The organism is Pseudoalteromonas tunicata, assembly GCF_002310815.1.
Taxonomy (GTDB): Bacteria; Pseudomonadota; Gammaproteobacteria; order Enterobacterales; family Alteromonadaceae; genus Pseudoalteromonas; species Pseudoalteromonas tunicata.
In genome coordinates this window covers 847,401-905,071 of record NZ_CP011032.1, presented here as the reverse complement: position 1 = coordinate 905,071, position 57,671 = coordinate 847,401, and the positions used below count along the sequence as shown (strand labels likewise).

General features: G+C 39.9%; 49 protein-coding genes and 1 pseudogene (2 of these 50 cut by a window edge). 22 read left to right on the top strand and 28 right to left on the bottom strand.

Annotated features, from left to right (window positions below; all coding sequences use genetic code 11):
• The 3 genes from PTUN_RS04210 to PTUN_RS04200 all read right to left on the bottom strand — a co-directional run.
• Positions 1 to 263, bottom strand: the start of a protein-coding gene (locus PTUN_RS04210) for an EAL domain-containing protein (RefSeq protein WP_009838456.1). It extends 4,249 nt beyond the left edge of the window; 263 of the gene's 4,512 nt are visible here — the first part of the coding sequence; the start codon lies at positions 261 to 263; the stop codon falls past the left edge of the window.
• Between the two features lie 80 nt (positions 264 to 343).
• The gene (locus PTUN_RS04205; RefSeq protein WP_009838455.1) at positions 344 to 775 is read right to left on the bottom strand and encodes a GNAT family N-acetyltransferase; all 432 of its coding nucleotides are present in this window, start codon (positions 773 to 775) and stop codon (positions 344 to 346) included.
• Positions 772 to 969: a DUF3283 family protein gene (locus PTUN_RS04200; protein ID WP_009838454.1), complete on the bottom strand. Its 198-nt coding sequence runs from the start codon at positions 967 to 969 to the stop codon at positions 772 to 774. Before PTUN_RS04200 ends, PTUN_RS04205 begins: the two co-directional genes overlap by 4 nt.
• A gap of 118 nt (positions 970 to 1,087) precedes the next feature.
• Here PTUN_RS04200 and PTUN_RS04195 point away from each other — a divergent pair, with 118 nt between their 5' ends.
• On the top strand, positions 1,088 to 1,786 hold the full coding sequence (locus PTUN_RS04195) for a type 2 periplasmic-binding domain-containing protein (RefSeq protein WP_009838453.1): 699 nt from the start codon (positions 1,088 to 1,090) through the stop codon (positions 1,784 to 1,786).
• Here PTUN_RS04195 and PTUN_RS04190 read toward each other — a convergent pair.
• The 8 genes from PTUN_RS04190 to PTUN_RS04155 form a co-directional block, all read right to left on the bottom strand.
• The gene (locus PTUN_RS04190) at positions 1,783 to 3,360 is read right to left on the bottom strand and encodes a hypothetical protein (protein ID WP_009838452.1); all 1,578 of its coding nucleotides are present in this window, start codon (positions 3,358 to 3,360) and stop codon (positions 1,783 to 1,785) included. The two genes, PTUN_RS04195 and PTUN_RS04190, sit on opposite strands and share 4 nt — an antisense overlap.
• 11 nt (positions 3,361 to 3,371) lie before the next feature.
• On the bottom strand, positions 3,372 to 3,614 hold the full coding sequence (locus PTUN_RS04185; protein ID WP_009838451.1) for a DUF1289 domain-containing protein: 243 nt from the start codon (positions 3,612 to 3,614) through the stop codon (positions 3,372 to 3,374).
• A 136-nt stretch (positions 3,615 to 3,750) separates the two neighbouring features.
• Complete coding sequence (locus tag PTUN_RS04180; protein WP_009838450.1) at positions 3,751 to 4,869, bottom strand: lysophospholipid acyltransferase family protein; 1,119 nt, start codon at positions 4,867 to 4,869, stop codon at positions 3,751 to 3,753.
• A gap of 126 nt (positions 4,870 to 4,995) precedes the next feature.
• The gene (locus PTUN_RS04175) at positions 4,996 to 6,102 is read right to left on the bottom strand and encodes a DUF1513 domain-containing protein (protein ID WP_040643918.1); all 1,107 of its coding nucleotides are present in this window, start codon (positions 6,100 to 6,102) and stop codon (positions 4,996 to 4,998) included.
• 1 nt (position 6,103) lies between these two features.
• Complete coding sequence (locus tag PTUN_RS04170) at positions 6,104 to 7,243, bottom strand: imelysin family protein (protein ID WP_009838448.1); 1,140 nt, start codon at positions 7,241 to 7,243, stop codon at positions 6,104 to 6,106.
• A gap of 23 nt (positions 7,244 to 7,266) precedes the next feature.
• Entirely contained in the window at positions 7,267 to 8,667 is a 1,401-nt protein-coding gene (locus PTUN_RS04165; protein WP_009838447.1) for a di-heme oxidoreductase family protein, read from the bottom strand.
• Between the two features lie 9 nt (positions 8,668 to 8,676).
• Complete coding sequence (locus PTUN_RS04160; RefSeq protein WP_009838446.1) at positions 8,677 to 10,332, bottom strand: di-heme oxidoreductase family protein; 1,656 nt, start codon at positions 10,330 to 10,332, stop codon at positions 8,677 to 8,679.
• Positions 10,333 to 10,414: 82 nt separating this feature from the next.
• The gene (locus PTUN_RS04155; protein ID WP_040643835.1) at positions 10,415 to 11,830 is read right to left on the bottom strand and encodes an imelysin family protein; all 1,416 of its coding nucleotides are present in this window, start codon (positions 11,828 to 11,830) and stop codon (positions 10,415 to 10,417) included.
• Between the two features lie 393 nt (positions 11,831 to 12,223).
• Between PTUN_RS04155 and PTUN_RS04150 the strand changes: the two genes are divergently transcribed.
• Positions 12,224 to 12,484, top strand: coding sequence for a DUF2999 family protein (locus tag PTUN_RS04150; RefSeq protein ID WP_009838444.1), 261 nt, complete (start codon positions 12,224 to 12,226; stop codon positions 12,482 to 12,484).
• Between the two features lie 67 nt (positions 12,485 to 12,551).
• Here the strand turns inward: PTUN_RS04150 and PTUN_RS04145 are convergent, their stop codons facing one another.
• The 4 genes from PTUN_RS04145 to zntR all read right to left on the bottom strand — a co-directional run bounded on the left by PTUN_RS04145 (position 12,552) and on the right by zntR (position 16,508).
• On the bottom strand, positions 12,552 to 13,691 hold the full coding sequence (locus PTUN_RS04145; RefSeq protein WP_009838443.1) for a PQQ-dependent sugar dehydrogenase: 1,140 nt from the start codon (positions 13,689 to 13,691) through the stop codon (positions 12,552 to 12,554).
• Positions 13,692 to 13,777: 86 nt separating this feature from the next.
• Positions 13,778 to 14,647 carry a polysaccharide deacetylase family protein gene (locus tag PTUN_RS04140; protein WP_009838442.1) on the bottom strand — a complete coding sequence of 290 codons (870 nt, stop codon included), beginning with the start codon at positions 14,645 to 14,647 and terminating at the stop codon, positions 13,778 to 13,780.
• Between the two features lie 165 nt (positions 14,648 to 14,812).
• A complete protein-coding gene (locus tag PTUN_RS04135; protein WP_009838441.1) occupies positions 14,813 to 16,111 on the bottom strand; it encodes an SO_0444 family Cu/Zn efflux transporter in 1,299 nt (432 codons plus the stop codon).
• Entirely contained in the window at positions 16,095 to 16,508 is a 414-nt protein-coding gene (zntR, locus tag PTUN_RS04130) for a Zn(2+)-responsive transcriptional regulator (RefSeq protein ID WP_009838440.1), read from the bottom strand. The genes PTUN_RS04135 and zntR overlap by 17 nt, the downstream gene beginning before the upstream one ends.
• Positions 16,509 to 16,634: 126 nt before the next feature.
• On the opposite strand from zntR, the gene PTUN_RS04125 reads away from it, so the two are divergent.
• The gene (locus tag PTUN_RS04125; RefSeq protein ID WP_009838439.1) at positions 16,635 to 17,582 is read left to right on the top strand and encodes a D-2-hydroxyacid dehydrogenase; all 948 of its coding nucleotides are present in this window, start codon (positions 16,635 to 16,637) and stop codon (positions 17,580 to 17,582) included.
• A 62-nt stretch (positions 17,583 to 17,644) separates the two neighbouring features.
• On the opposite strand, the gene PTUN_RS04120 is transcribed toward PTUN_RS04125, so the two are convergent.
• A complete protein-coding gene (locus tag PTUN_RS04120; protein WP_009838438.1) occupies positions 17,645 to 18,499 on the bottom strand; it encodes a putative protein with predicted kinase domain in 855 nt (284 codons plus the stop codon).
• A 105-nt stretch (positions 18,500 to 18,604) separates the two neighbouring features.
• Here PTUN_RS04120 and PTUN_RS04115 point away from each other — a divergent pair, with 105 nt between their 5' ends.
• From PTUN_RS04115 to PTUN_RS04100, 4 genes are all read left to right on the top strand, one after another.
• Positions 18,605 to 20,392, top strand: a complete 1,788-nt coding sequence (locus PTUN_RS04115; RefSeq protein WP_009838437.1) for a DUF885 domain-containing protein — start codon at positions 18,605 to 18,607, stop codon at positions 20,390 to 20,392.
• 102 nt (positions 20,393 to 20,494) lie between these two features.
• A complete protein-coding gene (locus tag PTUN_RS04110; RefSeq protein ID WP_009838436.1) occupies positions 20,495 to 21,316 on the top strand; it encodes an MBL fold metallo-hydrolase in 822 nt (273 codons plus the stop codon).
• Positions 21,317 to 21,380: 64 nt separating this feature from the next.
• Positions 21,381 to 22,964, top strand: a complete 1,584-nt coding sequence (locus PTUN_RS04105; protein WP_009838435.1) for an HD family phosphohydrolase — start codon at positions 21,381 to 21,383, stop codon at positions 22,962 to 22,964.
• A gap of 12 nt (positions 22,965 to 22,976) precedes the next feature.
• A complete protein-coding gene (locus PTUN_RS04100) occupies positions 22,977 to 23,912 on the top strand; it encodes a hypothetical protein (protein ID WP_009838434.1) in 936 nt (311 codons plus the stop codon).
• A gap of 179 nt (positions 23,913 to 24,091) precedes the next feature.
• Here the strand turns inward: PTUN_RS04100 and PTUN_RS04095 are convergent, their stop codons facing one another.
• Positions 24,092 to 25,030 (bottom strand): diguanylate cyclase, encoded by a 939-nt coding sequence (locus tag PTUN_RS04095; RefSeq protein WP_009838433.1) that lies wholly within the window; start codon positions 25,028 to 25,030, stop codon positions 24,092 to 24,094.
• Between the two features lie 148 nt (positions 25,031 to 25,178).
• Positions 25,179 to 26,576 carry a PhoH family protein gene (locus tag PTUN_RS04090; RefSeq protein WP_040643834.1) on the bottom strand — a complete coding sequence of 466 codons (1,398 nt, stop codon included), beginning with the start codon at positions 26,574 to 26,576 and terminating at the stop codon, positions 25,179 to 25,181.
• Positions 26,577 to 26,821: 245 nt separating this feature from the next.
• On the opposite strand from PTUN_RS04090, the gene rapA reads away from it, so the two are divergent.
• The 3 genes from rapA (at position 26,822) to PTUN_RS04075 (ending at position 31,354) form a co-directional block, all read left to right on the top strand.
• The gene (gene rapA, locus PTUN_RS04085) at positions 26,822 to 29,716 is read left to right on the top strand and encodes an RNA polymerase-associated protein RapA (protein WP_009838431.1); all 2,895 of its coding nucleotides are present in this window, start codon (positions 26,822 to 26,824) and stop codon (positions 29,714 to 29,716) included.
• A 42-nt stretch (positions 29,717 to 29,758) separates the two neighbouring features.
• On the top strand, positions 29,759 to 30,412 hold the full coding sequence (gene rluA / locus PTUN_RS04080; RefSeq protein ID WP_040643833.1) for a bifunctional tRNA pseudouridine(32) synthase/23S rRNA pseudouridine(746) synthase RluA: 654 nt from the start codon (positions 29,759 to 29,761) through the stop codon (positions 30,410 to 30,412).
• Positions 30,413 to 30,520: 108 nt separating this feature from the next.
• Positions 30,521 to 31,354, top strand: coding sequence for a DUF3530 family protein (locus PTUN_RS04075; protein ID WP_157579378.1), 834 nt, complete (start codon positions 30,521 to 30,523; stop codon positions 31,352 to 31,354).
• A gap of 11 nt (positions 31,355 to 31,365) precedes the next feature.
• Here PTUN_RS04075 and djlA read toward each other — a convergent pair whose 3' ends face one another.
• From djlA to PTUN_RS04060, 3 genes are read right to left on the bottom strand one after another with little or no spacing between them, the layout of a single operon-like run.
• Positions 31,366 to 32,208: a co-chaperone DjlA gene (gene djlA, locus PTUN_RS04070; RefSeq protein ID WP_009838428.1), complete on the bottom strand. Its 843-nt coding sequence runs from the start codon at positions 32,206 to 32,208 to the stop codon at positions 31,366 to 31,368.
• On the bottom strand, positions 32,198 to 32,878 hold the full coding sequence (murU, locus tag PTUN_RS04065) for an N-acetylmuramate alpha-1-phosphate uridylyltransferase MurU (RefSeq protein WP_009838427.1): 681 nt from the start codon (positions 32,876 to 32,878) through the stop codon (positions 32,198 to 32,200). Before murU ends, djlA begins: the two co-directional genes overlap by 11 nt.
• A complete protein-coding gene (locus tag PTUN_RS04060; RefSeq protein WP_009838426.1) occupies positions 32,875 to 33,864 on the bottom strand; it encodes an aminoglycoside phosphotransferase family protein in 990 nt (329 codons plus the stop codon). The genes murU and PTUN_RS04060 overlap by 4 nt, the downstream gene beginning before the upstream one ends.
• Before the next feature lie 115 nt (positions 33,865 to 33,979).
• Here PTUN_RS04060 and lptD point away from each other — a divergent pair, with 115 nt between their 5' ends.
• From lptD to PTUN_RS04025, 7 genes are all read left to right on the top strand, one after another.
• Positions 33,980 to 36,256 carry an LPS assembly protein LptD gene (gene lptD / locus PTUN_RS04055; RefSeq protein WP_009838425.1) on the top strand — a complete coding sequence of 759 codons (2,277 nt, stop codon included), beginning with the start codon at positions 33,980 to 33,982 and terminating at the stop codon, positions 36,254 to 36,256.
• A 17-nt stretch (positions 36,257 to 36,273) separates the two neighbouring features.
• Positions 36,274 to 37,566 (top strand): peptidylprolyl isomerase SurA, encoded by a 1,293-nt coding sequence (gene surA / locus PTUN_RS04050; protein WP_009838424.1) that lies wholly within the window; start codon positions 36,274 to 36,276, stop codon positions 37,564 to 37,566.
• Positions 37,567 to 37,568: 2 nt separating this feature from the next.
• Positions 37,569 to 38,558: a 4-hydroxythreonine-4-phosphate dehydrogenase PdxA gene (gene pdxA, locus PTUN_RS04045; RefSeq protein ID WP_009838423.1), complete on the top strand. Its 990-nt coding sequence runs from the start codon at positions 37,569 to 37,571 to the stop codon at positions 38,556 to 38,558.
• Positions 38,558 to 39,364 carry a 16S rRNA (adenine(1518)-N(6)/adenine(1519)-N(6))-dimethyltransferase RsmA gene (rsmA, locus tag PTUN_RS04040; RefSeq protein ID WP_009838422.1) on the top strand — a complete coding sequence of 269 codons (807 nt, stop codon included), beginning with the start codon at positions 38,558 to 38,560 and terminating at the stop codon, positions 39,362 to 39,364. Before pdxA ends, rsmA begins: the two co-directional genes overlap by 1 nt.
• Positions 39,348 to 39,737, top strand: a complete 390-nt coding sequence (apaG, locus tag PTUN_RS04035; RefSeq protein WP_009838421.1) for a Co2+/Mg2+ efflux protein ApaG — start codon at positions 39,348 to 39,350, stop codon at positions 39,735 to 39,737. The genes rsmA and apaG overlap by 17 nt, the downstream gene beginning before the upstream one ends.
• Positions 39,737 to 40,546 (top strand): symmetrical bis(5'-nucleosyl)-tetraphosphatase, encoded by an 810-nt coding sequence (locus tag PTUN_RS04030; RefSeq protein WP_009838420.1) that lies wholly within the window; start codon positions 39,737 to 39,739, stop codon positions 40,544 to 40,546. The genes apaG and PTUN_RS04030 overlap by 1 nt, the downstream gene beginning before the upstream one ends.
• 126 nt (positions 40,547 to 40,672) lie before the next feature.
• Positions 40,673 to 42,688 carry a methyl-accepting chemotaxis protein gene (locus tag PTUN_RS04025; RefSeq protein WP_009838419.1) on the top strand — a complete coding sequence of 672 codons (2,016 nt, stop codon included), beginning with the start codon at positions 40,673 to 40,675 and terminating at the stop codon, positions 42,686 to 42,688.
• A 123-nt stretch (positions 42,689 to 42,811) separates the two neighbouring features.
• Here the strand turns inward: PTUN_RS04025 and cysE are convergent, their stop codons facing one another.
• Positions 42,812 to 43,618 carry a serine O-acetyltransferase gene (gene cysE / locus PTUN_RS22390; RefSeq protein WP_040643832.1) on the bottom strand — a complete coding sequence of 269 codons (807 nt, stop codon included), beginning with the start codon at positions 43,616 to 43,618 and terminating at the stop codon, positions 42,812 to 42,814.
• Positions 43,619 to 43,763: 145 nt separating this feature from the next.
• Between cysE and PTUN_RS04015 the strand changes: the two genes are divergently transcribed.
• Positions 43,764 to 44,945 carry an MFS transporter gene (locus PTUN_RS04015; protein ID WP_040643831.1) on the top strand — a complete coding sequence of 394 codons (1,182 nt, stop codon included), beginning with the start codon at positions 43,764 to 43,766 and terminating at the stop codon, positions 44,943 to 44,945.
• Positions 44,946 to 45,103: 158 nt separating this feature from the next.
• Positions 45,104 to 47,605 (top strand): serine/threonine-protein kinase, encoded by a 2,502-nt coding sequence (locus PTUN_RS04010; RefSeq protein ID WP_009838416.1) that lies wholly within the window; start codon positions 45,104 to 45,106, stop codon positions 47,603 to 47,605.
• 12 nt (positions 47,606 to 47,617) lie between these two features.
• On the opposite strand, the gene PTUN_RS04005 is transcribed toward PTUN_RS04010, so the two are convergent.
• Both PTUN_RS04005 and PTUN_RS04000 read right to left on the bottom strand, forming a co-directional pair.
• On the bottom strand, positions 47,618 to 48,163 hold the full coding sequence (locus PTUN_RS04005) for a hypothetical protein (protein WP_009838415.1): 546 nt from the start codon (positions 48,161 to 48,163) through the stop codon (positions 47,618 to 47,620).
• Between the two features lie 91 nt (positions 48,164 to 48,254).
• A complete protein-coding gene (locus PTUN_RS04000; RefSeq protein ID WP_009838414.1) occupies positions 48,255 to 49,136 on the bottom strand; it encodes a DMT family transporter in 882 nt (293 codons plus the stop codon).
• A 114-nt stretch (positions 49,137 to 49,250) separates the two neighbouring features.
• On the opposite strand from PTUN_RS04000, the gene PTUN_RS03995 reads away from it, so the two are divergent.
• Positions 49,251 to 50,822 (top strand): S41 family peptidase, encoded by a 1,572-nt coding sequence (locus PTUN_RS03995; protein WP_009838413.1) that lies wholly within the window; start codon positions 49,251 to 49,253, stop codon positions 50,820 to 50,822.
• A 40-nt stretch (positions 50,823 to 50,862) separates the two neighbouring features.
• Here the strand turns inward: PTUN_RS03995 and PTUN_RS03990 are convergent, their stop codons facing one another.
• Both PTUN_RS03990 and PTUN_RS03985 read right to left on the bottom strand, forming a co-directional pair.
• The gene (locus PTUN_RS03990) at positions 50,863 to 51,636 is read right to left on the bottom strand and encodes a putative porin (protein WP_009838412.1); all 774 of its coding nucleotides are present in this window, start codon (positions 51,634 to 51,636) and stop codon (positions 50,863 to 50,865) included.
• Positions 51,637 to 52,018: 382 nt separating this feature from the next.
• The gene (locus PTUN_RS03985; protein WP_415906958.1) at positions 52,019 to 54,835 is read right to left on the bottom strand and encodes a M16 family metallopeptidase; all 2,817 of its coding nucleotides are present in this window, start codon (positions 54,833 to 54,835) and stop codon (positions 52,019 to 52,021) included.
• Between the two features lie 322 nt (positions 54,836 to 55,157).
• Here PTUN_RS03985 and PTUN_RS03980 point away from each other — a divergent pair, with 322 nt between their 5' ends.
• Together PTUN_RS03980 and PTUN_RS03975 are read left to right on the top strand one after the other, a co-directional pair.
• Positions 55,158 to 56,114 (top strand): methylenetetrahydrofolate reductase, encoded by a 957-nt coding sequence (locus PTUN_RS03980; protein ID WP_009838409.1) that lies wholly within the window; start codon positions 55,158 to 55,160, stop codon positions 56,112 to 56,114.
• A 229-nt stretch (positions 56,115 to 56,343) separates the two neighbouring features.
• Complete coding sequence (locus PTUN_RS03975) at positions 56,344 to 57,030, top strand: response regulator transcription factor (protein WP_040643830.1); 687 nt, start codon at positions 56,344 to 56,346, stop codon at positions 57,028 to 57,030.
• Here the strand turns inward: PTUN_RS03975 and PTUN_RS22110 are convergent.
• Both PTUN_RS22110 and PTUN_RS22105 read right to left on the bottom strand, forming a co-directional pair.
• Positions 57,027 to 57,458: an OmpA family protein gene (locus PTUN_RS22110; RefSeq protein ID WP_232285002.1), complete on the bottom strand. Its 432-nt coding sequence runs from the start codon at positions 57,456 to 57,458 to the stop codon at positions 57,027 to 57,029. The genes PTUN_RS03975 and PTUN_RS22110 overlap by 4 nt on opposite strands.
• Before the next feature lie 51 nt (positions 57,459 to 57,509).
• A pseudogene (locus tag PTUN_RS22105) lies at positions 57,510 to 57,671 on the bottom strand (CsgG/HfaB family protein); its annotated part runs 609 nt beyond the window's last position; the annotation flags it as partial.

Sequence of the window (57,671 nt, the reverse complement as noted above, 5' to 3'; positions counted from 1 at the left end):
TAAATTAAATCAATTTGCACATCTTTTAACAGATCATTAGGACCATTAACTGAGGTCACTTGCAAACCATCATATTTATTTAAGCCGCCTTCAGTGGCAAGCCATAAATACCCTTTTTTATCCACTAACATATTACTAACATAGCTTTGACTGAGACCTTCATCAGGCGAGAGTCTTTGTACCTGTGCATTTCCATTAGAGGGCAAAAAAAGTAATAAATATGAAATGATTACAACAATGGCAAAACGACTAAATTGCGACATTAACTCTCAAGTTCTCCACGCTCTTGTTATTAAATTATTATGAACGTAAAACCATTAATTTGTAACTAAATTGTTTAAAGTTAGTGTGAATAGGTAGATAAAAATGATGCCAAGCTGAGATTATGCTTTTGATATATTTTTAGCATTTTAGTTAATTCATCAGGTAGTGTATTAACAGCAGCAAAGCCAACAGATGCATAAAAAGGACTTAAATCAGGATGAGCAAATAAGTAAATATTTGTTTGATAAGAAGATTGAATGGCTTGAATGATTCGTCTGCCATAACCTAGGCCTTGATAAGCAGGGTCAACAAACAAGGTTGATAAAAATAAATGCTCCGCAACATGTTGAATTCGACATGCTGCAATTAATTGGTAGCCCAAATATCCAACCCAAACATCATCATGACCTTTGGCACGGCCTTTGACTCGAAACTGATCGTAAAATTTATTAACTAATGGGTACTTAAGTTGCTCAAGTTGCGATATTTGTAATTCCAAACCGGTAATCACATGATACTTAAATAATATTCAAATTTTTGTTTTAAAAAGTCTTGTTCAGATACTGAGCGAGATAAAATCGTACTGTAAACCACATCTCTGGTTTTTTTTCCTTTTTTGATCTGATACGCCCAATATGAGGCTTCATACTCAAGTTGAATTAGGTATTTTTCTGCTCGTGGCAGTAGACATAAGTTGTAAGTCATAGATTTAGTTTCGATTTTAAAAAGATTTAATGCTAATCTTGAGCCTTAGTTTAACACAACAACATAACTTGAAAAACTAATCTGCAATTCATACAAGTTAACTTTTAGTGTCTTTAACATGCCAAAAATCTATTCATCATTTTTTCTTAGTTTATTCCTGTTTAGCTCCAATTACTTGCAGGCGAATGAGGTAACGTTTAATCGCCCAAGTAATACCCCACAAGCCGCTTATGTCATCGAGCTGCTTTCGGCTGCTTATAAACAAAGTGGCTATGATATAAAGTTAATTGATTACCCAAGAGATGAAGCATTGCGAGCAGCGAATGAAGGAAAACTTGATGGCCAACTTGGCCGAATTGCTGAAATTGAACTGCTTTATCAAAATTTAGTTCGCCTACCAACGCCATTATTTACTTTTAATTTGCTCTTAATTCATAGATGCAATCAATGTACAGACTGTCAAATTAATGATTTTAAGTCAGTAAGTATCGTTTCGAATTATCCGGTTGCCAAAGCGTATTTAACTAAAATGAACTATAGCGGAGAGGTGATTGATGTACGCAGTATCAAAACCCAACTAGCACTGTTAAACCAAAATAAAATAGAGAGTATTATTGTGCTCGATTTTCAGTTAAAAGCCGAAGTAGGTGCCCTTAGTCGTGAAGAGTATCAATTACAAATCCTTAGCAAAACCGCAAGCTATCATTACTTAAATAACCAGCACCCTGATTTATTTAATAAAATAAGTAAAACCTTACATGCTTTTGAACAAAGTGGCTTTATAGCCCAACTTAAAGAAAAACATAACATCAACTAACTTCGATCTACCACAACTAAATAATGCCCCAAATGAGATGGGTGCAACAGTGTTTGAATAGAGACTTTAACTGCAACCAGCTGTGATTCTAAGCTGAGCTCACTTAACTCTCCTTGCCAGTGGTGATGTTTTTTTAAGTGTTCCATTACCTGTTGATATTGTGATTGCTGGGTTAATAACCACTCAATCAACGGCATTCGCCGACCCATTAATTCATTTTTTTGAACAAAATACTGACGACAAACCACGCTATTTACATCTAATACATTCCAATGTTCATCCAACAACCAAACAGACTGACTAAAGCTTTCGTACAAACTGCTGATCAAATTCGATTGAGCTTGTTGGGTATGAGCACTCGTTGCATCTTTGATTGAAAATAAAACGCCAGAATCGAGAATTCTAATATGTACACTTACACGAAGAGGGCCTGATGAGGTATCAATCAGTAAAACTCTAAGATCTGATTTTTCGGGGTGTGCTGTAGCATCTTTAATCAGCCTATCAAAGGTCAGTAAATCGCTATTTTCGTAACGAAAGGTTATGACCGAATTAATATTGCGTACTATTTCAACTTTAAAGCCATTTAACAAATCGGTTAATGCCGGATTAAAATATAAAATCTCTCCGGAGAAACTAGTTTTAATTAAGGCTTCATGCACACTATCGAGCATCATTGCATTAATGGCTTTATCACTACGTAGTTGCGTTAATTCTTGTTGTTGAGCTTCAACAAGTGCTTCTAACTGCGTTTTTTCATTATCAAAACGAACTAAGACTGAATTCAGCTTATTTTCAATTTGTTGATAAATTTGACCATATTGACCTATTTTTAAGGTATCAGATTGTTGATTACGCACTCTCAGTAAAAACTTCTTTAAACGCAATAGTGGTTTTTGATAGCGTTTTTTATCTAATAATGCCAACACGATAGATAATGACAGTGCTGAAACCAATAAAACTGCATCAAAATACCAAGTTAATGCTATTTGCTCTTCAAACTCTTCAAACTCGAGGTAATTTTCAGCTTTTGTCTCACGAACCAAGGTATCAAATGCATAATCAAGTGGCTTTAATCCCTCTTGCCATAGTTGATAATGCTCAAAATATTGTGGCGTTTGGCTTTGTTCATTGAAAATATTGACTAACAAACGGTGTGTATTTGATTCAAAACCAATAACTAATTGTGAAAGTAAGAGCAATTCATTTAATTCATCCTGCTCAGCCTCTTTCATATTATCGGGGGCTAAACTCAAATCAGCCTCAATAGCATAACGCCAAAGGTTGAGTTCTTTTCGTAACGAGCGCAGCTTTAAACGGATAGAATCTCTTAAATACTGTACTTCGCTCTCTTGTTGCAAGTTCGAAGCAATAATTAAACGGCCAATGTCTCTTTTTAATTCAAGGTATTCATACCCCGCTTTTTGGCTGCGATGAACTTCTTCTAAGTTTTGAAACAATAAATTACTAGCTCGATACTCAAAGTACCAATTACTAAATAAACTCAGCCCTCCTAAAAAACCGATTAGGAAGATAACAATTTTAAAATAGCCACCGGGTTTTATATTAAGCATTACATCTATGTTTAAAAGTTAAAGTCATTTTGTTGTCCTTGTTGTTCGACTAAAGACGTCGCAGGTTTTTGTTCGCTTCTTCGTTTGCGCTGAAGGCAAAGTGCAATAACATGTTTTTTTTCACTATCAGACATTTTTTGCCAATTAAAACGCTCATCTCTACTACGAAAACAACCGATACAATAACCTCTATTATTGCTCTGACACACATCGATACAGGGGCTTGGGATTTCAAATATTTCAATCTGTTGCATACCGCTGCGCCTCAGTTCATAACCTAATCATCTTAGTTGAACTTTTTTATGCTGTCAGGATAATTGTTCAAGCCAACGGTCCTATTTATCGTTTAGAGAGAAAAGTAAAAAGCCACTCTGTAGTGGCTTTTTACTGTTATTGATGTTGTGCTAATTGCTTTTGTACAGGTTTTGCGTACATAGCTAAAACTAACTCTTTTAACTCTGAGGGGACCTGCGCCATACGTTGTTCAAACAGCTCTTTTTGTGCAGGTTCAATTGCTTCAATATCACTATTGGCAGCTAAATAATTCCCTGGATGCAAAAAATAAGAAGACAATATTTGTGCATCAATAGTTTGTGCTAATTCTTCTGGGCTGTCACATCCTGACGTAATTGGTTGACCAAATGCGACATGAACATGACCTTTGCTTGAGCGAAATCCTTCCATGATGCTTTCAATATCTTCGCCCGCTGCTTTTTTATATTCACCAAAAGTACTTTTATGATGGCGCTCTTTTGCTTTGGCGATAGCACATGGTTCAAATTGATATGAAATCGAGACAGGAACAATTTTTAACTCTCGAACATAATCTGCAAATTCCATTTTTTGCTTACGTCCGTTTAGTTGTAGCATTTTAAGTAATGCAGGGTCAGTTTGATCGTCACCATCTTTGGTGCGCCCTTCGCGCTGCGCAATCCAAATCGAGTTATTACTTTTTAACGAGTCATAGATGTAAGCCGATAACTGCGATAACGCTCTGAGCATTTCTTTTGGCGCTTTTACCGAACGCTTCACCACAAAGCTTTTATTCAACTTCATTAATTCCGTGATATAAGGAATTTGTAGTAAGTTATCACCGATTGCAATACGCACGGTATTCATTTGATGAGTGTGTAATCCCCAGTTAATTAAAGCAGGATCAAGGGCAATATCTCGATGGTTTGAAATAAACAAATACGCTTGGGTTTTATCTAGATGCTCGAGGCCAGAAAAAGTGACTTTTGATGTTGTTTGATCAATCACGCGACCAAGATAGTGCGCCACAACCTCTTGTATTTGCGCAATAGTTTTAAATTTAGACCATTTTTTTGCTAAATAACGTTTAAGCAAAGGTGTTAATAGGCTACGAAATGGCACCAACCAACTCGGTAGATTATGTTTTGCGATTAAAGCGATAAACGCATCATCATTCACTAAACGTTGAATTGATGCGCTGACCTCATCATCATTATATGGACGAATATCTGCAAATGGATCTACTGCCTGTGTCATTACTCTTATTACACCAATTAAAAATTTGAGCTCTATTCTAACCTGCTTGATTAGACTAGGCGAAGATTAACAAATCCTACCAGTTAACTAGTACCGAAGAAAGTTAATATTCAACGGTACTTTACATTAAAACAATGACTCTTTTAGACTTTGCATGTGATTATCCCATTTATAACCAGTAAGTTGCATCTTTGAGCTTGCCGTTTCTAAAAATGGATCGATACACGCAATCTCACCTTTGCCATTGCTTAATAAAAAGCCATCTTTAGACAAGGTAACCCCCGCGCAATCTCGTATTTGAAAAGTATCAATCAGCCGGTCTGTTCGTAAATCCCAAAAGCTAACAAACCCACTTCTTGGGCAACTCACCGCAGCGACATTAACAGCATCATCAATACAAACACTTGCCGTATATTGATGCATTTGTTGCCACAACAGATCCGAGGCCGTACATGCAACCATTGGCCCATCCCCTTGCTGACTATAAACCAAAGGATGTAAATCACTTTTTGGCCCCTGATATTGCATCGCAATAATCACTTTATTGCGCCTATCAACCGCTAAATGACGAATACTAAGCTGGTGATGAGGTGGGTAAAATTGTTGTAATATCGTACCTGATTCACTTTGCAGATAAGTTAGGTTCGGTGCCATCGTCAAGACGTTGAGTTTTTCTCGCGGTGTATCTGGATGAGTAGCAATCCCACCGTTAGCAATCACCAAGGTTTTGCCATCATTGAGCCAAGCAAGCTGATGAGGACCTACCCCACCACTGTTAAACTCTTTGATAACAGCCAAAGATTGCGCATCCCTCACAACGACTTTACCTTGCTGGTTATGGTAATCATTTTCAGTAGTAAATAAATACTGACCATCAGGGCTAAATACACCATGACCAAAAAAGTGGCGACCATCATTAGCTTTAATGGTTTGCTTGATCACCCCTTTATTTAAATCGATATCATAGAGATAAGCGCCTGGGCGGCGTGAAAAAGCAATCACCCTAAACGGCTCCTTGTGTGATATTGCAATGTCATGACCGCGAAGCGGGATTTCAACCTCACTAAAAACTTCGCCAGATTGATTAAATACCGCCACAAAATGTTGCCCATCAGTATTGCTATAGGCACTCACAAACTGCTGCTCACGTTGTAAACTACAACTTGGCAAAATACTCAGCCCAGCCAACCCCAAAACAGATTGGCAAAAGCGTCGCCTGGCAAGCTGGGTCATTTTAATCACCATCGTTAGAATTAAAGCTTGGGTTAAACCCTGTGGTTTGCACAAAATCGCTGGCCATGATAGTACGCAGCGCTTTGACTTTATTGCTCAAAGCCTTCAATTGCGCGCGCCCTTCGCTGGTTACTATCGCTTCTTCTAATGGCACGGTGATTTTCTCCAATGCCTCAAACACCTCAGCAAATGCACCTTTAATACTGGTATCTAAACTCTGAGCTTGATGAATTTCAATTAAATAATCATCAAAGCCATAGCTATTTTTCGCCAAATATACTTGCTCTAATGCTTCAAGATTGTGCTTAATATTGGCAAGTGAGCTTTGACTGCGAAATTGCTCTGCATTTTTTAACACCCCAGGTGGCAATACTCCTAACGCTTTACCTATTTTGTTATCAGTTATAATTTCGACTAATTCAAACCAATTTGTTAGCTGCTCTTCAATAGCATCTTGGGGTGAAACAAAATCCCCCGAGCCCTGTATGTACTGTTCTCGATAATTGCCCTGACTGGCACTCCAGCCATCAACAAGTTCTTGGGCAATACTTTTGATATTTGCAGCAACCGCCATGGTTACTAAGCAGCGTTCGCTCTTGTTTGGCGCACTTAACATGTTTTGCCCTGCCTGATCTGGATAAAGAAGATACTCTAAAGCAGGCAGGCCTTGACCTCCGTCTTGAGTTTGGGCAACAGCTTGTGCGGTAATTGGATTGGTAGCGAGTAATGCTGCAATACCTCGGGCTACTGCTGCGTTATTATCAGGCCAAGTTTGAAGGCGAGAATAGCGAAACTCTTTAAAAATAGGCCCAAGTTTCGTGGGCCGAGTGCTTTGCCAGCTGGCATTTAAGTTAAGCCAACTTGTCCGTAATACATCAAGGTCAGATTGCGCCGAGTTACTGAGCGAACAAAACCGAGTGGCTGCGATTTCAAATTCAGTACTATGTGCTAATAATTGTTGATAACTTGGTACAATAACCTCATCGGCGAGCGCAACCAATACCGCAGCCATTGCTTGATCTTTGGTTTTTACCACCACAACAGGCGGTTCCACCACCACTGGGGGTGTCTCTACTTTGTTGCTGCCACCACAGGCAGATAACAAGGATGTACTTATCATCACAAGTAATAATTGTTTCATGTTTGTTCCTGTTTATTTATGAATTAAATTTGCTCTAAAAAAAAGAGTAAGGCCGCACGTTCATGAGCAGGTAAGGCAACAAAACCTTGCTGTGAAGCCTTCGCCTCGCCACCATGCCATAAAATAGCCTCGCTAATAGTGCGTGCCCGGCCATCGTGTAAAAAGCCTTGATATCCTTGGATCCGTGGTTGTAATCCAATCCCCCAAAGGGGGGCTGTACGCCATTCACGGCCCGTGGCACGGTATTCAACTTTGCCATCGGCAAGCCCCTCCCCCATATCGTGTAAGGCAAGGTCACTGTAAGGCCAGATTATTTGCCCTGCGAGCTCTGGCAACTCGTAGTCGTTTCGTGTAACAAAGCTTGGCTGATGACACCCTTGACAACCTAATTGATAAAATAGTGTGCGTCCTTGCTGGGCTTGAGGGCTGTTTAATTTACGTGTCGGCTGCACTGCGATATGGGCACTCATAAACTCAGTTGTACGTAATAATTTCATCGGAATTTCAGGCGATTGCTCACCATGCACACGCTTTGCTTCTAACAAACAAGCGCTCTGTGTAGGCTGACAGGTTTCTTTGGGAAAATAGGGATTAGTGATGCCAATATCATTGATAAACGCACTGGCAATTTGTTGATTTAAGTTTGGGTGTAATCCTTTAAATCCAAAACGGCCAAGCTCAAGCTGCCCAGTTAGCACATTTGGCACCCGATTATAGCGTGCGCTGATCCCATTTTGATCCGCATCGTATTCATCTTCAAGAGCAAATAAATCTGCAGAATCAATCGCATCAAGCAATCCCATACCATAAATCGCAGGGGCATAACGTGGGGATAATTGTGTTGTTGCAGCCAGTGGACCTTGACTTAGATTTACTAATCGATAATGGGGCTTGCGTAATGTATAAGGAGCGCCGTCATCAAATTGACCTTCAATCATTTCATATTGCAGATTAATTTGCCCTTCAGCATCCAACTTAGGGTTATTTGTCGGAGTCAGGACCGCAAACGTCTGTAGCTGGGCACCATAGGTTGTATCGGCCAGTTGTTTTTCGCCATGGCCTAAACGAAACAACAAGGCCATTGGGCTAGAAACACCTTCTGCGGCCATCCGACCACGGCCGCCTCGGCTATGACATGCTTTACATGAACGCGCATTATATAACGGTCCTAAACCATCTCGATCTACGGTAATAGCCGGTGATGCAACCCAAGGATCACGAAAGAACGACAAACCATCCCAAAATTCTAATTCATCATCAATCGACAAATTACCCGATGGATGGATAAAGGTGCGCGTATTGATGCTTGCTAACGTCGCACTGCCGCCTGGGCGTAGCTCATTGAGGCTAAATTCGAGTACTTCAGGTTGTTTAGAACATGCGCAAAGACAACATAAAACCACTAATATAAATGCGTTTTTCATCCGTCAGACTTACAACGATGTTAAAAAGGTAAGTAGCTGCTGGCGCTCATTGGCGCTCATCGCTTTAAACTGGGCTTTAGCTTTTTCAGCCTCGCCACCGTGCCATAAAATAGCTTCACTGATATTACGCGCACGACCATCATGCAAATACGTTGCCCTAGCATTAACCGTATTAACAAGGCCAAGGCCCCACAATGGTGGTGTTCTCCATTCTGTACCACTTGCGCTACCTTCAGGACGATCATCAGCAAGGCCTTCGCAGCGCTGCACCCAATAACACTGCGCCCCTTGTGTACACGCCTCGCCTTGTGCGGTTTCACGCTCAATAGTGGCGCAAGATCCACCCATATCGTGGAGCAGCAAATCGGTATAAGGATAAATAACCTGATTGCTTAATGCTGCAATCGGTGTATGGCTTGGGGCAACTTCAAGCAAGCCTGCATCACCTAATAAACTGGCTTCAGCTTCACCGGTTTTATGACGAGGAATATGACAACTGGCACATTGGGCTGCAAAAAATAATGCTCGACCTGCAACAACATCGGCTTGCCATGTTTGATTAGCACTATCGAAACCTCGGCGCACCGGCACAGCCAATAACCGGTTATAAAATTCAACCTGTGCGAGCCCCAAAACACTTAAATCGAGGCCATCTTGTTCTTTATCTTGCTCAAGTTGCGCTTGCGCTATGCAAGCCGTTTGCTCTGAAGTACATGATTCTTGGGGTGCAACGATATTGGTAATACCCATATCCCCTCGATACGCACCTGATATTTGCTCAAGCACCGAAGTCGTAAGCGCTTTATAGCCAAAACGTGCTAACTTTTGCTGCCCAGAAATAGGTTCAGTTACAAACACAGCCCGACCTGAAATACCATCGCCATCAATATCATCCGGATCGGCATAACTGGTAATGCTTGCCTCTGGAATGGCGTGCAATAACCCTGAACCAAAAATACTCGGCGTCACTCGGGGCGATAAACGTACATCGGGGTTAAAATCGCCATAGGCAAGATCTTTGACTTTATAAATGGGTTTACGCAATTGGTATGTTTGGCCATCATCAAATTGGCCAGCTATCGTTTGATACTCGACCCACGCATAGGCTTCACCATAAGCAATACCTTCATCAATAGCACCACCGTGTTTTGGTAGTAGTCCTTGTGATTGGCCCTCTTTCATACCAAAGGTTTGAATTTGATCGCCATAAATTAAATCCGGGTTACCTTGCCCATCACTAATGCGTAAAAACATGCTCGTCATCGCTTCATCGGGTGAACTTGGCACTTCTCCTCGCCCATCTTTGATGTGGCAACCTTGGCATGTTGGATTATTAAATAATGGCCCTTGACCCACATGCACCCCACGAAATAAATGATCGCCCGACTTAAACACCCCATCGAGCTCAAAATTGCTGCGAATAGCCGGTGCTGATTGACTAAATGCATCCTGATTAATCACTTGCGTTGTAACCTCTCCACCAGCCAAGTGCTCCTTTGGATCTGGCGTTGTTGCACTTAAAGGTGCTAAACCATCATCAGGTTGCCCCGGCATCACGATTACCACAGGCGGCGATACCACCTCAGGTGCCTTACCTTGACTACCCGAACCACCGCACGCACTGAGCACTACAATCATCGACAGTAACAACGCATTTTTTTTCATCATTAACCTACATACCCTGAAAAATAAATTATGCAAAACGCAAAAAGCCCATCCAATGGATGGGCTAATCTACCAGCTAAATTTAACCGCCGAATTCGTCCGTATCGCCTTCTAAATCACCTGTAGTTACGCCTAAAGCTTCAATCACTTCTTTAATTACCTGCGTTTGAGTTTTTAGTGCTTCAATGGTATTTGTTACTGCACCTTTAAGTTCAGGTTGTTGAATTTGCACATCAAATGAATAGCCAAGTTTTGCTGTTGTATCAATGACCGCGGCTTTAGCCATGGTATCTTCAAGCGCACCACGTAATTTATTCGCAAGTTCTGGCTTACCCGCTACAACCAGTAAATTATAAATACTTGCACCTTGTAATACTTCACCATCAAAACGAACGTATTGGCCGTTAAAGGTATTTTGAATGCCCTTGGCATTTAAGAAAATGTCACGATGGGTATTATCAGAAAAACATGAATGCTCATCTTCTTGTGAGTCAGTACGAAGCGCAATACTCATCCGTTCGCCCGCTAATTCGCCATAACTTAAGCGCCCCATACCTTCTAGAATTTTAGCCAATGATTGTTTTTGAGTTTCTTCTTTAATGAATGCTTGATAATGAAAACCGGTTCCCGGTGTCCATGCATCAACCACTGATTTCAAATCATCAATCAGTAAATCTGCTGCTGCAAGTAAATACTGACTACGACGAATACAAATGACATTGGCAGCCCCTGCTTCACCTGAAGTACATTGGCCCATTTGATTGCCAACCGTATAAAAATCACTGGCTTTACGATAACCTGCTGAATAATCGCGGTTAGCTGTGTAAGTACCATCGGCGTTTAAATCTTGACCCCACAATAAAAACTCAATCGCATGATAACCAGAAGTGACATTAGCTTCATCATCACCACGTTCAAACTGCGCTTGAATAGTTGCTTTATCTATAACCGGGAAACTATCGATATCGGCAATGATATTTCCGCCAGCTGGCAAGGTACTTGGATTTTCAGGGTTTTGTAATCCATCCATATCTTGGGTGTAATCAATCAGCGCTTCGGCTAAAGGCCATGCATTAATCGCTCCCTCTGGGCCCGCTTCAGGTGCTAATACCCAGTTACCCGCAGCATCTTGAGTTAAATTATCAATTGGACCTTCACGAAAACGAAATACCTCAGACTGACCATATGGTTCGCGTGCTGCTAGCCATGCTTTTTTAGCCAGCGAAAAGCTTTCATCACTTGGATTGGCAACAAATATAGCTAATTGTTCTTTAAGTGCTTTTGCAGCAATTAATGAATCAGCATAAACAGCATATGCGTGTTGCGCATTGGTTTTTATCACATCCTGTGTGGTTACAAACACACTTGTTCCATTAGCGCCATTTTGCCCCGCGACACCTTGAGCACCCGCTATTCCATCTTTTCCATCATCACCACCACAACCAGCCAAAACAGCCGCGGCGACAAAAGATAGTGCGATATTTTTTATTGTATTCATTGCGTTATCCATACACTTTTAAATGATAATAAATCTTATTTAAAAAGATGTTACACTTAAATACAAAACAGATCAATAATGATAATAAATATCATTTACATAACTAATTGAGTGAAACTTAATTTATCTTTAATCTCAGCAAGAAACTTTTCAATATCAAAATCAACTACATTACAAGACAAACAGAGGCGCTCAAAGCCAATTAAAAACAGGAGGTAACGCTAAAATCCAAACATCAAGCGATGTCAGACAAGCATTAACCCTCTCGTTTTTTATTAGATCAAAAACTCAGCCACTATATTTTTCATAAAAAAAAGTAAACGACTTTAAACTTGCACTATGTGCCCATATAAATAAGCTATAAACATTATTTAATTCGCAACCAAGGCCGTTATGAATCCAATTATCGCAATTTTAAAAGAACACAATGTTAGCGAACAACAAACTCACGAGTTGTTCCAGTCTTTCACCGAAAATCCATTTATGGCGATGACCTTAGTACAGCAACTTGGCATTGCACCTGAAAAGCTGCAGCAACTTATGGGTCTGGTGATGACGCAACCTAATTTAATTAAAGAAGCCATTGAAGAGCTAGGATTAGATTTTAGTAAATTAGAAGAAGCAAAAGAAAAACTAAAAAGCCAACAGCAGTAAGTTTGCCAGCTTAAAGTAAAAAGGTTGAATTAGATTCAACCTTTTTTATTTAATAGATAGATTCGTATTATGATTTAGGTAGCAAACGCTTTACACCTTGGCCATCAAGACCTACATATAAATAACCATCGTGACCTTGTAATAAACTACGAACTCGCCCAACGCCTTCAAACACTTTATCTTGTTTTATCACTTGGCCATTTTTAATTTCAAGGGCACTGATAAAGCTAAACTTCATTGAACCGACTAATAGTTTGCCCTTTAAACTTGGGTATTTATCACTATTTACATATGCCATACCGGAAGGTGCTATCGACGGAGTCCAATGTAATACTGGTGCTTGCATGCCTGATTTTTCAGTTAAGTCAGTAAAACTCGAACCATTATAATTAACGCCGTAACTAACCACTGGCCAACCATAATTTTTATTAGGGGCAATTAAATTAAGCTCATCACCGCCTTTTGGACCATGCTCATGGGCCCAAAGTGTGTTTGATGCAGTATCAAACCACATGCCCTGTGGATTACGATGACCATAAGACCACGTCGCTTGTTTGGCTGTTGGTTGATTTACAAAAGGATTATCGCTTGGTACGCGGCCATCATCATGTAATCGATAAATTTTTCCACCATCACGAGTTAAATCTTGTGGATTGAGATCTCTTGCACCGCGGTCGCCAATTGAAAAATACACATACCCTTTACCATCAAAGGCAATACGACTGCCATAATGCTGACCCTTTTTAGTATTACCTTCGCCTTTGTACAGCACTTGCTGCTCAGTTAACAGCCTATTTTTAGTATCAAGTTTGGCGCGCATTAAGGCTGTATGACTGCCCTCCCCCGCTCCTTCTGGGCTTGAATAAGTCAAGTAAAGCCACTGATTAGTCGCAAAATCAGGATGCAGTGCTAAATCTAGTAGGCCGCCTTGACCATTGGCGTGAATTTTTGGCAACCCAGATATTTCAATTGCTGTTAAACCATCGCCTTGAAGCAGTAATTTACCACTGCGCTCGCTAATTAATAACTTACCATTGGGTAATTGCACCATAGCCCAAGGAATAGGCGCGTTATTAGCCACCAGCTCAGAACTGTGATTTACTTCAATACTTGGCAATTGTGTGTAATCTGTTGCAAATACTGAAGTTGCAAACAAACTGGCAGACAGTAAAACAGCGTTATTAACATATTTAGCAGGGTTTATCACAGTAACTCCAAAGCATAACCGTTTATGATAACCCCGACTTTAGCATAATAATTACTCAGAGATATGCGGTTGAGATGAACGGCCAATTACTGAGTTAACTTTCTTTTTTGTTCAATATAATCAGCAACATTTGCCACAGTGTCGAGCCAAAAACCATTTTTAGGATCGTTTAAATAGCCAATTAATTGCTCTAGCACTTTGGCATCCACCGTATACCAATCCCCCTTTCCAACCTCGTGGCCAGCCAATACAATCCATGAATTATTGACTCGCATAAATTCGATTTGCTCTTTGAGCTGCTCAAAGCTCATACCATCCATACGCACCGCGGCCACTTGGGCCATATCGACATAATTTGGGTTGTTTCCTGTTTCATCATTCCACGTACGACCCACTGTAAATTTTTGCGCCACCAGCGGCACATAGCTTTGAGTTTGTGTACCTTGCCCAACAAAAGTATGGCCGCACGGATACGCAAAACCTGTGGCTGTTACGCCCAGTTTATCTTCAATATAGCGATTGCCAATCGCCATATCTTCAGCCAACCAAGCTAAGTCAAGCTGCTCTAACCCTAACCCTTTTTGGCGCAGCCATTCAAAATTACCACTACACACATGATTAGCTGTATGGTTCGCAATTTCATGACCGCTTTTAACTGCTTGTTGCCACCCGCTTAAGCGTTCTTCAACCGCATTGGGCACTACATAAAAAGTTGCTTTAACGCCGAGTTTATTTAGCAAAGGTAGACCAACATCAATTTGACTAAAACGAGCATCATCGAAACTTAAGCTAATGGCGTTTTGAGCTTGATTAGGATAGATAAAGCCTTGGTAGGCATCGGCACTAACACTCACTTTTTTGGCGTGCGCTAACCCAGTGGTTTCTTTGGCATTAACAGGATTGGTAATAAATACACTTGATAAAAACAACGCAGAGCAAAGTAAATTTAATTTCATTGGTGGTATCTCCTAATTTTTACAGATAAGAAATATCACCATGTTTTGCTTGCTTTTGATATGCAATAAATCTGAAGAAAAGCTGAAGATTTGGCTGTTTAAATTAAAATGACAAACTTTATTTAAAAACAGGCCAGAGAAAAAGTCTCTAGCCTGTTTTCATAGTTACACGTTGCGAGCCTGCATTTTATTATCGATAAAAATAATGGCTAATCGAACTAACAATCCGGCAAGTAACATAGCAGCGCCTAACTCTAACCAATAAGGTAATACTTCATGGCCATGAGCCATCGTTGGTGCAACCACCAAGCCATATTCAGCGACTAAATAATCAGTTAAATAACCAAATACCAGCGCCATACCAATTACTCCTGTTAAATAGGCTGCAACCGCACGTTTACCGAGCTCTTTGCCCACCACGCCTAACGTTGCAATGTTAGTGGCAGGGCCTGCTAGCATAAATACCAAGACCGCACCTGGTGAGACCCCAGATAACAAAAGTCCTGCCGCTATTGGTGTCGAGGCTGTTGCGCAGATATACATTGGAATGCTCACCAAAACCATGACTGTCATCGCCAATAATCCCGTGCCCCACTGCGCTAAAAACCCTTCAGGTACATAGGTTTGTACTAACGCGGCAAAAAACAATCCGATCAGTAACCACACTGCGGTATCTTGCAGCAACTTAGTGGCACTAAAGTGAAATGCTTGTTTAAGTTTGGTCCACTGCGAGCTAGTTGTGGGGGTCGCTTCATGACTATCACAACAACTTGCGACATCTTCTGTTATCAACGCTTCATCACTACTCGTTATAACAGGTGCGCAGCAACTTGTTTGTTTACTTTCAGATTCATCCCTTATAACCATATCGGCCTTAGTACTCGCGCAACAACTGGTCGTTTTTGGCTTAACTTCAGCTTTTGGTGCGCAGCAACTAACTGTTACTTTTTCATCCTCTTTTACGACCTCTTTTACCGCTGATGGGCTGCTCGCTTTGGCCGCGCAGCACGAAGCACTCTGTTTCTCTGAAGGCTGATGAGTGTGGTTATCACTTTTATGCTCATGTTTACTCTCTTTGCCCACCAGCAAACCTGCTGTGATTGCACTAGCAATGGCAGCAATGGGCCGAATAATCGCCATAAATGGGCCTAATAAAACATACGATACTGAAATTGAATCAATGCCCGTTTCAGGCGTTGAGACTAAAAATGCGGTAGTGGCACTTTTTGAAGCACCAGCGCGGCGAAGACCAATTGCAGCAGGGATCACCCCACAAGAACACAGAGGCATTGGCGCACCAATCAGGGCCGCTTTTACTGTGGTCCAAAATCCTTCTTTACCTAAATGCTTATTCAAAAAGTCTTTAGGTAAATACACATTTAACAATGCCGCAATAAATAAACCAAGCAACAGCCACGGCGCCGACACCATAAACAGCTGCCAAAAATTAGTTAATAGTGTCATCGACATTCTCCAAAGCAGATAAAATAGAACAATGCTGGGCTGATTCTTCACCACCACAACATGACGCATGTAATAAATTTAAAGATTGATGAAACCGCTGTAATTCTGCAATTTTTGCTGCAACCTCAGCCATTTTATCGGCGGTAAATGTTTTTATTTCGGCGCAGCTATGGTTTTCTTTTTCAACTTTAATTGCCAATAACTCTTTGATTTCATTTAACGTAAACCCCACGCTTTTAGCCCTGAGTACAAACTCAAGTTGCTTTACACTGGCAGCGTCATAAATTCGATAACCCGAATCGGTTCTACCACTTGCGCTTAACAATTGATTCTTTTCGTAATAGCGCAGCGTATCTGTTGAAACAGCCAATTGTTTTGCGAGCTCACCTATTTGCATGTTCATCACTCCTTTTCGAATAACAACTTGGCTTAAGAAATAACGGGTCGCCAAAGTATTTGAGCTGAGTATAAAGCTTAGAGTAAACTCCAAGGTCAATAGTTTCTACGAAAAAATTTAAATAAAATGAAAATTGTAATTTTAGATCACGCAACCCTAACCACAGGTGACATTGCCCCGATAAAAATCTTAGCGAGCAGCTTAACGTGCTTTGAACACACCAATGTAAATGATGTATTAGCGCGCTGCCAACAAGCCGATGTCGTGATCACCAATAAAGTGGTACTAACAAAAGAAATACTTACGCAATTACCAAACTTAAAGCTTATTTGTATTGCAGCAACCGGCACTAACAATGTTGATTTAGAGGCAGCAAAAATAGGCGGTATTGCAGTATGTAATGTAGCGGGTTATTCCACCGCAAGCGTGGTGCAACATAGTTTTAGTTTATTGTTCAACCTACTTGGCAATACTCATCGCTATATTCAAGATTGCCAACAAGGCTTATGGCAACAAAGTCAGCATTTTTGTTTGCTCGACCACCCTATTGATGAAGTAGCTGGTAAAACTATCGCCATTATTGGTTATGGAGAGCTCGGTAAAGCCATGAGCCTGGTCGCAAATGCATTTGGCATGAAGGTGCTCATTAGCGAACGTAAAAATCACACGCCAAGACATGGCCGAGTCGCGTTTACTGACGCCTTACAACAAGCCGATATTATATCTTTGCACTGCCCCCTTACGGCTGAGACTAAAAACCTGATTGACCAAGCTGAATTTGCACTGATGAAACCAACTGCCGTGTTATTAAATACCGCACGCGGTGGCATTGTGAACGAGCAAGCCTTAGTTAACGCATTAACACAGCAACAAATTGCAGGCGCTGCAGTCGATGTATTAAGCCAAGAACCCGCTCAACAAGATAACCCACTAGTTAGCTACACAAAGCCAAATCTACTGCTAACCCCTCACATTGCGTGGGCCAGTCAGCAATCTGTTAGCCGACTATTGGCGCAAATAGCCCTTAATATCAATGCATTTAGCCAAGGCGAAAATCGCAATCGAGTGGCTTAAACACAGTTAAAATATCTAACAACTCAAATCATTGTTTCACCTAAGGTGCAATGATGATTTAATTACACCAATGCCAGCTGATGGTTGGCTAATACATCAACTATGATATCGGCTTTTGCTGGTAAACTTTTCAAAGCATAGCGCGTTAAACGCTCAAAATACGCAATAAAATCTTGTATTTGCTCATCACTTAAACCTGATCCCGTTTTAGCAATTAGTTTATGTTCTTGTTTTTGTCGCCATGCTAAAACATGATTAAAATCGCTCATTCTTAAATAAATCAAATGTTCAAACAAAGCGAATAAATCTTGATACGCTGCCGCTAAATGCTGATTAACGAGTTGACGAAAACGGCCATCTGCGTCACATGTTTGTTCAAAATGATTAACCGGTGTTAGCAAGTTATTGGCAGGCTCGGCTGGAAGGCCCACACACCAACCTTCAAAAATCACCACATCTTGCGGTTCATCAACAGATTGCCAAAATTCTTGGCTAAAAACACAATCTTGGCTTTTATCAAATCGAGGGATCAAACAAGGCTGCTTGGCCAAAAGAGCGTTAACGTCAGCAATTGCTTGTTTTATATCATGAGTACCAGGCACTCCACGGGTGCGAAATAACGGATGATAGTGCTTGGCGACATCAGCACGCTGTTTGGGCGAGTAATAATAATCATCAAGCGACAGTACTAGCGCTTTTTTCTGTTTTTCCCACTTAAAATATGCAACTAAATAAGCACTTAAAGTCGACTTACCTGAACCTTGCGCACCATTTATTGCCAGCAACCAAGGCTTTGGCACTCTATGGTGTTGATATAAATTTAAAATGCGCTGCACTACAGGCTCAATTTGATAAAGGTAGCTGTGTGGCAACTGATACTCATTTAAAAAATCTAACTGCCATTTTGCTATGCTCAATTTCGGTTACTCATCTTAATTTGTTGCTAATACAAAGAAATAGGCTTTTTTATTTAGGACAAATACCTTATAACTGATCATCGTTTTTTACTCGAGCCCTTTGTTATGAACACACATTTTTTAAAAAAAACCACATTAGCGATATCGTTAGCGGCCACCCTAGGTTTAACTGGTTGTCAAATCAACCAAAGTACAACAACACCGGCCGTTTCTGCCGCTCAAGTACAGCAAAACTTTGCTGATTATTCAACGCAATTTATCGAGCGCTTGTGGCAAGAAAACCCTGAATGGTCTTTGTGGGTAGGTTACGGTAAATACGACCATATTTTAACAATTCCCAATGCCGCCAGTCGCGAAAAAAGCCTAGCATCCACCCAAGCTGAACTTGCAAGGTTAGCAACATTTGATGTTGAACAACTCAACCAAAATCAAAAAACAGATTATTACCTGATTAAAAACATGCTCGATAAAAACATTTGGCAGCATACCAAATTTAAAAGTTGGCAGTGGGATCCATCAAATTACAATGTGGCAGGTGCCTTTGCAAAAATCATTAATAGCCGCCTTGAAGCTGAAGATAGCAAATTGCAAAAAGTACTAATGCGTATGGAAAACGTGCCAGCGTACTACCAAGCAGCACAAGCGAATATCGATACTCCGACGCTAGAATTTACTCAGCTCGCAATTTCACAAAACCAAGGTGCGTTTTCGGTTTTTTCTGATGACTTACTGGCTCGCGCGCAAAAATCAGGCTTAAGCGATAGCGATAAAGCCCTTTTCGTTGAACGCTTTAATACCTCAAAACAAGCGGTTCAAGGCTATATCGACTTTTTAACCGAACTTGAAAAAGAACTGGTTGCAAACAATTCAGCTCGTTCATTTAGAATTGGTGAAGCCTTATATGAAGAAAAATTCGCTTTTGATATTCAATCGGGCTATACCGCCAAACAAATGTATCAAAAAGCGCTGGATGATAAAGCGCGCGTAACGCAAGAAATGGTGCAAATCACCACACAATTGTGGCCAAAATATTTTGCTGACCAAGCAATGCCAAGCGACACCAATCAAGCAATAGCAAAACTAATTAACCACTTGGCGGTAAAACATGTTTCTGCCGATCAATTTGTGCCTGAAATTAAACGCCAAATTCCTGTGCTTGAAAAATTTGTTCGTGAAAAAGATTTAATCACTTTAGATGCCGACAAACCGTTAGTTGTGCGCGAAACACCTGATTATATGCGCGGTTTTGCAGGCGCATCAATTAGCGCACCAGGCCCTTACGATAGCAAAGAAAATACTTACTATAACGTCACCCCCCTTGATGGCATGGGCGCGGAACAAGCTGAGTCTTATTTAAAAGAATACAACCACTGGATTTTACAGATTCTGAATATTCACGAAGCAATTCCTGGGCATTATGCACAGCTGGTTTATGCTAATCAGTCACCATCTTTAATCAAAAGTATTTTAGGTAACGGTGCCATGATTGAAGGATGGGCAGTGTACACCGAACGTATGATGCTCGAAGAAGGTTATGGTAATTTTGAGCCTGAAATGTGGTTGATGTATTACAAATGGAATTTACGCGTTATTTGTAACACCATTTTAGATTACAGTATTCAAGTATTAAACATGTCTAAAGAGCAAGGACTTGATTTACTAATGAATGGTGCATTCCAAGAGCGTGCTGAAGCCGAAGGCAAATGGCGCAGAGCGACCTTAAGCCAAGTACAGTTAACCAGCTATTTTAGCGGTTACCGTGAAATTTATGATTTTAGAGAAACGCAAAAACAAAAATTAGGTAATGATTTTAGTTTAAAGGCATTTCACGAAGCGTTTTTAAGTTTTGGCAGCTCACCGGTCAAATATATCAAACCGTTAATGGACAAATAGGCCATTTTTCACTATAAAACAAGAAGGCTGAGCCTTCTTGTTTTCTTTTAGCTCAATGACTTAGCCTTGTGATTTCTTTAAATAATTACAAGCGAAATAAAAATGAAAGTAACCTTTTACGGTACCCGAGGCTCCATCCCTACCCCAGGCCCCAATACAGTGATTTATGGTGGCAATACGGCATGCGTATTACTAGAAGCAAATAATAAAAAACTCATTCTAGATTCAGGCACTGGGATCCGCCTGCTAGGCGAACGATTAGCAAAAGAAACCGACTCTATTCATATTTTACTCAGTCACAACCATTGGGATCATATTCAGGGTTTTCCTTTTTTTGTCCCCGCCTATCAAGCTAATCGTACAATTCATATCTACAGCGCACCGACAGAACCGATGCAACCTAAAGCGATTTTAGAACAAATGGAGCGCAGTTTTTTTCCAGTGCCACCTTCAAAACTCAGCGCCAAAATTCATGTTCATTCACTCACTGAAGAAGTCGCTAATCTCAACATTGTTGGATTTGAAATAATTACAAAAGCCATCAATCATCCAAATGGAGGTTTTGCTTATAAAATTAGTTGTGATAATAAAACAATTGCCTATGTAACTGATAACGAGCTGTATTCTAAAGATAATTTAAAAACAAGTTTGAGCCAATGGCATGCTTTTTTAGCGGATGTCGATTTATTGATCCATGACGCTCAATACACAGACAGTGAAATGCCGTCCAAACTAGGATGGGGACACTCATCGATAGCTCAAGCAATTACACTGGGTCAAACAGCAAAAGTTAAACAATTAATCCTCTATAGTCATGCACCAGAGAGAACAGACAACGAACTCAATGCCGTTCTTGCGCAGTATGATAAGAACCAGCCAATGCAATTTGATATTGCAAAAGAAGGTCAGGTAATTCATTTATGATTATTCAAAAAATCAGAGTATTTAGAGCTATGCTTAACACTGGTAAGTTGAGTCAGGTTTTCTCATGCCGTTACTAAATAATGACGATGCATTAAAGGAGCTATTAGCCCTAAGTTATCGCGTATCAACTGAAAAAAACACCACCAAATTACTCGAAGATATCTTGTGTAGTGCAAAAGCACTCACTCATGCCGATGGCGGCACAATTTACTCAATCACTCCAAACCAAGAGCTTAAATTTGAAACCCTGATCAACGACTCTTTAGGCTTATACATGGGAGGCACATCGGAAAAACCAATTCCGTTTAACCATATTCCCATTTATATCCAAGGCGAAGTGAACAAAAATGCGCTCGTTGCTTTAGCTGCAGCAACACAGCAGCCAATTATCATTGAAGATGCCTACCAAGCGTGCTCTCACGATATGAGTGGCGCCCGAGCAATGGATCAAAAAACAGGTTATAGAACAAAATCAGTCCTTACCGTACCAATGCAAAATCATGAAGGTGAAATAAACGGCGTATTGCAACTAATTAACGCCCAACATCAAGGAGAAGTTGTCCCCTTTAATCAACAAGAAATCGACTTAGTACTTTCGATGACATCCCTTGCCGCCGTAGCGCTCACTAACAAGCAACTCATTAATGAGATGGAAGTATTATTTGAATCCTTAGCGAAAGTAATTGCGCGCGCTATCGATGAAAAATCACCTTATACCGGCGGACATTGTCGACGAGTCCCAGAATTAACCATGATGCTAGCCGAAGCGGTAAATAAGGCGCAATATGGTCCTTTAGCTGATTTTGAACTCACAGAACCAGAAAAAAACGCACTAAATGTTGCAGGATGGCTGCACGATTGCGGCAAAATAGCGACTCCTGAATACGTCATGGACAAAGCAACAAAACTACAAACCATTTTTGACCGAATTGAATTTGTTGATGCAAAACTCGAAATTTACGCCCAACAACGTGAACTTCAAGCACTTAAATATCCAGAATTAAATATAGATTTACCATCAGAATTACAACAGCTTGCCGAGGATAGAGCCTTTTTACAAACCACCAACTTAGGTGGTGAGTTTTTACCTAATGAAAGTGTCGAGCGTATTCAACAACTTGCCGAAAAATATCACATCACCATAAATGGGATTGCGCAATCCGTCTTTACTGATGATGAGTTACAGTGTTTACAAATTCAACGAGGTACATTAACAGCCGCTGAGCGTACCATTATCAATCATCATATTGATGTCACCGTGATGATGCTTGACTCGCTGCCTTTTCCAAAACATCTTAAAAACGTGCCTGAATATGCCTGCGGGCATCATGAAAAAATGGATGGCAGCGGTTACCCCAAAGGATTAACCAAAGAACAAATGTCCCCCCCTGCTCGAATGATGGCCATCGCCGATATTTTTGAAGCATTAACCGCATCCGATCGCCCTTATAAACCAGGTAAAAGCTTAAAGGAATGCTTAAAAATCATGGGGTTCATGGCTAAAGATAGCCACATAGATGCTGATTTATTTAATATTTTTATTAAAGAAAAAGTGTACCTAGAGTATGCGAAAAAATTCGTCCCTAACATTGCCAATGAAGAAATTGACGAATCTGAAATTCCGGCTTATGTTTCGCCAAACAAATGAGAGGCAACACTCGTGGTTAAGTTGATTATTAGCCTCCTGTTAGCGATTAGTTACGGCTCAGCATTAGCTGCTTTTGAATTGACCGAGCAAACACTCGAGAACAGCATTGTTTATAATTACCGCTGGCAAGATGCCAATGATCAACCCCAAAGCTTGTCTTTTGAACTCGATAGTAATGTGATCAATAATGCCAATCGGCGCTTTAAACGTTATGAACCAAATTTAGTACTAAATTCTGTTTATCAAGCACTGCTTGATAAAGCCAGCACTTACAATCCCCGTGAAGTTAAAATTAAATTTAAAAAAAATCATAATAAACTCAGTTATAGCATCACAACGAAAAAACCAGAATTAACCCGTGAAGTTCGATTAGCACTCAGTAATACCGAAAAAAATGCTCAACAAGCATTGCTAAAAGACTTGAGTTATATTGCATTTAATAGCCCTTGGTATGGCAAAAGCATTAAGGTTGATCATGTGCAATTTGCCGCAGAGGCCATTGAACAAATAACACCGATAGCAGATGCCATTAAAAGTCAGCTTCAATACCACCGACCAAGAGATGTGATTAATTTTACGCTCAATTGGGTGCAATCAATTCCCTATCAAGCACTCGAAGATAGAAAAACATCCAATGGTTCAGGCTTTAATCCACCGCTTAAAGTCATTAGTGAAAATAGTGGCGATTGTGATAGTAAAATGGTGCTACTAGGAGCTATTTTAAAAAATATTTATCCTCGCTTAAGTATTGCTTTTATTTACTTACCCGAGCATGCATTAATAGGATTTCAGTTACCAAAGTTAAAAAGTGACGAATTCACAGATATTGAAGGGCTGCATTATTTACTGGCAGAACCTGTGGGGCCTGCGCTTATTCCATTGGCCGAAATTGCTCCAAGTTCAGCGCAATACGTTAATACTCAAAGTTATTATCATGAGTTATTTTAACCAATAGCAACGAACTAAATAGCCTCTGCTCCGGAGAAAAAACGTTCCAAAATATTAAATTAAAAGTACTTATCTAATTGATTTTTAACCAGTGATTTTAAAGATAACAAGATGGATTGACGCGTCAACAGCAATAGGGGTAAATCGCAAGTTAATTCTGCGCTGTTAGCGTTGCAACGTTAAGTATAACTTTTAACCTGATTTCGACCTGAATCTTTAGCTAAATAAAGTCCTTTATCAGCCATTTCAATTAAACTCTCAACACTGTTTACACCGTTTAAATTCGAACTTGCAACCCCAATACTAATAGTGACAACCGAGGCTGTACTAGAAAACTTATGAGGAATTGATAAATCATACACTGCTTTTTGTAACCGTTCGGCTTGTTTAATCGCATCATCTAAATGACAAGGTGAAAACACCGCAGCAAACTCCTCTCCACCATATCGAGCTACAAAATCACTTCCTCGTTGGCACAGTGATTTTAATGTTGATGCCACCATTTTTAAACACTCATCACCTGCACGATGACCATAATTATCGTTAAATAATTTAAAATGGTCGATATCAATGAGTAACATTGACATCTCTTCACCTGAACGGGAGGCACGGCGCCATTCTTTGGTAATATTTTCATCAAAAAAACGACGGTTATTAATTTCGGTTAACCCATCAATAGAAACTAACTTTTCAAGTAAATCATTTTTTTGTTTAATTGTGAGCTGGTTTTTAACTCGCACTAATACAATTGGTGGACTGAATGGCTTGGTTATATAATCCATCGCCCCCATTTCTAGGCCTTTAGCTTCATCAGCATGAGAGTCATTTGCAGAGATAAAAATAACAGGGATAGACTGAGTTTGCGGTGAGTTTTTTAATTTTTTTAAAACCTGATAGCCATCCATTTTAGGCATTTTGATATCAAGTAAAATTAAATCAATCGTATTTGAGGACACGACATCCAACGCTTCTTGGCCATTACTGGCAGAGAGAACACGGTAATATTTTTGTAGTGTTTGTTTTAATACCACTAGGTTTAATGGATCATCATCAACAACTAAAATTAACGCACGTTCCATTTGTTCCCCAATGTTATCTAGTTTTACCATTTCGATCATTCATACCACTCAGATAACGAGTTTATCTAATAGCTAAGTCTTACTATAAAGCTAAATATTGATATTACTAAAGTAATTATTATAAATTTTTCAAATTGTTGACCATTTGATAACAGACACGGCAAATGCCGTGTCTGTTATCACCGTTTTATAAATTTTCTTCAGCGAATGCCGCTAAACGGCTACGTACAACTCCATTTAAGTTAACCGTGGCACTGCCTTCAAAGTTTTTAAAGCGCTCAACCAAATAAGTTAACCCTGATGTAACCGGTGTTAGGTAATTACTGTCTATTTGTGCCAAGTTACCAGAGCAGATCAGTTTTGTACCTTCGCCACAGCGGGTAATAATGGTTTTAAGTTGCGCCGCTGTGAGGTTTTGGCTTTCATCTAAAATCACTATTGCATTTTGAATGCTACGTCCACGCATAAAGTTAACCGACTTAAACTGAATATTCGCTTTTTCCATAATGTAGTTGCGACTTGAAACCGGATTTTGGTCGCTTTTATGTAGCACCTCGAGTGAGTCGGTGATTGCAGCAAGCCAAGGCGCCATTTTTTCTTCTTCGGTACCGGGTAAATAGCCAATTGATTCAGCAATCTCTGGCGTATTTCGCGTCACAATGACTTTATCGTAAATACCTTGCTCAATTACAAGCTCAAGCGCGCAGGCCAATGCAAGTAAGGTTTTACCGCAGCCAGCGGGACCGGTTAAAATCACCAAGTCCATATGAGTATCGAGCAATGCATTCATCGCCATTGCCTGATAAATATTTTTAGGCCTAACCCCCCATGCCATACGAGACATCAGTCGCTCATGGCCTAAATCAAGCAAGGTCACATCTGTATCTGTAAACGACTCAACTCGAGCAGCAAAGTGCCCCGTCTCATCAATTAAATATTCATTAATAAAGACTTCACCAATTAAATCTTTGGTCACCGTATGGTGTAGTTCTCGCCCATCTTGATCGCTTTTACACTGCCCCACAGTTTGCCAAAAATCACCACTAAATTTTTTATAACCTGAGCTAAGCAAACTTATGTCATCTATAAGTTGATCAGTCCGATAATCTTCAACAAATTTAAGTCCAGCTCCTTTGGCTTTAAGACGCATATTGATATCTTTGGTGACAAGCACCACTTTGACATCTGGATGCTGATTTTGCAGATGCACAGCACTATTGATAATACGATGATCATTTTCATTGCCCGGTAACCCTGAAATTTCTTCAGCAAATAAATGATCATTCACAATGATCAATTTACCATTTTGCGCTCGAGTATCTACGCTAGTACTTGGCAGCGCCACCCCATCAATCATCTGTTCAGGAGTCGCGTTATGCAAAATACCTTCTAAAGAGCGAATTGCAACACGTGCATCACGACTGACATCCTTTTTGCGATCTTTAATATGATCGAGTTCTTCTAATACCGTCATGGGGATGATTACATCGTGTTCTTCAAAAGATAAAAAAGCGAGAGGTTCGTGGAGGAGTACGTTAGTATCAAGTACATACATTTTTTTTTCGTCTGTTTGCATTTTTCCCATAAAATACCTTCCTTCTGTTTTATGATTTTTCTGCTTTACTTCAAGTTTAGTCTATTTCTCAAAAGAGGCGTTTTTATTACAATTTAGTAATAAAAAACTGAGTCAAATGAAGGCTGTGGTTACATTTAATACATAACCCCACTCGCTTAAAGGTTAAAGGCCTTCAGAGAGTAAAAATAACAGGTGAAAGGCAGGCTTATTAGGGGTAACATAGCCGCCTTTTTTCAAAAGGGTCAAGAGAGTCGATGAATTTTTCCTTAGGTCAGCGTTGGATTAGTGATACTGAATCAGATTTAGGGCTAGGTACGGTTGTTGCGGTTGAAGGCCGTAACGTTACTATACTTTTTCCAGCCACAGGCGATAACCGCCTTTATTCCATTCAAGAAGCGCCTGTAACGCGTGTTGTATTTAATCCAGGGGATAAAATTCGTTCTATCGATGAGTGGGAGTTGTTAGTTGACTCTTGCACTGAACAAAATGGTATTTTGTGTTATCACGGTACTCGTGTTGATACCGATGAGCCGGCACAATTAAAAGAAACTTTTTTAGATCATTTCATCAAATTTAACCACCCACAAGACCGTTTATTTGCAGGGCAAATTGACCGCTTTGAACGCTTTACTTTGCGTTATCAAACTTGGCAGCACCAGCATCAAAATCAACAATCCTCTTTGCGTGGCTTAGTTGGTCCTCGCGCGAGCCTAATCCCGCATCAGCTTTATATTGCTGAAGAAGTCGGCAAACGCTTTGCACCAAGAGTATTACTCTCTGACGAAGTAGGTTTAGGTAAAACTATCGAAGCTGGCATGATCATCCACCAGCAACTATTAAGCGGACGAGCAAATCGTATTTTGATTGTGGTGCCTGAAAACCTTCAGCATCAGTGGTTAGTTGAAATGCTGCGCCGTTTTAACTTAAAGTTTTCGATTTTTGATGAAGAGCGCTGTACCGAAGCGTATGCCGATTCATTTAATCCTTTTGAAACAGAACAGCTCGTTTTAGTAAGCCTTGAATTCATCACCAAGAAAAAAACCTGGTTTGAAAAAGCAACCATGGCAGATTGGGACTTACTAGTGGTTGATGAAGCGCATCACTTACGTTTTGACAAAAATAAACCAAGCACCGAATACCTGCGCATCGAAGCGCTCAGCCAAGATATTAAAGGCCTTATTTTATTAACTGCAACGCCTGAACAACTTGGTCACGAAAGCCATTTTGCCCGGTTAAAACTGCTTGATCCCGATCGTTTTTATGATTACGACGCCTTTGTTGAAGAAGAAAGCCATTACAAAGAAGTAGCCGATGCCGCCAATCAACTATTGGCTGAGCAAAACATAACAGCACAAGCTCAAGAAACTCTTGAAGGCTTGTTATCGCACACAAACATTACCGAGTTATTAGCCAAAGTATCGCAAGGTGATGAACAAGCACGTAAAGAAATATTATCTCAACTACTCGATCGCCACGGTACAGGTCGCATTTTATTTAGAAATAGCCGTTCGGGCATTTGTGGTTTCCCAGAGCGAAAACTCAGTGCTCACCCAATGACCATGCCAAAACAGTACCAAACGGCTATGTCAGTGATGGGCAACTTAGGTGGATCACCAAGTGCCGAAAAAAGAGCGCTTCGCGCCCTTTTCCCTGAGCAAATTTATCAAGAATTTGAAGGCGGTAGCGCTACATGGGCTAAATTCGACCCACGAGTCGATTGGCTGATTGATAAATTGTTAGAGTTAAAACGCGAAAAAGTACTAGTAATTTGCGCCCATGCACAAACAGCTTTAACTCTTGAGCAAGAGTTACGTGAACGCGAAGCCATTAAAGCGGCCGTTTTCCATGAAGGCATGAGCATTATTGAACGTGACCGCGCAGCAGCATTTTTTGCCAGCGAAGATAATGCAGCTCAAGTTTTACTGTGTTCTGAAATTGGCTCTGAAGGACGTAACTTCCAATTTGCCCATACCTTAGTATTGTTTGATTTACCACTTAATCCCGATTTATTAGAGCAACGTATCGGCCGCTTAGACCGTATTGGTCAAACCGAAGATGTGCAAATTCATGTGCCATATTTTGCTAATACCGCACAAGAAGTCTTGTATCGCTGGTATCACGAAGGGATCAATGGTTTTGAGCATACCTCAAGCACAGGCCAATTACTGTATCAGCAATTCTCAGAAGAATTACTTGAACTTATTGCGACTCACAATTGTGATGAAGACGAACTCGACCCATTACTTGAGCAAGTTGAAAAGCAAAACAAAGTGCTGAAAAACAAAATGGAACAAGGGCGCGACCGTTTGTTAGAGCTACATTCAAGTGGTCAAGGCCGTGCTGAACAATTAGTTGAAGCCATTGCAGCTCGTGATAACGAAACACATTTGGCGATGTTTATGATCAAGATTTTTGACGTATTTGGTGTCAATCAAGATGATAAAGGCGAAAACAGCATTGTACTGCACCCCAGTGAGCACATGTTAGTGCCGTCATTCCCATGCTTAAAAGACGATGGCATTACGGTTACCTTTGACCGTGAAACTGCACTTGCGCAAGAAGACATTCACTTTATTTCATGGGATCACCCTATGGTACAAGGTGCGATGGAGTTGATTGCCGATGATAACTTTGGCTCAAGCTCAGTGGCATTACTGAAAAACAAAAAGCTGCCTGCAGGCACCTTTTTTGTTGAGCTGATTTATATTGCCGAAGCAACAGCACCTAATTCGCTGCAAATTGGTCGTTTTTTACCACCAACACCGATTCGTATTTTGCTCGATAAATCAGGTAATAATCTTGCAGCGAATGTCGGCTTTGAAGGATTTAACCAACAACTTTCAGCTGTTGGTCGCCAAACGGGTAGTAAACTTGTCAATGCACTACAACCGCAAATTCATAGCTTAATTACCACAGCACAAGGTTTGGCAGAGCAACAAATGCAAGCTCTCAAAACAAGCGCACAAGCGAATATGGAAGTCGCGCTTGCTGATGAAGTTGCTCGTTTGACCGCTCTCAAACAATGTAATCCAAATATCCGCGAGGAAGAAATTAGGTTTTTTGTGAAGCAGCAAAATGATTTAGCCCAACACATCGATAAAACCCAGCTCAAATTAGACGCTATCCGTTTAATTGTTGTGTCTCACTAAGCATTTCACTAAAATGGCCGACTTCTAACTGAGAGGTCGGCCTTGTTACTAAACTACTCCCCCCCAATGTCTCCATATCTTGAAATTATTTATCAAGATGAAGACCTTTTAATCTTAAATAAACCAAGTGGTTTGCTCACTGTGCCGGGCAAAGATCCATTACATGCCGACTGCCTTGAAAAACGAGCCCAGCGAGTATTTCCAACCGCAAAAATCGTGCATCGCCTCGATATGGCCACATCTGGGCTTATTTGTTTAGCACTTAACAAAGCTGCCCACAGCCATGTCAGCCGCCAATTTCAAGACCGAAAAACACAAAAGCGTTATATTGCTCGTGTATTTGGCAAACTAACGCCCGAAACAGGTTCTGTTGATTTACCCCTTATTTGTGATTGGCCTAACCGTCCAAAACAAATGGTTAACTTTGAATATGGCAAACCGTCACTTACTCATTGGCAAGTGCTCAATTACGAAGAACATGCCACACGAGTTGCGTTAACGCCTATTACAGGGCGCTCACATCAACTTCGGGTCCACATGTTATCGCAAGGCCATGTTATTTTAGGAGACAAGCTCTATGCTCACCCTGAAGCATTTCAAATGGCCAGCCGCTTACAATTACATGCCGAGTGGCTTGCAATTACGCACCCAGTAACAGCTCAAGCATTAGAGTTTACTGCACCGTGCCCTTTTTAACGCAGCTAAACTCTTGAACCTGCTAGCGCAGCTAAACGTAGATAAAAAACTCAACTTTTTGTTTTTTAGGCCGATAGTGAATCATTGTTCCATCAAGGTGGATTGAGCGTGCGATACCTATTGTTGTTAATTTGGAGTCTTAATCTTTTTGCTGCACAGGCGTTAGAGATAAAAGCACCTGACTCACTTGAAAGTATTTTCCAACAAGACCAATTTCATTATTACCGTGGTGATGAAATTAAAATGGTGCTTGCCGGTGAAACTGAATTTGCTACTTTATTTCGCGACCGTACTTCTGCTATGGCCAAAGGCATCGTCATTTTAATGCCTGACTGGCAATTACCTGCAAATAATTATTATGGCCTAGACTCGCTGCGCAAAACCTTAAATCAATATGGTTGGGTAAGTTACGCCATGAACATTCCTGATCCTATCGCTTTTTATCAACAAGAAATAAAGGCTGATAACACCCTTTTTCATGCTCCTGACGCTGAGCGACTTGATTCCGATGCGCTCAACGCATATCAGTTACAACTTATGAGCCGTTTTAAAGCTGTGTATCAAACAGCCCTCGGCCATCCGGGGTTTATTATCGTAATTGCTCAAGGCGCAACCTCAACATTATTAGTCGATTATTTTGCAAAAACCCCCGAAGAAGAAGTGGATGCGCTGATCTTTTTGAGTAGCTATTTACCTGATCGCGCTAAAAATGAATTACTTAATCAAAATTTCGCCAAGGTAAAACCGCCCGTGCTTGATATTTTCAGCACCGCAGATAGCAGCTTAGTAAAAGAGACACTGTCTCAACGAAAAATCATAGCAACGCGTGAACATAAATTAAATTATCGCCAACGCGAGTTATTTAACAGTCAAACAAGCCCGCAACAACAGGCTCGTTTAACAAAAGAAATTTATGGCTTTTTAACTAAATCAGGCTTGTAGTTTCACAAAAACTAAGCAGGATTTTTTTTCAAATACTCATAAGCAGCTTGAATATCTTGGCTTTTTCGTTTCGCTACTTCCATTAAATGTTGCGGTAACCCTTGTGATACTAATTTATCAGGGTGATGTTGTCCCATCAATTTACGATATGCTTTTTTGATTTCAGCTGCATTCGCATCTTGGCTCACACCAAGCACCGCAAGCGCTTGCTCGCGATCCATTGCTGATTGAGCATTGCTCGTTTGACGCTGCTGATTATTATACTTGCCATGAAATTGCTGACGCTGTTGATTAAACTTAAATTCAGCCTGATAACGTTTTAAAATAAATGCAAAATGACTACTTGAAAACCCTAAGGTTTTAGCTGCTTGCTGCAATAACGCTTTTTCGTTATCAGATAATACGCCATCACAAAAAGCCATTTGAATTTGAATTTCTAGAAATAACTGCAACAAATCAAACCGACCACGAAAGCGCTGCTTAAATTCATCAAGTGTTTCTTTATAGGCAAAATCATTACTTTTACCAGCTCGAAATGCATCTTGCGCTTCTTGACGACTTTCGCCTTGCAGTTGCATTTCATCCATAAAAACACCTGCGGCTTTGATATGAATTTCACTCACTCGACCATTCGATTTAGCTATGTGGCCCATTACCGAAAAACAGGTATAAAAAAATAACGCTTGGCGTTCACTCACTTCTTCGCCTTTAAACAGCGATTGAAAGCCCCCCACTTTATCAAAATTTTGTTTTATCGAACGGTCAAACATATGGCCGAGATAAAAACCTAAAATAGCCCCAAGCCAACGGCCAAACAAAAAGCCAAAAATAGTGCCAAGTACCTTACCCCACATTACGTTGTCCTTGTATTATATTAAGTTCGGCTAGCCGTTCTGGTGTGCCCACATCAACCCACACTCCTAAATACCGTTCGCCATGTACTTTGTGCTCGGCCATTTTAGCCCTAAGTAATGGCGCTAAAGGGCGAAAATCTACAGGTAAGCCGGCAAAAAAAGTAGGATGGTACAACGCAATTCCAGCAAAGGTGAAACGAGGCTCACTATTGGCAACCAAATGACCTTGCGCAAAGGCAAAATCACCTTGTGGATGATGCGATGGGTTTTCGACTAAAACTAAATGTGCGTGGCCGTCATCGAGCTGTAACTGAGTTAAACTACTGACATCATAATCGGTGAATATATCGCCATTAATCACCAAAAAAGGGGCATCACCAAGTAAAGGTAAGGCTTGAATAATACCCCCAGCGGTTTCAAGACCCTCAGCCACCTCTTGTGAATAATGAATTGTTAAACCCCACTGACTGCCATCACCACAATAGTGCTGAATTTTTTCACCGCACCACGCAAGGTTTATTATTACCTCAGTAATACCTGCCGCACGTAAACGCTCTAAATGATAAACAATTAATGGTTTTTCTTGCACAGTTAACATCGGTTTTGGTTGTTCGGCAGTTAAAGGCATCATGCGTTTTCCACGCCCTGCGGCCAAAATCATTGCTTTCATAATACCTCAATTAAACTCGGCATAAGCGTTTGGCTCAGCCAGTGTTGTAATGCATCAAGTTCGGGGTAATCTTTTGCTACCGCGACCACATATTCTAAAGTGGGTAAAATCGCAGGCACATAACCTGCTTTGTGATCGCGTAGTAATAATCGACAAAAAATCCCCGCTGCTTTTAAATGACGCTGCACGCCAACTAAATCAAACCAACGGCGAAATTGCGCAGGACTGACATTGGGTAATAATCCAAAATCCTGTAATACCTTAAAGCCATAATCGAATAATTGGCTAAATTCATCGGCAGTAAGTTGATGATAACAATCTCGCAGTAGCGAGACTAAATCGTAGCTCACAGGCCCAGTGACGGCATCTTGATAATCAATTACCACCCATTGGTTTTGGTAATACATTAAATTACGGCTATGGTAATCACGGTGCACTGTCACTTGCGGTTGATTTAACAAATTATCCGTTAAAAGGGATACGACAGATTGCCACAATGCATCTTCATCATTGCTAAAACGGCGTTTTAATACGCCCTCAACTAACCACTCTTTAAAAATATTAAGTTCAAAAGCAACAAACTCGCCGTCGTATTTGCGCATTGTTACATCTGCCGGCGTTTTAGCAATAAGAGGCAATAAATCAATTAGTTGTTGGTAATAATTAATTTTTTGATTCGATGCTAATAAATCAGCTAGATGAACTGAACCCAAATCTTCTAATAAGAAGAAACCGTACTGCTCATCTGATGCAAGAATATTAGGTAACCGTAAACCTTGAGTACTAAACAACCTATTGTAAGCAATAAAAGGGTGGTTATTAACCACATCAGGATTCGAGTCCATCACAATGAAACTCTGTCCAGCTGTCGTGATGCGATAATATTTTCGAAAGCTTGCATCACCCGTGATAACAACAAGTTGGCTATCAGCAAGGAAATTTTGCTGGCTTAAAAACGCATTTAAATGGATTTCTCTTTCAGTCATAGGTCACAAAATTACATTTTTTTACTATCATAACAATTTCATTCATTAGAGAAATATTTAAAATTGTTTTATTATACAGCCCTTCTCCTAACCACCTGAGCATTAAGGTTAATAAATGAACAAACTTTGGGGCTTATTGTTGTTTCCAGGCCTTTGCCACACAACAACAGCCAATGCTGAAGCTACACCTGCTTTATGTAAAGCTTCACTTTCGACCCCAGTTTGGCAACCGCTCAATGGTTTAGCCGCAAATACCATGGATATCCAAGCTGACCACGTAGAAGTTTTAGGTGTGCAAAGTGCTGAATTTACTGGTGACGTACAAATAAATTCACCCAGCATGACCCTTTTGGCACAATCGGCGTTGATTGATCAAGTTCAAGGTTTACTTGATGCTCGTGGCCCAATTGTATTTCAAGATCAGCAATCGATTATTTCAAGCTCAGGGCTCAATGCGAATTTAACCAATAACGACCTTAACTTACTCGGTGCGCAGTATCAGCTCACTCAGCAGCAAGGCCGGGGTAAAGCCGAAAAGCTATCAATTGGCAGTAGCGAACTAAATTTATTTAATGCCAGCTATACGACCTGCCCTGCAGAAAACGAAACGTGGTCAATTTCAGCCTCTCGCATTCGCCTTTCACAAGAAGAAGGCTGGGGTGAGACCTATGATGCGGTTTTAAAAATTTATGATACACCGATTTTATATTTACCTTATTTTACCTATCCAATTAATGACCAGCGAAAATCAGGGTTCTTAGCACCGAGTATCGGCAGTTCCGATCGCTTTGGTCTTGAAACAAAAACCCCATATTATTGGAATATTGCACCCAATTACGACGCCACGATCACCCCTCGTTATATGTCTAACATCGGGCTGCAATTACAAACGGAATTTCGTTATTTAACTGAGCAACATCACGGTTTAGTTGCGCTTGAATACCTAAACAAAGATGATTCCGAGCCACTTTTAGACGAACGTTATTTATTTCATTGGCAACAAAGCTCACAGCTAAACGAGCAATGGCGGGCTTCGATTGATGTCACTAATATTAGTGATGATAACTACCTTACAGATTTAGGCTCAGATTACGCCAATAAAACCGATACCCAACTCTATCGAACCGGTTTACTCTCTTACATGGGTGAGCGTTGGCAAACTGATATTAAAGTGCAAAACTTTGAAGTATTAGGTGATCACTTAAGCTCCTACTCTGCTTATCCGCAAATTAGCTTTTCCCAAACCAATCCTTTTGTTTGGCAAGGGCTAAATTTAACGCTTAATGGTGAGCTGAGTCATTTTAAAAATACTGAACTCGCCCTAAATGAAGCAACACGACTTCACATCGAACCTAAAGCACAATATCTTTTTCAGGATTATGCTTGGTCGTTTTTGTCTGAGTTGAGTTTGTTACAAACTAACTATCAGCAAAAAGGTGATTTTACCGATACTTCATTTGAAGAAAGTGTTAGTCGTACCTTGCCTAAACTTCGTTTATACAGCCAAATTAATTTTGAACGTGAAACCGATTGGTTGGTTGAAAATGGCCTGCAAACCTTAACACCACAATTACAGTACCTCTACGTGCCAAATAAAGCACAAGATAATATTGGCCTGTACGATACCACCAAGTTACAAGACGATTTTTTTGGCCTGTTTCGCGACCAACGTTATTCAAGTGTTGACCGTATCGCCAGTGCCAATCAATTTACCCTAGGTGCTACAACACGGGTTTTTAGTCAGCAAAATGAGGAACTATTTAACCTCAGCGTGGGTCAGATATTTTACCTTTCGGATGAGGCAAAGCCATCTGAGCAAAAATTAACTGCGAGTGCGGCAACCTTAAGTACGCAAAGCACATATAATGCTCTTTTTGCAGCTGAAGCCATGTTACATTGGCATCGCCGTTGGTATTTATCAACAGGCGTGCAATACGACAACGAAGGCAAACAAATTATTCAATCGCATATCACCTTAGATTACAAAGGAGATGACAAGCAACTTGTGCAAGTGAATCATCGCTTTTCAAATGATGTTTCTGGCAATAGAATTGAGCAAATGGGTTTGTTTACCAGTATGCCAATAAACCAAAACTGGCATTTTATCGCTAGTTTTCATCGCGATTTAGAAACAGGTCGTAGCGTAGAATTACTCACCGGTTTGCAATACCAATCCTGTTGTTGGGCATTTCAAGTAACCGGTCATAGACAAATTGAAACAGATTTAAATCAGTCTATTACTGGGATAGATCAAGATGGTGCCGTATTTGATTCAGGAATTCGGTTTAATTTCGTATTTAAAGGACTCGGTGGAAAAAGCAGTTATGATGCTCAAAAGCTCTTACAGCAAGGTATCTTTAATTACCGCCGCCCATATTTCCTCAATAACTAAAGCAAGAATTAACAACAATGAAGTTAAAAACATTAGTATTCACCGTACTTTGTACCTTAGGTCTTAACCTACCGGCTGTAGCCAAAGAAGTTCAAATTGATAAAGTTGTCGCAACCGTCAATGAAGGCGTGGTGCTGCAAAGTGAAATCGATACCATTATTAATCGCGTAAAAAGCCGAGCGCTCACTGATGGTCAATCACTTCCAACCGATGACGCACTGCGCTTACAAGCAATTGAGCGCTTAATTAATCAAGAGCTTTTAATGCAAATGTCTGAGCGTATGGGTTTGCAAATCTCAGATGCACAGCTTGATCAAACGTTAATGATGATGGCCAAAGAGCAAGGCGGCACATTAGCTGATTTGCGTAAAACAATTGAATCATCAGGCGAAAGCTATCAAGCATATCGTGAAGAAATGCGTGTTGAAATGACCACACAACAAGTATTGCGCTCAAATGTAGAACGCCGTATTTATATCAGCTTACAAGAAATTGAAAACTTATTGACCATTTTAGAGCAGCAAGGTCAAACCAATGAAGAATACGATATTGGCCATATTTTGATTGACCTACCTGCTGATGGAAACGCACAAGAAATTGAAGATGCAAAAGTACGTGCCGAAAAAGTGATTAAACTGTTAAATGAAGGCAGTGAGTTTAAACGTATTGCCATCGCTTCATCAGGTGGTTCAAAAGCATTAGAAGGTGGTCAACTAGGTTGGATGAGCATCAACGAAATGCCAACTCTATTTGCCGAGGCTGTTAAAGGTAAAAAAGCTGGCGAAATCGTTGGCCCACTTCGCTCGGGTGCTGGTTTTCATATTATTAAAGTGCAAGATATTCGCGGCCGTCAAGTAGTTGAAACCGTAGAAGTGCGTTCACGTCATATTTTAATTCAACCATCAATTATTTTAAGTGAAGAGAAAGCGCGCAGCATGCTTGCTGGTTTTGTTAAAGACTTAAAAGAAGGTAAAGCCGACTTTGCCACTCTAGCCAAAGAATATTCTGAAGATCAGGGTTCTGCTTTAAAAGGTGGTGAGTACGATTGGACAGATCCAAGCACTTATGTACCTGCATTTAGAGATACCCTGTTATCACTTGAAAAAGATCAATTAAGTGAACCATTTCGCTCAAATTATGGTTGGCATATAGTGCAACTGCTTGATAAACGAATAGCAGATAAAACAGAACTTGCTAAGCGAAACCGTGCACAACAAATGCTATTTAATCGTAAATTTAAAGAAGAAAGCTTTGCTTGGCAGCGTGAAATGCGCGAACAAGCACACATAGAAATTTTGGTTGATGAGTAAATATGACGCTTAGAATCGCAATTACCCCAGGTGAACCTGCAGGCATAGGTCCTGATTTACTCATTACACTTGCGCAGCGCCAATGGCCTGCGCAGCTGGTTGCCATCGCTGATGGCAACCTACTGCAACAGCGCGCTGCACAACTTAATTTGCCGCTCACTCTTTTGCCGTTCAATCCAGATGAAGCCATCACTTGCCAACAAGCAGGTACGCTTTATATTCACCAAGTGGACATGGCAACTCCTGCAATTGCAGGCACACTCGATGAAGCGAACGGTGCTTATGTGCTCGAAACATTACGCATAGCCTGTGAGCAAAACATGCTAGGGGTGTTTGCCGCTATTGTCACCGGACCGGTTCATAAAGGCATTATTAACCAAGCAGGCATTTCATTTAGTGGGCATACTGAATATTTTGCACAGCAATCAAATACGCCTGATGTTGTAATGATGCTTGCAACCGAAGGATTACGCGTAGCACTTGTCACTACGCATATCCCTCTTGCTTATGTTTCTAAGGCAATTACGCCACAGCGATTACGTAAAGTAACTGAAATACTGCATCACGACTTACAAGAAAAATTTGCGATTAGTAATCCGCGCATCTTTGTCTGTGGACTCAACCCCCATGCTGGTGAAAATGGCCATTTAGGGACTGAAGAGCTCACTACCATAATTCCGACGATGGAAGAGTTAATTAGTGAAGGCATGGATTTAATTGGTCCACTGCCTGCCGATACGCTCTTCCAAGACAAATACCTAAATAATGCCGATGCAGTGCTCGCTATGTATCACGATCAGGGATTACCTGTGTTAAAATACAAAGGTTTTGGTAACTCGGTCAATATTACTCTAGGCTTACCATTTATACGCACATCGGTTGATCACGGCACCGCTCTCGATTTAGCGGGTAAAGGCACCGCCGATGTAGGCAGCTTTGAGCTAGCAATCAAAGAAGCCATCCACTTAGCGACAAAAAAAGCGCAGAATTAATGACAGATAAAGTACATTTAGGCCACAGAGCCAAAAAACGTTTTGGACAAAACTTTTTAAACGATGCCATGATCATCGATAAAATTGTTACCGCGATTGATCCTAAACCAGAAGACTGTTTAGTAGAGATCGGGCCTGGTTTAGGTGCAATCACCGAACCTGTTACTGATATTGCAGGTCATTTAACCGTTGTTGAACTTGACAAAGATTTAGTTGAGCGTTTAATCCATCACCCATTTTTAGGACCAAAATTAACAGTTCATCAAGGTGATGCTATGCGTTTTGATTTTTCAACCTTAGTTGAAGAAAACAAAAAACTAAAAGTGTTTGGTAACTTACCTTACAACATTTCAACACCATTATTATTTCATCTTTTTGATTATGCAGAGCATATTGAACACATGCATTTTATGCTGCAAAAAGAAGTTGTAAAACGTATGGTTGCCAGCCCAGATTGTAAAGCTTACGGTCGCTTAAGTGTCATGACGCAGTATTATTGCCATGCCATTCCAGTGATTGAAGTACCACCAGAGTGCTTTAAACCTGCACCAAAAGTTGATTCAGCTGTTGTACGCTTAATTCCAAAAAAACCTGAGCAATTACGTGCTAAGTGCACAAAAATTCTCAATACCGTCTGTTTAGAAGCGTTTAATCAACGCCGTAAAACAATTCGCAATAGCTTATCGAACCTACTCACCACTGATGATATGATTGAGCTTGGGTTAGATAGCAAAGCTCGAGCTGAAAATCTTTCGTTAGATCAATACATTGACATAGCAAACTGGTTATATGACAACAAGCAGTAATTTAGGCTCTCCGATTAAAGTTCAGGTAGAAACGTTCTACATTGAAGGCCAATCGGAACCAGACAGAAATAAGTTTGTATTTGCTTATACTATCACGATAAGAAACCACAGCCTTTGTAGTGCAAAACTACTAAGCCGTTATTGGTTAATTACTGATGCAGATGGCAAAGAAACCGAAGTTGAAGGCGAAGGTGTAATTGGCGAACAGCCAAATATTGCACCAGGTGAAAGCTATACCTACAGCAGCGGCGCAGTACTCGATACACCACTTGGCACCATGCAAGGTCATTATTGTATGCGTAATGAGTTTGGTACTGAATTCAACGCACCTATCCCTGTGTTTCGTTTAAGTACTCCAAACCTCGTTCATTAATGGCTCAGTACGTTATTGGCGATTTACAAGGTTGCTTTAAAGAATTTAAGGCAATCTTGGCAACACTTGCATTTAACCCAAGCCAAGACACTCTTTATTTAGTGGGTGATATTGTTGCTCGTGGGCCTGATTCTTTATCATGTTTACGTTTTATTAAAGATAACGCTTCTAGTGTAAAAACCACATTAGGTAATCACGACCTCCACTTAATCAGTACATTTTTACTCAATAAACAACCTAACCCAAAAGATCTTCTTGCTGATATTTTTACCGCTCCTGACCGTAATGAGCTCATTGAATATTTGCAAGCACGGCCTTTAGCTTTGTTTTTACCCGAATTTAATAGCCTTGTTTGCCACGCAGGCTTAAGTCCTGAATGGACGCTAGCACAAGCTTTAAAGGCCGCAAAAATCGCAGAGCAAGCTTACCAAGGTAAAGATGCCCGCTACTATCTTGCCAATATGTATCAAAATGGCCCTACTCGATGGCAAGATGCCAAAACAGAAATAGAAAAATTTTGCTACACCATCAATGCGTTTACCCGTATGCGCTATTTTACCTCTGATTTTAAAATGGACTTAAGTAGCAAAGGTTCACCAGCTCAGGATTCTCCGCTTATTCCTTGGTTTGAGTTACCACGTGCATCTAGTTTAAATGATTTAACCGTCATTTTTGGCCATTGGGCAGCACTAGAGGGCAAAACCAACTCTAATCAATTTCAAGCGATTGATACTGGTTGTGTTTGGGGTCAAGCACTGACAGCGCTTAATTTAGAAACACAGCAAAGAACCCAACAAAAAAGTCTCTAAATATCTCGCGATTACTGCACAAAGCCAAATTATCTGTTAAATTGAAAGTAACCATTTAATTTATCTGTTTTGCTGCCGATACAATTAAATAACTTACAATAGCTTGAAATGTACACGGGAATACTTATGAATCTGACAGTTAGTCAGCGGATCTGGTTTGGATTCGTTTTTATAACTTTATTACTGATTTTAATCGGATTGAATTCATTAGGGAAAATTTCGAATATAAATGGGTCGGCTCAACAGGTTAATCAACTTTCATTACCTGCATTAGAAGAAAGTTCAACTTTACAAGTTGAGTTTACCTTAATGAGCAAACATGCTCTGCAAATATTCTACAGCGAGACAGTTCAAGAACTCGATACGCTTAAGAATAAGTACCAACAAGCCCAACAACGCTATTCCACATCAAGCGACAAGCTTAGTAATGTAGTACGCGACAGTGCTGACTTAAGCCAAACAAGTAAACAAATTAACACTACTTATCAAGATTTCCTTAAACATGTAAATTTGTTACAACAAGAAAAACGCTCAGTTTTATCGATTCATGCAAATTTAAAAGAACAACTATCCACACTTGAAACTGCCGCTGAAGATGCAAGTACCGCGGTACTCGATATTATCGATAGTGTTGATTTAAAAGCACTATCTCCGGAGGCATTTGAAGCAGCAAGCAGTATGGAAACTCGCTTTTTATCTTTAGTGAGCACCAGTACAGATTTAATTAATGTTAAAAATGACCAAATTTTAGACACCCTACATAACGAACAAAAATTCAGCGTAGAAAAACTAGAAGAAGGTTATCAGCTCGTTAAAGCAGCATTAAGCAACGAAGATCCTGGTTTAATGAAAGACCTAACAGGTCATTTCAATCAAGTTAAAGATGTTATTTTAAGCCAAAACTCTTTAGCAGATAAAAAGTTACGCCATTTAGCAGCGCAAGCAGCTTCAATCAGAGAACTTGAAATCTCTGAAGAAAAAACGATTGCTGCTTTAAAACAACTTAATCAGTTAGTATCACTTGCAAGCAAATTAGCATTTGATTTACAAAGTGATGTCAACAACGACGTAGCATCAGCTAACTTATGGACTTGGTTAGGTATGATCATTGGTGCATTGTTAGCAGTGATTATTGCTTACCTCACGGTACAACGTATCGTTAAACCACTTGCTGAAGTTAACTCTATTCTAGAAATTGTGGCCTCTGGTGATATGACACAAAAACTCAATGACAGCGGTACTGATGAGTTTGGTGAATTAGCACGCAGTTGTAACCGTGTAATTGATAACTTACGCGACCTAATTCAAGGCATTATTTCACGCTCGACTCAACTTGCTGCAGCTTCTGAGCAAACATCTGCTATTACAGCAGAATCTAGCCAAGCGATTGAAAATCAACGCGCGCAAGTTGAACAAGCGGCCACTGCAACAACTGAAATGAGCAGCACATCACAAGCGGTAACTCATAGTGCACAAGAAGCACTCAATGAAATTCGTCATGCTGATAGTGAAGCAGAACGTGTTAAAACCATTTCGGCACGTAATAAAGAAACTATTGAAAAACTTGCACAAGAAGTTGAAGGTGCATCAATCGTCATCGATAAACTACATAAAGATAGTGCATCAATTGGGCGCATCTTAGATGTTATTCGTGGCATCGCAGAGCAAACAAATTTATTAGCGCTAAATGCTGCCATTGAAGCGGCTCGTGCTGGTGAGCAAGGCCGTGGCTTTGCGGTAGTAGCTGATGAAGTTCGCTCACTTGCAAGTAAAACGCAAGAATCAACGCAAGAAATTCAATCAATGATTGAATCATTACAAACCGGCGCACAAGCGGCGGTATCAGTAATGGCCAAAGGAAAAGAACAAGCTGAGTTTTGTGTAACACAGTCAGAGCAAGCAAGCCAAGCACTTGAACTTATTACAGCTTCGGTATCACGGGCACATAATGTCAGTGAGCAAATATCGTCTGCAGCGCAAGAGCAGCATCATGTATCCCAAGAAATTAGTGAACGACTTGAGTCTATTGTTGCCATAGCAGAACAAACTGCTGAAGGTGCAAACCAAACTTCAAGTTCAAGCCAAGAAGTTGCGAGCCTAGCTGAGGAATTACGTCGTTCGGTTGATGAATTTAAAGTTTAAACTATCGTTTATTAAAAGGTTGTAATAACCAAAACTAAAAAAGCCCCATCGGGGCTTTTTTGTTGCACTTAAATTTAATCAGCTTCATTACTTAGCCTCAGATCTGGATAAGAGATTCACTCATTAAAGCAGTGCGCTGGTCAAAGAGTCATCGGATTGCTCAAGTACATTTTGATCCATGGTTTCAGCTGGACGATTACAGGGCCTGCCCACAACTTTTGCAGGCACACCTACAACCGTGGTATGGGGTGCAACAGCGCTTAAAACAACAGAGCCCGCACCTATTCGAGCGCCTTGGCCAACTTCTATATTACCTAAAACCTTGGCGCCAGCACCTATCATCACGCCTTCGCGAATTTTAGGATGACGATCACCTTGCTCATTGCCTGTACCACCTAAGGTTACACCTTGTAGAATCGATACATTATCTTCAATCACTGCTGTTTCACCAATAACAATGCCTGTTGCATGGTCAAACATAATGCCATGGCCGATTTTACAGGCTGGATGAATGTCAACACCAAACACTTCTGAATTACGTGATTGGATAAAACGAGCAAGCTCTTTACGGTCTTGGCGCCATAAACAATGAGCAAGTCGGTGAACTTGGATTGCTTGAAAGCCCTTTAAATTTAACAAAATACTTAAGTAACTATCAGCAGCAGGATCGCGGTCTTTTACTGCTTTAATATCGTGTGAAACATGGGTAAGCATGCGGTCACAATCAACAAAAGCCTGATCAAATAATTCACGAAAAGTAAAAGGTGAAACCACCGCATCCGAGAGCTTATTAGCGACAATAAAACTAAGCGCAGATCCTAAACATTCATGATTCAAAATACATGAATAAACGTGACTTGCGAGTAAAGGTTCTTTTTTTACTAGCTCAGTCGCTTCTACTTTTAGTTGCTGCCAAATTTGATGTCGCATCAATACCATTCACTTATAAATAAAATAGACTTTAGTTTAACGTAAATATTAATTAAAGTGTCTAGCTTCATTACGCCCTGTTGTTATTGCTTATAACAAACAGTTTTATCAATGCCTAAATCAAATAATAAAAGTAAAGGTTGTTGTGAACAGATACGTGCTTATCCTCGCTTTTTGCCAAGGCCTTATTGTGACTGGCAACATTATGCTAGTTGCGATTACGGCTTTAATTGGTCAAAAAATTAGCCCCTCAGTCAGTTGGATTACATTACCTGTTGCGACGCAATGTTTTGGTTTATTACTGGCGACCATTCCAGCATCATTATTAATGGCCAAAACGGGGCGCAGAATAGGCTTTACCATAGGTAATAGCATTGGCATTCTTGGGGCGTTATTAGGTTGGTATGCACTCGAACTTAGCCATTTTGTCCTCTTTTGTTTCGCAACTGGTTTGATTGGGGTTGGAATAGGATTTGCGACCTTATACCGTTTTGCTGCAATAGAAGCTTGCCCAGAAAAACCAAGCCAAGCAATTTCGATGATCATGGCAAGTGGCGTTATTGCCGCTGTAATTGGGCCTAACCTTGCGATTTGGATTGATCACTACTTTACATCCATCAACTACAGCGCCACTTTTTTAGCCTTAGCAGCCTTGTATTGTTTAGCCATTATTTTACTGCAATTTGTACGCTTTCAAAGCGTCACATTAACAACCACCGCAGCTCCCGCTCGCAAACTAAGCCAAATAATCAAACAAAGTCAGTTTATCATTGCTGTATTTGTTGCCATGGTATCGTACACATTAATGAATTTATTAATGACCGCAACACCACTTGCAATGCATCGTCATGGTTTTGATTTAGCACAATCGGCCCTTGTAATTGAATGGCATGTGCTTGGTATGTTTTTGCCTTCATTTTTTACTGGAAAATTAATTGAGAAAATCGGCCAACTTAATACCATGGTTTTTGGCACCTTACTCATGGTGGCTTGCGTTACAATTAATTTGCTCGGCATCAGTCATATTCACTTTTTAGCCGCCTTATTTTTACTTGGCGTGGGGTGGAATTTTATGTTTATCAGCGCCACCCAAATGGTCACGCAAAGCTATCAACCTGCTGAAAAAGCCAAAAGCCAAGCGACTAACGAATTTTTGGTCTTTAGCATGGTGACTATTTCAGCACTAGGAGCTGGCTGGTTAGAAGCTAAAATTGGTTGGCGCTCGTTAAATTTGGCTAGCTTGGCACCACTTTTAATTACATTAATACTCCTACTGATAAGACAGTTTCAAATACATAAATTGCAAAATAGAGAAACCAGCCATTAAACGCTCAAAAATAAAGCAACTAGCGGAGGTAAAAATTGAAACAACTTTCCTTCGAAATACTGTAGTGTTATAAATGCATATGCGTTGATTAATTATGAAATAACAGGCAGTTGCTATGTTTCATTTATTGATATAAAAAATAAAAAAGCGAGTTATACGTGATTTCTGCCCTGACACTTTTTATTAAAGAAAAAGGCTATGCCATCGAAAAGCCAATTGGTAAAGGTGGTATGGGTGAAGTCTATTTAGGTCAAGATACACGCCTTAAACGCCCTGTTGCGATAAAAATTTGTTCCTTACGCTCACATCCACACAGCACAGAAGAAGCGAAAAACTTAGCGGCGCTTAATCACCCCAATATAGTACAAGTTTATGATGTACTTGAGCATCTTGATCACACCATTATTATTATGGAATATGTTTCTGGCGAAACATTAAAGTCTTATTTAAAAAATCAACACCCTGATGAAAGATGTAAACTCGATATTCTAATCGGCATTACCCAAGCCCTATGCCATGCACATAGCCGAGGTGTCTTTCACTGTGATTTAAAAAGCAGTAACGTAGTCATTAGCTATCAAAACGAAGTCAAACTGCTCGATTTTGGCATTAGCGTAAACCTTGCAAGCTCGCAGCAATCTAGCGTAAATTATTGCTCTCACTTAACGGTATCCCCCGAGCATCAATCAGACCAACCGCTTGATCACCAAACTGATTTATTTTGTTTAGGGTTACTTGCCTACGACCTATTTTTTAATCGTCATCCTTATGTCAGCAAACAAAGTACATTAACTGGTGACTTTTTTAATCAACCTAAGTTAGACGCGCATAGCCTATTGCCGCTACTTCCAGATGCACTTGCAACCTTGCTTAATCAATTAGTTGAGGTAAAAAAACAACAGCGCCCAGCACAGTGCGAAATTGTACTTGAACAATTGCAAATGATAGCGCAAGACTTTGATATGGCCGACGATAGTACCCAAGCCATGACACAAGCCATGCTACCGGTGCAAAAAAAGCCTAAAAATCGCATACTGCTAGCAGCTTTTACTACTGTGATACTGACAGCGATAGGCCTATTTTTTAATTTTTCAGCTCAAGATAAAAAAGAAACGGTGCTATTACTACCAACACTGGCATTAAATCCTGTCGAGGCTAACTTTGCCCTTACAATCGATGATTCTTTAAGCCAATTTCTTATCCAAAATAGTCATTACAAATTATTACCCGAAGCAGACGCACGCTTAATTGCGGCACTGAGCGATAAAAGCCAACAGGAGCAACTTGCTATTGCTGGTAACGAATTGGGGGCTACCGAAATCATTATGCCAACCATTCGCTGCGACAAAATATTTTGCCAAGTAAAATTAAAATCCTACCGCGGCCCCAATTGGTATGTACATAGTGAAAAATCAGGCCAACTCAATGTCGAAAACTTCACCAGTTTATATACCTTTAGCCAAACCTTGCTTGAGCAAATAACCGTTAATAATGATGTGCAAAATAAACTCAGCAGTGGTGATGAGCAAAATTATCAGCAATATTTAAGCATTAAACAGGCTTTTTTAAATGGTGAAATAAAAAGCGATAGCGACGATAAAGCGTTAACACAGCTCGCAACTCTACTGAGCCAAAACAATAAAATTTATAGCGCCTATAGTTTATATCGCGAAATCGCCCTTAATACTTATCACATTGATGGCAACCCCCTGCTCTTGACTCAACTTGAGGCTTTATTAGCCGCTTCACCTAGTCATTATAAGCAAAGTGAATCATACTTAATTGATTTATATAGCTTATATTTGGCACAACAAGATTGGGAAAAGGCTAGAGCAATTATTGAGCAATTTAAACTTAAAGACCTCAGTCAGTATTACAGCTTATTAGGTAAATGGCATTATTCGCAAAATCAATTTAGCGAAGCAAAACTTTACTACCTACAATCTCTTGAGCTAAAACCTACTTTAACGCTTAGGAAGTCGCTAGCTTATCTGTATTACCTCGATAACGATTTAGAGCAGGCGTTAACCGAGACCAATAAAGTCGTGAATGTATTACCTGATGATTTATTTGCCAATCAATTACTGGCAGATATTTATGTCGGACAAGGTGATTATAAAAAAAGCATTCAATATTACTTATCTTTTATTGAAACCTCACAAACGCCTATCGATTACAGTAATTTAAGTTTAGCTTTGTGGCTTGATCAACAGCCCGAGAAAGCCCTTTATTACGCGCAAAAAGCACTTGAGTTGGCCCCTGATAATAACGGTATAAAACTAAATTATGCCGATTTACTAAGCGTTAATCATCAGATCGAACAAGCTCATATTTATTACTTACAAATAATAAATAAAGCCATTACACAGCCTAGTGCTCGAGAATTATTAGAAAAAGCGCAAGCTCACAGTCAGGTTGGTGATCATATGAGCGCGCTTAAAATGCTGAACTCTGTTGTTGTGAATAATGAAGATAAAGATTTTTATTTCTACACTGCCACTGTTGTAAATACCAATGCCAAACAATTTGAATCAGCCTTAGTGAACTTTGAAGAGTCCTTACAACAAGGCTACCCTATCGAGTGGTTCCATTTCCCTTGGTATCAACCGCTATGTGAATTCAATACTTTTAACAGCAAAGCAAGCGAATTCTGTAAATAATACACAGCTCACTTACATAGGATTAGGTGGTCTTCTAATGATCATACCTGGATCTTGTGACATTATAATTTTCTGTGTTGCTGACGTTGGGTCAACAAATTGAGCAATATAACGAAACTTAACTTCAAGCCCCAGCTGCGGATTTACCGTTTCAACTTCAATTACATTATCGAGGTTATCGTTCGGATTTGGATTAAAACTGTTAGTTTTGCCGACATTGGTAATTTTTAATATCAATGCTTTTTTATCTGCTGATACTTTTGAAATCAAATTATAATTACAGTTATCAAGAGCTTGAATATATTCAATCCCATTACCATAGAAACTCCAATCATCACTAAGGTTTTTGTTAATTTCAATAACCACTAATGCTTGCTGAAATGGCTCGGTAAGTTCTGCGTATTTTTGCATGGCTGGATTATTGTAATCCTGAAAATCAACTAATAATGAATCAATCGCGGTGCCATTTTTCGACAACAACCAATGTTCATTCACGGAAGGTGTTAGTTGATAAATAGAATCTATTGGGCTAACTTCAACCACATTTGGACTTGACATAAAATAATTCCTTTTTAGATGAATACTAATTGTTGATAATAATCAAAATCATAGCAATAAGATATTACATTTAATAACACTCGTTAAAGTATCATTCATTCACAACTTTCATTGTGGATACAAAGTAGTGGTTAATCCATAAACTGAATAAAATAATCGCGCCACCAGCAGCCAAACGCACTAAATCAGCATCGCGATTCCAGATCAATAAATTGACTAAAATCCCAGCGGGGATCAGTACATTATTCATCACCGCCAATGTGCCCACATCAACGAGTGTTGCTCCTTTATTCCACGCAAAAAAACCAAGCCCGGAAGCGACAATACCTAAATAAACCAAAACTCCCCATTGCAGCGGACTTTTAGGCAACTGTGCGGTATTGCCAAATAACGCATAGCTGACAAGGGCTACAAAAAAAGCACCGAGAAAAAACCAACCAAAAATATGATGCTGTTTTATTGGCGCAGTTTGTAGCTGCTTTTGTTGCAACATTACCCGTTTATAACTCACCTGACCAATCGCAAAACACAGGTTAGCGCCTTGTACTAATACAAAACCAGTGATAAAACCACTGTCGATATCTTGATAACGAATCGCCACAGCGCCAAGGACAGCCAATAATGCAGATACTAAAAAATGTAGATGAAATTGACGCTCAAATACATCATTAATTAATGTTATATAAATCGGCGTCATTACGGTAAATAACAACACTTCGGGCACACTTAGGTACAAAAATGAGTGGTAATAAAAACCATACATTAAGCCCAACTGCACCGCACCAATAGCCATAAGCTGTATCGCAAGTGCTTTACTGACCTTAGCCAAACGCAAAAAAGGTAAAAATACCAACGCAGCTAATCCCACCCGCATCAATACCGAAAACCACGGGTCGACCTGCCCAGCTAAATACACACCAATTAAGCTAAACGAAAACGCCCAAAGCCCTGTAACGACCATTAAGTAAAACATGATGAGTTCATTGTTAAATATAAAAGCGCTATGTTAATCAATAACGCAGCCACAACAAAGCACTACCCAAAGTAAGTTTGTTACTGTACCCTTTTTACAAAAAAGGAACTCGTAATGACACCACACACATTTAATGCCATGACGATGCTCACTTTATGCTCATTGACTTTACCAGCAATCGCGGCCGTTGATGAAAAAGCTGAGTTTTCATATCCAAATAAAACACAACGCATTGCGATTGCTGAGTATGTTTTATCAACCATGGAACGCATCGATGCACTCAATAGTGAGCAGCGTAATTTAAGCAGAACGCTGAAATGGCCAGCTTACAAAGAAAAAGTTATTCTTAATGCTGCCAGAGCACAAAATTTTACTGAGCTTAATATTGCCCTCGATAATATTCATTACGGCATTATAAACTTGCATAGTTTTTTGCAGGTTGAACCTGCCATTGCAAAACACGCTGAACCAATTTTAACATGGCCAAGCGTAAGAATTGGTTACACTTGGCCCAAGCTCAGCTTCTTTTCGTTAGACAACAATAAAACAATCACTGAACTTAACGGCCATGACATTCATGAGTTATTTAATGATTATTACAATCAATATTGTCGCCACAATCACGATAACGGCTGCCTATCCTTTTTTTCAAAAAATCTGGAATATGGTTATCGTTTTGCTAAGCCTGCAACCACACTAACCATTACCTACCAAAATGGCAGTCAGCAACACATCGAACACTCTCAAATTACGCAAAGCCAGACCAGTGAAACCGAATCAAAAGCGTGTAAAAGCCGATATCCCAGCCTTGACTTAACGCTTGCTTACCAAGGCAGTCAATCGTGCTTGTATCAAACAAATAAAAGTTATGTCTTAAAAATTAATGAATTTGGCCCATGGGGCGCAGAAAATGATGATATATACTGCCTAAAGCCTAATTCTGCTGGTATGTGCAACGATATCAATGCAATAAAAAAAATAACCCAAACAAACTTTAAAGATTATTTAGTTATTGATATGCAAAACAATGGCGGCGGTAGTGAAAACACGCCTTGGATTGCAGCACTTACTCACGCAGGCTTTTACGATAATTTGATCACCTATAAAAATATTCTTGAACTTCAAGACCCGGATACACGAGCATCGGCTTTTTATTCAAGTGTTCAAGCCGAAAAGTGGTATCAAACAATCATAAAAGCACAATTAAATACCTCAGAATATCTCCCTATCAGGGCTGATTTTTGCAGAGGCAGTGCGCTATGCGAAAATAAGCAGATCCCATCATCAATCAATCCGATTGCCTATAAAAAGATGCTAGTAGTAATTAATGAACACTGCGTTAGCTCGTGTGATGATTTTGTCTGGAGAATGCGCAGTTATGCGGGGGCAACCACTTTAGGTCAATATCCAGCAACGGATGGTACCTATGCAAGAGTCAATGCAACAGTCTACATCACTTCTTCAGGTGAAATAAAAAGTGCCGTTTATGGTGAGGGCCGCTCGTTGCAATTTGAAGATGCCACCCCTTTAGTGACTTTTAGAATGCCACTGTCAAAAACTGTTACCCCTAAAGGAAAAATACGAGAAGGAGATAAAACGGTCCTTGATATTGCATTGCCTATTGATAAAACAAACTTTACAGAGATTAATCTCAGCAATTTAGCTCACACACTGCAGCGCTTATAATAAAAAGCCCGCGATTTTCGCGGGCTTTTTGAAGTATCTATTAAAACTGTGCAGAAAGCGTTAAACGATATAAATCGTAGCTATGATCAAAGTTATTACCGTAGCTTGCAGCTAACGCGATGTTGTTATTAAAAAAGTGCTTTGCACCTACTTCAACATTATCGTATTTATCTAGTTTAGCAAACGCAGATGTTTTGCTAGTAAAATAATAACGACCATCTAAGCTCCAGCTATCAACATCACCAACCGACAAATTAAGACCCGCTGTCAGATATTGACCATTATTAAGAGCTTTAAAATATTTAGTTGCTAACGAGATGGTATCGAGTTCATCATCTGTTGAAGCGGTAAAACCTAAATAATCAGTAGTATTTAAATCAAGATTATATTGCGCTGAGAAAGAAAAATCAGTATCGCCATCTTCAACATCAATAACATGTACGCGTGCGATAAAATCTGAGCTAAAAAAGTAACCTAAAGAAGCTTGTAATACATTAGTAGCATCTGAGTCATAGTCATGACGAATAAATTGACCAGCTACTGCAAATTGGTCTTTAAAGAATTCGCCACCAACATGATATTGATTATTTGATTCATCATCAGTAAACGAACCAAATACGTTGTTATGTGTATTGATATAAGAAAATTGATCTAATGGACCAAGGGTATTACGCCCAGAAAAATAATACAAAGTGCCGATACGATATAAATCAGCATCTTCTACATTGACATAAGCGGCTTCAGAAATTGACTGATAATTTTGGGCAAAAGTCGCCCCTGAAAATAATAACGTTGCTAGTAAAGTTTTTTTCATTGCTACATTCCATGTGAAGTAAATTTGTGGGCATTATAATTAGCTATTTCAAAAGTGCAACCTGGTAAAAGCCATGATTTACAACACCTTTTTTTAACACTCGTAACCCTGTTAACATCGTTCACATTTGTGACAGCGCATGACAAAAAAATAACAAGTACAGCTATATGTCAGTCTTAGCCTGAAAAAGCATTTTTCTTTATCAATTTAAAACCGCCAGTGTTATTTCGAAAAACAAAATAATGCGAGTAAAAAAACGCATTCATCATGATAAATAATTAGTTATTTTTCATCTATCAATACTAAATAACTAAGTTTGACTTATAAAAAGCCCGCGATTTACGCGGGCTGGTTTCGCTTATTAAGCTGTTTTATAAATTAATTATAAAAACACTTTTTCAATATCGAGCACTTCAACCTGTTTTTTATTCAATTTTAGCGGGTAGCTTTCGATGATTCTATCTTCATTGATAAGCGCTGCTGGTTTATCTGAATTGTATTTCAGTGGCGAGGCTTGCTCGGTGGTTAAACGTTTTGCCATGTCTTTGCCATCACCGGTTACAAATACAAACTGAATATTATCGGTTTGTAAATTGTCACGAATAACACGGTTCACATCATCCACTGTGAGACTCGAAAGTTGCTTACGCACATAACTTACAAACTCATCCGTTTGATAAAACTGGCTATCGAGTGCATAACCGAGTTGGCGATCTTGGCTTGCAACTAACTGCGGCACAAAGTTAACTAAGAAATTACGGGTCGCTTCGAAGTTTTCTTTACTCATGCCCGCTTTGATTAATTTATCAAGCTCAAACATCGCGGTGCGGGTAGCAAAATGGGCATCGTTATTGGAACGCAGTGGACGTAACCAGACTTGGAAAATTTGCTCTGAACGACCTAAGTTTGCATCTGGCTTCGTTTGTGAGCTACCACGAGGGAAGTATTCAATATAAGAATAGTCACCATAGTTCATACCACGTACTTGGCGGATCCGCTCATATAAAAAGCTGTTTGAGCTTCTGTGCTCACCAAAGTAAGAACGGACTAACCAAAGTGCTGCCCAATCTTTGTCGCTACGAATAGTCTCAATTGGAAAGCCAAACGACACAGCTGTTGATTGTGCAGTTTTTTCAACAATTGTGGCGTGGCGACCGACTAACTTAGGTGCATCTTCAATATTCAGGCGTTTTTCATTCCCTTTTGGCAAACGAGATAAGTCTTGCAGCATTTTACTTTTCACGGCACTAGGTAAAGAGCCTGTAATACCAAGATTGAGCTTAGCTTGAGTAAACTCGGCGCGATAAAACGCTTTTACATCATCAAGGGTGATCGATTCTAAATCTGATAAATCACCATAATTGTAACTTTCATAAGCATGACCTTGGTACAATTTATGATAAAGCACTTCTTTACCTAGCTCTTCATCATTTGCTGCTTTTAAGCCCGATTTTAAGCCATCAATTTGCTCTTTTTTCAGACGCTTAAAATCATCTTCACGAAAACCAGGATTAAGTAATTGATCGCTCACTAACGCATACCAAGCTGCGGCATTATCTTTATGAACACGGCCACGTAACGAGATCATTTCTTTATCAAGCTGGCCATCAAAGCTGCCAGCTATAGGATACATGGCTTGTTTGATATCCTGATATGAACGACTTTGTGAACCACCATTGGCAAGTAAATTCACCGTCAATGCTGCTAAGCCCTTTTTCCCAACCGGATCAGCCGCTGCGCCGGTATAGAATAAAAAGTTTACATCCACCAAAGGTGAATCATTACTTTTATCAAGAACATTAAACGCCACATCTGTAGGTTTATTATTAAGCTCTGCGACTAATGCATTAAGGTTCACTTCTTGTTCAAAACCTTTGATGCTGGCTAAATCTGACATAGTCACAGTTGTACGCGCTTCATCAACAAAGTACTTATTAGCAATGTCTTTGATGTCTTGCGCTGAGATAGCATCTGCGGTCGCGTACAAGTCGTTAATCACTTCTGGGTCACGCTCAAAGTGCATGTAAGTCGCTAGAGTTGATGCAATCGCTTCTGATGAGTCAAGCCCACCCACAAAACTGTACTTTAAGTTTGATTTAAGGCTAGCTAGTTTATCAGCATCAACCAGCTCGGTCCGTGCTTTTGCATAGGTTTGGTTAATGGCATCACGCACTACCGCTAAGTCTTGCTCTTTTTCAACTTTGACAAATACATGCAATAAACCGGGATCTTTGGTTTCAGCATTGTAGGTAAACATTTGGCTAGCAATTTGTTTATCAACGACTAAATCTTGATACAGTGCTGAATTATTTGAGAAATAAAGCTGAGAAATCAAATCAAGTGCAGCGCGGTCTTTTTGTTTTGGTTGCCACGCAGTGCCTTTATACGACACTAATAACCAATGGCCCGGTAAGCCATCGTTTTTCTCGTGAATATATTTGGCCGCTTGTTGTTTTGGCTCTACAGGAATATCGGCAACATAATTGCCTTTTTGCCAATTGCCCCAATGTTTTTTTACCATCTTCATGGTTGCGTGCGGATCAACATCACCAACAATCACTAAAGATACATATTCTGGCTTATAAAACTTTTTAAAGAACTCTTTACCATAAGCCGATTGGTCTGGCATGGCTTCAATATCTTTAAAAAAGCCCATAGTGGTGTGTTTATAAGTATGCTGTTCGAACGCTTCATTTCGCACTGCAGATAACAACTTACGAATTGGGCTCGCATTATTTTTTAAGTATTCGCCTTTTACGGTTAAAGCTTCGGTGCGGAACTGCTCTTCCGTATAAGTCAGGTTTTGGAAAATATCCGCTTCTATTTCAAGTACTTTATCTAAATGCTCTTTTGAGAAATTGAGATGATAGTTGGTATAGTCGTTGGTAGTGTAAGCACGGTTATCGACCCCTGAATTTTTCAAAATATCAGAGTAAACATCTTGTGGGTATTTTTCAGAGCCTTTAAACATCATGTGTTCAAAAAAATGAGCAAAACCCGTTTTACCCGCTTCAACTTCATTACGTGAACCAACCGATACAGGAATTTGCAATGAAACAACATCAGGATAATCGGTTTTAACAATCATCACACGCAAACCATTAGGGAGTTCTTCTAGTACATAGTTTTGTGAGAATACTTTATCACTGCCGCTTTTAACTTGAGTATTGGCAGCAACAGACTGCACGGTTGGCGCCATGGCCGCTTTATTATTTTTATTGCCAGCATCAACGTGTACAACACAGCCAGACAAAGTTGCCGATACAGCCAGTGCAGTTGCAAGTAGTTTAAATTTCATGATTTTCCCTTGATTAAGGTTTATTTTTCGAGGGCTATTATGCAAAACCAAATGCCTTGGAGCGAATAAATACGACAAAAGTTTGTAAATATTTGTGCAGCTATGTCATAGCAAAATGAAAAAAATTCAACTTTGATGAAAAACTTTCACTAAAAATTTCTATCTAGACGTCTAAATGGCTGCTATATTAGCTGCATAGATTGAAATTCGTTAGGACAGGATCATGGCTTTATCGTTACAAGAGAAAATTGAAGATGCAAATCAAGGTGTCTACCTGATTGGTACCACACCACCAAAAATTGATACTGATAAAGCCCAATTAGAAATGATCGCACAAAAATTACTCAGTCGTTTACATGAAATTGAATACGATGGTGTAGTAATTTATGACATTCAAGACGAAAGCAGCCGCATTAGTGCACCGCGCCCATTTCCATTTAAACAAACGGTCGATCCGCGTGAATACAGCCAGTTACTCAGTAATTTATCTGAACTTGATGTAATCACTTACAAGAGCGTGGCGCAACGTGGTGTAGCAGAATTCAAAACTTGGCTTAACGAAACCAAAAAAGAGTTCAATCTTAAAAATTTAGTATTAGTAGGGAGTCCATCGTCTGAAGGCGACATTAAACTGAGCTTACCCGATGCGTACCAAACTCTTGCCCAAAGTGAACAAGACTTCTTTTTAGGTGGGGTTACGATTGCAGAGCGACATGCGTCAAAGCGTAATGAGCACAGTCGCTTAATCGAAAAAACCCAGCAAGGTTGTAAGTTTTTTATCTCGCAAGCTGTGTACGATGCCCAGGCAACAATCGACTTAATAACCAGTTATGCTCGTACTTGTCGCCAAGAAGGCATTAAGCCCAATCGCGTGATCTTAACTTTCACCCCGTGTGGCGGCGAAAAAACCTTACAGTTTATGCAGTGGTTAGGAATTGCTGTACCAGAAGCAACAAAATGGCGCATTCTAGATGCTGATGATTCACTTAATGAATCAATTCGAATTTGTCGTGAAAACCTCAATCAGATTTTACGCAGCTGTGCTCATTTAGATGTGCCGCTGGGTTTAAATATTGAAAGCCTAACAAATCGTAAAGAAGAGATTGATGCATCGATTAATTTATACCGCTTATTAAAAGCGACTATGGAATTAAACCTTGCTGAAAAACAAATTGCTTAACCCATCATAACCAAGCGATCTCGCTCAAGCTGTGCCCCCAGCTTGGGCCTCAAAATGACAACGCTATCATATTGATAAATATTAATTTTTATATTTGCATTAATCTGAATCAGCTGACTTTTATTCCTTTTTAATCTAACTTATTATTTTACTTATGTACCACAATTGAGTACGTTAGCTTTCCGCTTTAAACAATCTTCTTACCAAACAAAATAAAAGGAAGTTATAAGTGAATTGGAAAGAATCAAACGTATATCTACAAGTTTCATCCCATCATCACGAGTCCCACACAGTGAATGTATTACTTAAAGTGCTCGAGACCTTATGTTGTAATGTAAAAGTTGACACCTCTTTACCTCATGAACAAGTCGAAAATCCATTTAATTTATACCTAGTGTGCGCGAAAGAAACGCCTTGGAATGACATGCTCCCAGCGCAGTTAATGAGCTTAGCCCGTGACAATAATGTGATTGTCTATAACGCAAAAAGCCACTGCATCTCTGAGCAATTATTATTAATGGCTAATATTAAAGGGATTTTTTATCAAAATGATACTCCCGATATTTTACTCAAAGGGATTAGTAAAATTTTAAATAACGAGTTGTGGTTTAAACGCAGTTCAATCTGTAACGCTTTTAGTAATTTGTTAGCGCAACAACCAAAATACCAAAGCCAAGATGAAAGTAGTATGAGTCTTGAAAAACTCACCAATCGTGAACGCACTATTATTAGACTCGTTTCACAAGGTGCTAAAAATAAAGATGTGGCCGAAAAACTGCACATCAGTGATCACACAGTGAAAACTCATCTTTATAGCGCTTTTCGTAAAACTAATGCCCGTAACCGAATTGAACTGGCTAACTGGGCACAAAAGTTTTTACCACCGACGATACAAAGTACGGCAGAGCTAAATTAGCCCGAACGCGTATCGATTAATTTCACAATCACCCGGCGATCGAAAAACAACCCTTCAGGATCCGTGACTTGATAGACAGCTTGCTCATCGCCAAGACCCGCAACACTGATCCGCTGTTGCACAATCCCTTGATTGTTAAGGTATTGTGCAACGCTATGCGAACGCGCTAATGATAAGCTTCGGTTTTCCTGCTCAAGCCCTCTTTGATCTGCAAAACCTTGTAGCTCAATCGCTAAATAGTCGGTACTTTTAACTAAACTAACAATGCTATTGAGCTGTTCACTATAAACAGGTTCAAGTTGTGCACTACCCGTTCTAAATTGCACCGCAAAACTTAACGCATTGGTATTTTTGCTAAGTGCTAACTGCTCGGTTGTTGCCTCTTTTGTTGGTGTGGCAATTACGGTTTTAGTTTGATTTTTACGCATTAATGCCGCATTTTTACTGCGCGCTTGCTCTAAGAATTTCTCATTTTGCTCTTTTGTAGTCCAAATTCCTTTTTCAATCCCTTTAGTCACTAAGGTAGTAAGCGCTTTTTCAATCGCTTGTTTGACACAAATATGCATTGGTTCGTTATCACTGAAGCCTGCTTCAGCCTCAGCTAAACGCTTGTAACTGACATAACGGAAAAAACCAGCGCG

Coding starts and splice junctions, on each gene's coding strand:
- djlA (WP_009838428.1), bottom strand. CDS start 32,208: ATGTGGGGTAAGGTACTTGGCACTATTTTTGGCTTTTTGTTTGGCCGT.
- surA (WP_009838424.1), top strand. CDS start 36,274: ATGAAGTTAAAAACATTAGTATTCACCGTACTTTGTACCTTAGGTCTT.
- PTUN_RS04135 (WP_009838441.1), bottom strand. CDS start 16,111: ATGACACTATTAACTAATTTTTGGCAGCTGTTTATGGTGTCGGCGCCG.
- PTUN_RS04115 (WP_009838437.1), top strand. CDS start 18,605: ATGAACACACATTTTTTAAAAAAAACCACATTAGCGATATCGTTAGCG.
- PTUN_RS03990 (WP_009838412.1), bottom strand. CDS start 51,636: ATGAAAAAAACTTTACTAGCAACGTTATTATTTTCAGGGGCGACTTTT.
- PTUN_RS04025 (WP_009838419.1), top strand. CDS start 40,673: ATGAATCTGACAGTTAGTCAGCGGATCTGGTTTGGATTCGTTTTTATA.
- PTUN_RS03985 (WP_415906958.1), bottom strand. CDS start 54,835: ATGGCGCCAACCGTGCAGTCTGTTGCTGCCAATACTCAAGTTAAAAGC.
- PTUN_RS04125 (WP_009838439.1), top strand. CDS start 16,635: ATGAAAATTGTAATTTTAGATCACGCAACCCTAACCACAGGTGACATT.
- PTUN_RS04090 (WP_040643834.1), bottom strand. CDS start 26,576: ATGGGAAAAATGCAAACAGACGAAAAAAAAATGTATGTACTTGATACT.
- PTUN_RS03995 (WP_009838413.1), top strand. CDS start 49,251: ATGACACCACACACATTTAATGCCATGACGATGCTCACTTTATGCTCA.
- PTUN_RS04165 (WP_009838447.1), bottom strand. CDS start 8,667: ATGAAAAACGCATTTATATTAGTGGTTTTATGTTGTCTTTGCGCATGT.
- PTUN_RS04160 (WP_009838446.1), bottom strand. CDS start 10,332: ATGAAAAAAAATGCGTTGTTACTGTCGATGATTGTAGTGCTCAGTGCG.
- PTUN_RS04180 (WP_009838450.1), bottom strand. CDS start 4,869: ATGACACAGGCAGTAGATCCATTTGCAGATATTCGTCCATATAATGAT.
- PTUN_RS04150 (WP_009838444.1), top strand. CDS start 12,224: ATGAATCCAATTATCGCAATTTTAAAAGAACACAATGTTAGCGAACAA.
- PTUN_RS04175 (WP_040643918.1), bottom strand. CDS start 6,102: ATGACCCAGCTTGCCAGGCGACGCTTTTGCCAATCTGTTTTGGGGTTG.
- PTUN_RS04110 (WP_009838436.1), top strand. CDS start 20,495: ATGAAAGTAACCTTTTACGGTACCCGAGGCTCCATCCCTACCCCAGGC.
- murU (WP_009838427.1), bottom strand. CDS start 32,878: ATGAAAGCAATGATTTTGGCCGCAGGGCGTGGAAAACGCATGATGCCT.
- PTUN_RS04005 (WP_009838415.1), bottom strand. CDS start 48,163: ATGTCAAGTCCAAATGTGGTTGAAGTTAGCCCAATAGATTCTATTTAT.
- lptD (WP_009838425.1), top strand. CDS start 33,980: ATGAACAAACTTTGGGGCTTATTGTTGTTTCCAGGCCTTTGCCACACA.
- pdxA (WP_009838423.1), top strand. CDS start 37,569: ATGACGCTTAGAATCGCAATTACCCCAGGTGAACCTGCAGGCATAGGT.
- PTUN_RS04060 (WP_009838426.1), bottom strand. CDS start 33,864: ATGACTGAAAGAGAAATCCATTTAAATGCGTTTTTAAGCCAGCAAAAT.
- PTUN_RS04105 (WP_009838435.1), top strand. CDS start 21,381: ATGCCGTTACTAAATAATGACGATGCATTAAAGGAGCTATTAGCCCTA.
- rapA (WP_009838431.1), top strand. CDS start 26,822: ATGAATTTTTCCTTAGGTCAGCGTTGGATTAGTGATACTGAATCAGAT.
- PTUN_RS04000 (WP_009838414.1), bottom strand. CDS start 49,136: ATGTTTTACTTAATGGTCGTTACAGGGCTTTGGGCGTTTTCGTTTAGC.
- PTUN_RS04190 (WP_009838452.1), bottom strand. CDS start 3,360: ATGCTTAATATAAAACCCGGTGGCTATTTTAAAATTGTTATCTTCCTA.
- PTUN_RS22110 (WP_232285002.1), bottom strand. CDS start 57,458: ATGCGTAAAAATCAAACTAAAACCGTAATTGCCACACCAACAAAAGAG.
- rsmA (WP_009838422.1), top strand. CDS start 38,558: ATGACAGATAAAGTACATTTAGGCCACAGAGCCAAAAAACGTTTTGGA.
- PTUN_RS04170 (WP_009838448.1), bottom strand. CDS start 7,243: ATGAAACAATTATTACTTGTGATGATAAGTACATCCTTGTTATCTGCC.
- zntR (WP_009838440.1), bottom strand. CDS start 16,508: ATGCAAATAGGTGAGCTCGCAAAACAATTGGCTGTTTCAACAGATACG.
- apaG (WP_009838421.1), top strand. CDS start 39,348: ATGACAACAAGCAGTAATTTAGGCTCTCCGATTAAAGTTCAGGTAGAA.
- PTUN_RS04140 (WP_009838442.1), bottom strand. CDS start 14,647: ATGAAATTAAATTTACTTTGCTCTGCGTTGTTTTTATCAAGTGTATTT.
- PTUN_RS04200 (WP_009838454.1), bottom strand. CDS start 969: ATGACTTACAACTTATGTCTACTGCCACGAGCAGAAAAATACCTAATT.
- PTUN_RS04030 (WP_009838420.1), top strand. CDS start 39,737: ATGGCTCAGTACGTTATTGGCGATTTACAAGGTTGCTTTAAAGAATTT.
- PTUN_RS04155 (WP_040643835.1), bottom strand. CDS start 11,830: ATGAATACAATAAAAAATATCGCACTATCTTTTGTCGCCGCGGCTGTT.
- PTUN_RS04185 (WP_009838451.1), bottom strand. CDS start 3,614: ATGCAACAGATTGAAATATTTGAAATCCCAAGCCCCTGTATCGATGTG.
- PTUN_RS04095 (WP_009838433.1), bottom strand. CDS start 25,030: ATGATCGAAATGGTAAAACTAGATAACATTGGGGAACAAATGGAACGT.
- PTUN_RS03980 (WP_009838409.1), top strand. CDS start 55,158: ATGGCTTTATCGTTACAAGAGAAAATTGAAGATGCAAATCAAGGTGTC.
- cysE (WP_040643832.1), bottom strand. CDS start 43,618: ATGCGACATCAAATTTGGCAGCAACTAAAAGTAGAAGCGACTGAGCTA.
- PTUN_RS04195 (WP_009838453.1), top strand. CDS start 1,088: ATGCCAAAAATCTATTCATCATTTTTTCTTAGTTTATTCCTGTTTAGC.